Below are 43,515 nucleotides of genomic sequence, written 5' to 3'. Positions count from 1 at the left end.
GGAGTGGCGCCGCGCTCCAAATTCTGACGCTTCATCGGCAGCATGTCACCGGCTTGGCGCCCCGCCCGGATGGGACGCTCGTCAGTTCCGGAGCCGAGGAAACGCTGGTCGTATTTTCCAGCGATACTGGTAAGCCGGTGATGACATTTGGCGAAGATCAGCGTGTTGCGCGACGTGAGCTCCTGCGTCACTTCGTTCTTGAGCAAACCGCTTTGCAATTCGAATCACGTTTGCCTCGACTTGCAGTCAGGCCCCGACCTCAAAAATGGATCGACTTCTGCCTTCTTGCACTCGTGCGGATGCCGCGTGGGATGCTGCGCCTGTTGCGCAGAAAGTCATTAAATCTGCTGACCGAGATTGCTTTGGGAAAAGGCAATTACGAACTCACTATAAATTTGGCGGCAGAGTGGATTCGGCGTGACCCGACGTCTCCAATCGCCTGGGCTTACCTAGGGAATGCCTTTCAAGCCTTGCAAGAGTACCCGGCCTCCCTGGCGGCCTTCGATATGGCCACAACTTTGGTCGACGAGATAAATTGCCTCGTCAATAGAAAAAAGATAAAGGCATTGGAGATTGTCGCGCGAGGCGATACCCGGCTTTATCGGGATGTCCTTCGCTCTGCATATGCCGCGGATCGGTCTTTACCGGGAAACGTTGCAATGCTTCACACTTTGGCGGAAGCGCACGCAGCGCTCGGCGAATACGATTCCGTGAATAATATTCTAGTAGCTGATGCCTACAAACAAGCCAAATTGCTTTATCATGGTAATATTTACTATGATCAATTGCTTTTGTGGATTGTAAAATTCCGCGAAGACCCCGATCGGTTTGTACCACCATTGGGCGGCGGCACGCGCCCCAGTTACCTCATTGCGTTCGTGGTATGGGGGGAATCTTTTCATGAGGTAATGGAGCAGATTACTCTGCCGTGCCTTCTTGCTTCTGGAAATTTGCCGTATCTTTCACTTGCGGGGTCCGTCCGTATTCTTTTCTTTACGCCGGAGAGTGAAGTCAGGCGTCTTGAAGAAATGCCAATTCTGGCAGAATTGCGCCGTTACTCGCAGTGCAAGATTATTGGGTTTCCATCATTCCTCACATCTTTTCCAGATAAATACAAGTTGATGAGTGCGCTGCATGTTGCAGCCCTGACAATATCTCAGAGAGACAAGAGCCATTTTATTTTCCTCGCCCCCGATATTGTTTTTTCTGAGAACTATCTGGAGACGCTTGATCGCTATCGGGCAAGCGGAAAGGGAATCGTGATGGTGGGGGGCATCATGCTCGAACTCACCGGATTCCGCAGGGCATTGAATTGGAAGCCAGACAATGTAGCCTCCCCACTCAGCCTCAATCCTTCGACTTTGCTAGAACTTGGACTGCAACATCTTCATCACGTTTCTGTGAAGAATTTTTACGCTACTGAAATGGACCGATCCTCTGCTTCTATTATTTTCTGGCCCTTGCGTAATGGTGGGCTTATAGCCCATGGTTTCCATCACACCCCGTATCTTATTTCTTCAGATGTCCTGGCTCGGTATGATGGCTCGTTCTTTTTGACGATTGATAGCGACTTTATGAATCATATTGTCAAGAATGAAAGTGATCTCAATGATTGCGTCATTATTTCTGATGCAAGAGAGGCAAACTATTTTGAACTTTCCCGTCCGGAGCGCTCCGATACTCATTACATTTGCAACAACGAAGTCATCGTTCGTTGGGGTTCGGTTCAGGGAATTGCGGCACGCTGGCTGTTCGAGAAGAGAGTGGATTTTGCACCACAAGGTGTCCAGGCCGATGATCCGGCAGTGATTGCATCTGACAAGATCGTAAAAGAAATCCTTACCGAAATAGATATCAGGAAGAACCTTATCTCTCATGAATGTGACGCGACATCTTCCATGGATTTTGTGAAAAATGAGGAAAACCCAGAAGATATGGATTTTCTTCCTCAAATCGAAGAAGTTTGACAACGTCCATCAGGGTAATCGTTGCGCCTTGATCGGTGATTACTCACGGGGTTGGCAGAGGCTTGGCTGTTGTCGAGGTGCTGTGGGCATTGTGGGTGCTTGACGATCCGGTGTCGCGCGGCCGCTGGCGCCCGATCCCGATCCCGATCCCGATCCCGATCGCACCGAGCGCTGCCTGGCTGATTGTTGTCCGCATTGCCAAACCGCATTGTCACCGGAGGCGCAGCGCTGCCGGCGCTATCGGGCCGAGCCGCCCAACGCCCTGCCGCCGGGAACGCCCTTCGGCCCGGGGTTCCGCTTGCTGCTGGCCTACCTGCATCACAGCCATCATGTCGGTTTCGAACGGCTGGCGCGTCTGCTGAAGGAAATGTTCGGGCTGGGCATCTCCGAAGATGCCATCGCCAATGCCTTCCGCCGCATGGGTCTGGCGTTCGACACCGCCTGCACGGCGATCAAGGCCAAGCTCCTGACGGCTCCCGTCATCGCTTCGGACGAGACCACGACACGGGTCAACGGCGTGACCCACCGGCAGTGGGTGTTCCAGTCCGACGAGGCCGTTCTGCACACCATCGCCCGCGGCCGGGGACGGGCAGGGGCGTCCTGTCCATGGGCTTTGGAGGAATGGCCGCCACTGTCCTGCCCGGCCCCTGACAGGAACAATCGGCGGCACGGGAGGCAGGAGCAGGGTCAGAGCGGCTGGAGCGGCATCGTCAGCGTCACCCGGGTGCCGGCATGCTGCCGGTCATGGTGCAGAAGCGCCCCCAGGCTGGTCGCCATCGCCTGGACGATGCGGGTGCCGAGACCGGTTCCACGGGGAGTGTCGTCACCGGAAAAGCCGATCCCGTCATCCTCGACGCTCACCGACAATTGTCCATCAGCGGCCGTCGCCCGGACCCGGATGCTGCCGGTCCCGCCGTCCGGATAGGCGTATTTGCAGGCGTTCGTGACCAGTTCGGTCACGATCACCGCCAGGGACACCGCCTTGTCGGTCGGCACCGAAACCGCATCGGCGACGACGATGAAGCTGTCCGGGTGCCGGGATGCCATCGCGGTGTGCATTTCGGCGAGCAGTGTTTCCAGATAGGCGTCGAAGCGAACGGACCGCACGTCGCCGGATGTGTAGAGGCTGCGGTGGATGCCGGCGATCGCGGTGATCCGCGCCTGGGTTTCGTCCAGGGCGGCCAGCGCCATCGAATCGGACAGTCCCGACTTCTGCATCCGCACGAAGGCCGCCACCAGGGCCAGGCTGTTGGCGACGCGATGGTTGACCTCGGTCAACAGCAGTTCCGCCCGGTCGCGCGCGGCGCGCACCTCCTGCTCCGCCCGTTCGCGTTCGTGGCGCAGCTGGGATTTCTCCAGCGCCTGCCCGATGGCCGCGACCAGCAGATCGAAGAACCCTTCGCCGGCTTCCTTGGGGACGTAATCGTCCGCCCCGGCCTTCAGCGCCGCGACGGCCACCCGCGTGTCGCCGGCGCCGGTGACATAGACGACCGGCGGCGCGTTCTTCCCGGAGAGCAGGGCCGGCAGGATGTCCAGCCCGGTCGCTCCCGGCATCTCGTGATCGAGACAGACCACGGTGATGCCACCCTGTTCCAGCCGCTCCACCCCCTCCCGGCCGTCTTTCGCCCACTCGACCGCGTAGCCGCGCCGTTCGAGCTTCCGTTGCACCAGCCGCGCCAGGACAACGTCGTCGTCGATGTAGAGGATGCGGACGGCCGGGGCGGTCATGCCTCCGCCTCGGGTATCTGGATGACGGAGAAGAACAGCCCCAGCTGCCGGATCGCGGTGGCGAAACTTTCGTAATTCACCGGCTTGGTGATGTAGACGCTGGCGCCGATGTCGTAGCAGCGCTGGATTTCCTGCCGGTCGTCGGTGGTGGTCAGCACCACGACGGGGAAACGCCTGGTGTAGGGGTTGGCCTTGAGCTTCGACAGGATGTCGACGCCGGTCATGTCCGGCAGGTTCAGGTCCAGCAGGATCAGAAGCGCCCGGCCCGTGCTGGCCTGCCCGGTTCCGTCCGGTCCGAACAGATAGGCCAGCGCGCTGGTGCCATCGGTGAAGGGCACGATCTCGTTGGTCACGCCGGCCCGGCGGATGTTCTTCTCGATCAGCCGGGCATGCCCCTCGTCGTCCTCGATCATGACGATGCTCACCGTCTGGGCGTCACGCATCATGAGCGGGTTTCTCCGAGGGCAGGGCAAGGGTTTCAGGAAGGCTTATGCGAAAGACGCTGCCCTGTCCAGGAACCGAATCGACGGTGACCTCGCCCTGCAGGCGGCGGACGAGCGTCCGGACATAGGCAAGACCGATCCCTTCGCCGGGGCGGTCCTGCACGCCGGAGCGGCGGAACAGCTCGAAGATGCGCTCGTGATCCTGCGCTGCGATTCCGCGTCCGTTGTCCGCGATCTCGAAGACCAGCCGGTCCGGCTCGGCCCGGCCGCGGATGGCGATCCGGCCGGGCCGGGCCGGGTCGAGATACTTGATCGCGTTGTCGAGCAGGTTCCCGAACACCTGTTCCAGGGCGAGCCGGTCGGAGACGAGCGACGGCAGGGGGCCGGCGATGTCGATGGCGCAGCGCAGCTCGCCGGCCCGATGGCGGAAGCTGGCGACCGCGTTTTCCACGAGGGTCTGCATGGAGACGGGTTCGGGGTTCAGCGTCCGGCTGCCCTGGCGCGACAGGGCGAGGATGGCGTTGATCAGGCGGTCCATCTTGGTCGTCGAGGTCCGGATGAAGCCGATGGCTTCCGGCATGTCCTCGCTCACCGCCCGCCGCGCCTCCGCCGCCTTGGCGTCGTCGGCCCCCGCCGGCTGCCGGTCCAGGTGAGCGGCAACGCTTGCCAGCCCCACCTCGAATTCGCTGGTGAAGCCCATCACGTTGACCAGCGGCGCCCGCAGGTCGTGGCTGACGATGTAGGCGAAGCGCTGGATCTCGGCGTTGGCCCGCTGCAGCTCCATCGTGCGCTCCGACACGCGCTGTTCCAGAGAGTCGTTGAGGGCCTGGATCGCGCGTTGCGCCTGCATGAGGTCCCGCGTGTAGCGGACCGCGATCCACACGGCGCCGCCGACCACCAGCAGGATGAACAGGCCGCCCAGGTTCGCCACCCAACCGGATATCCGCGCCTGTCCGGTCAGGGCACGGAGCTGCGTGTCGAGCTGGGCGTCGGCGGGGGTGATCAGGTCGGCGAGCGCCTGACGGGCGTCGTCCATCAGCCTCATGCCGCGGCCGGTGCGCACGATGGCCAGGGAGTCGTCATGGCGTCCGGCCTCCATCAGGGCGATGGTCTCGGCCAGCTCCTCCCGCTTGGCGGCGGCGAGGCCGACGAGACGGTCGACGATGCGCAGCTCGCCGTCGTCCTCATCGGCAAGGTCGCGCAGCCGGGCGATGGTGGCGTCGACCGCCGCGACCGCCGTCTCGTAGGGCTTGAGATACTGACGGTCCTCGGTGAGCAGGTAACCGCGTTGCCCGATCTCGGCGTCCTGCAACTGGCTGAGCAGCGTGCCGGCGGCGACCCTCAAGGCGCTGATCCGGCTGACGGAACGGGAATATTGCTGCGTGCTGTCCGCCAGCCACCCGGACATCACGATGATCGCCAGCAGTGCGACCGCGGCGGCGAGCAGCATCAGAAGGGTCCGGCGGGTGACTTTGCTGCTGGATCGATGCATCGCGGGTGGCCGGCCGGAGCGAGGAAGAGTAAGACCCTCTACCAATTCGCGGGAGGGTTGGCAATCGGCGGCGTCTTCGAGCCACTGCCGATCTTTCGTCATTTTTTGAAGCTGTTGGGATGGACGAGTGGTTTTCCGCACCCGCACACTCGCCTTACAGTCAAGCCATCGACCTGACCGGAAGGAGCGTGCGCGCGATGGAGCCCATCCTGTGGGAGTGGATCAACGCCCTGGCGCGGTGGCTGCACGTCATCACCGCCATCGCCTGGATCGGATCGTCCTTCTACTTCATCCATCTCGACGCCTCGCTGCGCCGCCGCGCGGGCGCGCCGGCCGGGACGGCGGGCGATGCCTGGCAGATCCACGGCGGTGGCTTCTACCACATGACCAAATACATGGTCGCCCCGCCGCAGCTGCCGGAAGAGCTGACCTGGTTCAAGTGGGAATCCTACGCGACCTGGCTCAGCGGCTTCTTCCTGATGTGCGTGCTGTACTATCGCGGTGCCGACCTGTTCCTGATCGACCAGGACGTGCTGGCGCTCGGTCACTGGCAGGCGGTGGCGATCAGCGTCGGGGCGCTGGTGGCGGGCTGGGTCGCCTACGACCTGATGTGCAAGTCGCCGCTGGGCCGCAACGATGGCGCGCTCGCCGTCGCCGGCTTCGTCATGCTGGTGGCGACCGCCTGGGCGATGACGAAGATCTTCAGCGGGCGCGGCGCCATGCTGCAGGTCGGTGCGCTGATGGCGACCATGATGGCCTGCAACGTCTTCATGCTGATCATCCCCAACCAGCGCAAAACGGTGGCCGCCATGCTGCGCGGCGAGACGCCCGACCCGTCGCTGGGCAAGAAGGCGAAGCAGCGGTCGCTGCACAACAATTACCTGACCCTGCCGGTCGTCTTCCTGATGCTGTCCAACCATTACCCGCTGGTCAGCTCCACCCGCTACAACTGGGTGATGGTGGCGCTGGTCCTGGTGGTCGGCACGGCGATCCGCCATTTCTTCAACAGCCGCCATGCCGGCAAGCCGACCCCCTGGTGGACCTGGGGCGTGGCCGCCGCCGGCATGCTGGGCTGCGTCTGGCTCAGCACCATGGGGCCGGCGACGGCCGATACGGCGGCCGTGGCACCGGTGAAGGTCGGCTTCAATCAGGTGGAGGAGATCGTCGCCACCCGCTGCAGCATGTGCCACGCCGCCCAACCGGTGTGGGAAGGCATCGCCGCTCCGCCGCGCGGCGTCGTGCTGGAGGGGGACGGGATCCGCCGCCATGCCGACCAGATCCGCCTGCAAGCCGGCTACAGCAGCGCCATGCCCCCCGCCAACATCACCGGCATCACCCCGCAGGAACGCGCGGTGTTGGCGGCGTGGTCCGGGGACATTAAGTAACCCTCCCTCGCAGCACCCTATCGAACCGGAACCCCATGCCCGACCAACCCATCGCTTCCGCCATCCGTGGGCGCCTGCTCAGCTTCCGTCGCGCGCCCGCCGGGCCGGGGGATCTCGACTGCCTGTCCTATCATGAGGACGGGCTGCTGCTGGTCGGGGACGACGGCCGGATTCTGGAGGCCGGGGATTGGGCCAAGCTGCGCGGCCGGCTGCCGGAGGGGGTGGCGGTCGACGACCACAGCGGCAAGCTGGTGTTGCCCGGCTTCATCGACACCCACATCCATTTCCCGCAGACCCAGGTCATCGCCTCCTACGGCGCCCAACTGCTCGACTGGCTGGAGACATACACCTTCATCGAGGAGCAGCGCTTCGCCGACCCGGCCCATGCCGCCGCCAATGCCGCCTTCTTCATGGACGAGCTGCTGCGCAACGGCACGACCACGGCGGTCGTCTACGGCTCGGTCCACCCGCAGTCGGTCGATGCCCTGTTCGCCGAGGCCGAGGCCCGCGGCGCCGGGCTGATCGCCGGCAAGGTGATGATGGACCGCCATGCCCCCGCCGCCCTGACCGACACGGCCGACAGCAGCTATCGCGACGGCAAGGCGCTGATCGCCCGCTGGCACGGAACGGGGCGGCAGCGCTATGCGGTGACGCCGCGCTTCGCCATCACCTCGACCGAGGCACAGCTGGAGGCGGCCGGCGCGCTGCTGCGCGAGCATCCCGGCGTCCACATGCAGACCCATCTGTCGGAGAACACCGACGAGATCGCCGAAGTGGGCCGCCTGTTCCCCGGCGCCCGCGACTACACCGACGTCTATGACCGCTTCGGCCTGCTGGGGCCGACCTCGCTGTTCGGCCATTGCATCCATCTGTCGGAAGTCGAGATGGCCCGGCTGTCGGAAAGCGGGTCGGTCGCCGTCTTCTGTCCGACCAGCAACCTGTTCATCGGCAGCGGCCTGTTCGACCTCGATGCCCTGTCGAAGCCGGAGCGGCCGGTCCGCACCGCCATCGCCACCGATGTCGGCGGCGGCACCAGCTATTCCATGCTGCGCACGGCGGCGGAGGCCTATAAGGTGCTGCAGCTGCGGCGCCAGAACCTGCCGGCGCTCGCCGCCCTGCACTGGATGACCCGCGGCAATGCCGAGGCGCTGGGGATGGCTGGCGAGATCGGCAGCCTGGAGCCCGGGCGCTGGGCCGACCTCGTCGTGCTCGACCCGGTGGCGACGCCGGCTATGCGACATCGCATGAAGACGGTGGACGGCGACCTGGAGGAGGAGCTGTTCATTCAGGTGACGCTGGGCGACGACCGCTCGGTGGCCGCCACCTATCTGCGCGGCCGCAATTCGCATCTGCGGCAAAGCGGCGCTTGACCCAAGCCCCCAGTTTCTGTAGGAGTTCCGCCGTCATTGGGGAGTAGCCACCTGCCGGCACCGATCCGGCGGGGTTCGCGTCAACAGACTTGGATGGTTCCGGCCTCCGGCCGTTACCGCCATGGCGCGCACGGCGACCAGAGGGTCGACCCGGCGAGACCAGTGGATCGGGCATCTCCGCGGCCAGCCGGAGTCCGTCCGGTTCCACTGTGTTGTCTGGCCCGGGAATAGCCATGATCGCCACGTCCCTTGCGCTCGCCTTCAGCCTTTCGATGGACAGCTTCGCCGCCGCTCTCGGCCGCGGCGCCTGCTCGCGCCGAGCCGGCCTGCCGGAAGCGATGCGCGTGGGCGCCGCCTTCGGCGTCTGCCAGTTCGCCATGCCGCTGGTCGGCTGGGGCGTCGGCATCGCCTTCGCCAGCCTCGTCGAATCGGTCGATCACTGGATCGCCTTCGGTCTGCTGCTGGCGGTCGGCGGTGCGATGCTGCGCAACGCCATCCTGGATGGCGAGGACGAGGGTGAGGAGGATTGCGGCCCGGTGCGCAGCGTGCGCGCCGAATGGCTGGCCCTGCTGACCACCGCCGTCGCCACCAGCATCGACGCCGCCGCTGTGGGGGCGGGGCTGGCGCTGGTCGATGTGGACATGGTGACGACCTCGGCGCTGATCGGCGTGGTGACCTTCGCGGTGGCCTTCGGCGGCGTGCTGATCGGCAAGGCCGCCGGCAACCATCTCGGGCGCTGGGCCGAGATGGCCGGCGGCGTGGTGCTGATCGGGCTGGGCGCCAAGATCCTGCTTGAGCACACGATGGGGTAAGGCGCTGCACCGGTCGGCGGGAGAGGTGCCGGAACAGGCGCCAAGGCTCCCGCCATGGTGCCGGCTTACCAGCGTGCCTCGTCCGTGCCGAGCGGTCCGGCCTGCCGCTCCCAGCGGATCGGCGATCCTTCGACCGTCACGGCCGGCTTCAAGCGCAGGGCCGGTCCCCAGGCCGTCTCTTCCGGATCGCTCTTGAAATCCGCCGTGGCGGCGGTCGCCAGGGGCGGGCCGCCGTCAAAGGACGGCAGTTCGGTGAGCAGCGTCGCGACCCGGGCCAGGGAGGTGCGCCAGCAGGATCCCCGCCCGTCCGACAGCCGTAGGGTCAGCCCTCGCATGGCGGCGGTGGCGAGCAGATAGCCGGCGGCATGGTCGAGGGCCTGGACGGGCAAGGGCCCGGGCCGGTCGCCACCATGGCGGCGCATCCCTTCGGCGGCGATCCCGCCGCTCATCTGCACCAGACTGTCGAAGCCCCGCCGGTTCCGCCAGGGGCCTGTCCAGCCATAGGCATCCAGCGACACGTCGACCAGGCCGGGGCGGATGCGCTGCCGGGCCGCAGGGTCGAGCCCCATCCGGTCGAGGGCGTCGGCACGATAGCCATGCACCAGAAGGTCGGCCTGGGACAGCAGCTCCGTGAAGCGGTCCCGCTGGCCGGGGTCGCGCAGGTCGAGTCGGGTGCGGCGCTTGCCGAGCGTCATCTCGGGCAGAAGGGGAGGCTCGTCCCACCAGGGCGGATCGATCCGCAGCACCTCGGCACCGAAACCGGCGAGGAACCGCGTGGCGGTCGGTCCGGCGAGGACGCGGGTCAGGTCCAGCACCTTCACGCCGGCCAAAGGCCGCTCCGGCAGGGCAGGGGGCCGGACAGGGGTCTGGTCGGCGTCGGCCGGCTCCTGGGCCTCGAACCACAGCAGTGGCTCCCGGGCGACCGCCTGTCCTTGCGGGTGGCTGCGCCAGGATGCGAGATCGCGCATCGCCGCCGCGCACCCGCCTTCGCCGACAATTGCGCTTTCCAGCCCGTCGGCGCTCCAGCGGCGGACAGCGGCGGCCACCGCGTCACGGTCAGGCGGTGCGCCGAGACAGCGAAGGGCCGCGTCGCGATGATGCGCGGCGTTGGTGTGAAGACGGATCCAGCCATCCTTTGCCTCGTAGTCGCCGGCGATCGGATCCCAGACGGGTGGCAGGCTCCAGCCCAGCGGCGTCACGGAGGTGCCGAACCACAGGGAGGCCAGACGGTGGTCGACCGTCACGGACGGGCTTTGGCCGAAGGCCGCCTCCTTGAATTCGGCGACCGCCAGACCGGCCGCGGCCATTGCCGCGGTGGACAGCGCACTGACCGCGAAGACGGAGGGAAGGTTCCCTTCGCCATGAAGCCCGACCGAAGCAAGAAGCCGGCTGTCGCCGCCCGCGGCCCGCCAGATCGCGGCAAGGGCCGTGCGTTGCGGGGAACCGGAGTCCCCGTTCATCAGTGCCATGATTTTCTCCATTGGAAGAGCGGGCTCCAGGCCGCTCTGGCTTCACTTCATCGCGGGCCGGTTATATCGTCAATCTTGATTGTTTCGATCAATGTGACGGGTGGGCACCATGACGGGCGCGTTGACGGTCTATCTGTCGGCCGAAGAGGCGGCAAAACGGCTGGGAGTGTCGCGCCAGACTCTCTACGCCTATGTCAGCCGCGGCCTGTTGCAGGCCCATCCCGCGGCGGACCCGCGGCAAAGCCGCTATCTGTGCGATGAGGTCGAACGGCTGGGGGCGGAGCGCAAACGCGGCCGGCGGCCGAAGGAGGTCGCCAAATCCACCCTGGATTGGGGAGCACCGGTCCTGGAATCGGCGATCACGCTGATCCGGCGCGGGCGGCTCTATTACCGCGGGCAGGACGCCGTGCGTGTGGCCGCCACGGCGACGCTGGAGGAGACGGCGGCGCTGTTCTGGGCCTGCGCGGTGGAAACCGCCTTCCCGCCGGAACCGCCGGTCGCGCTGCCCGGCTACGATGCCCTGCTGCCGCATTGCGCGGGGAGTTCACCGGCCGAGGCCTTGCCCGCCCTGCTGCTGGCGGCATCGGCCGACGAGGCGACGGCGTCCTGGCGGCCGACCGATGGGCGCTTCTTCGAGAATTGCGGCAACCTGCTGCGCCTGCTCTTCGCCGCAGCCCTGCGCAGCCGGCCGAGCGCGGCACCGCTCCACCGCCAGTTGGCGACCGCATGGGGGCTGGACGAGGCGGGGGCCGATCTCCTCCGCATGGCGCTGGTGCTGTGTGCCGATCATGAGTTGAACGCCTCCAGCTTCACGGCGCGCTGCATCGCCTCGACCGGTGCCAGTCTGCGGGCGGCGGTCGTCGGCGGACTCTGTGCCTTGTCCGGTTACCGGCATGGCTCGACCACGACGCGGGTCGAGCATTTCTGGGCGGGGCTGACGGACCGGGAGACCGTGGCCGCCCAGATCGAACGGCGGCTGGCCGCGGGCGAGAGGATTCCGGGCTTCGGACATCCGCTCTATCCCAACGGCGATGTCCGCGCCAAGGCGCTGCTGGTCCGGCTGCTGCCGAATTTCCCGGAGGCGGCGGAACTGCTGCGTGTCGTCGAAGGCCTGACCGGACAGGCCCCGTCGATCGACATGGCCCTGGTGGTCATGCGGCGGCATCTCGGCTTGCCGGAGGGAGCAGCCTTCATGCTGTTCGCCCTCGGCCGCGCCGCCGGCTGGATCGCCCAGGCGATGGAGCAGCGGGCCACGGACCATCTGATCCGTCCCCGCGCCATCTACACAGGCGTGCAACCCGACCAGTCCAGCGGATGAGCCGACTATCCTGCCGCCGGTTATCCTTCCAGAGTCATCCCCATCTCCCAGAAATCCGCCTCCAGCCGGCAGGCCTGCCGGAAGATGGTCAGCAGCCGGGGGAAGCGCGCCTCGGTCATGCCGTCGGCGGCCAGCCGGTCGAGATTTTCCCGCGCCGCCCATGCCACCTCCTGATAGGCCGCGCCGGCATATTCGGCGATCCAGACGCGGTAGGGGTTGGCATCGTCGAGCGCACCCGGCACTGCCGCCAGCCGGCGGCCGATCTCGGCATAGCCGACGATGCAGGGGCTGAGTGCCACATGCAGGTCCAGCAGGTCGCCGCGCAAGCCCGTCTCCAGCACATAGCGGGTGTAGGCCATCGTCGCCTTGGACTCCGCCGCCTGCTCCAGCTCGGCGGCGGGCAGGCCCCAGCCGGCGCACAGGCCGACATGCAGGTCCATCTCCACGTCGAGGATCGCCTTCAGCCCGTTCAGCGAGGCCCGCATCTCGCGCAGGTCGCGGCCCTTGTAGATGGCGAGCGCATAGGCGCGGGCGAAATGGATCAGGAACAGGTAGTCCTGCACCAGATAATGCCGGAAGCATGCCTGCGGCAGCGTTCCGTCGCCCATCCCGCGCACGAAGGCATGGTCGACATAGGCCGACCAGTCCGGCCGTGCCCCGGCGACAAGCCGCTCGAACAGGTCGGGGCTGGCGATAGATGGGGGCATGGTGGCGCTCTCCGGGGTCGCTGACGGGTTGGGGCACATATTCTAGCCGTTATTCCCCCGTTTGCAGCAAGGCACCGCGCACCCGCGCCTGATGGAAGGCGGCGAGGAACACGGCGATGCCGGCCGCCATGTAAAGCACATTCAGCCCGACCGCCCAGGCCAGATGGTCCCAGCGCAGGGTGCCGTCGAACACCAGCGCCCGCATGCCCTCGAACACATGGGCGGACGGCAGGGCGAGCGACACCGGCTGGAGCCAGGCCGGCAGGACCGACACCGGGTAATAGACGGCGCTGACCGGGGCCAGCATGAAGACGACGATCCAGGCCAGCCCTTCCGCCCCCATGCCGTAGCGCAGGATCAGCGCCACGATCAGCAGCCCGAGCGACCAGCCCAGCACGATCAGGTTGGCGAAGAAGGCGGCCAGCGGCAGGCCGAGCGCGAAGACCGAATAGCCGAAGAAGGGGATCGCCAGCCCCGCCGCCGGCAGCACGCCGATCAGGGTGCGCAGCAGGCTCATGGTCATCAGCGCTGTCACCCATTCGCCGGGCCGCAGGGGGCTGACGAACAGATGGCCGAGGTTGCGCGACCACATCTCTTCCAGAAAGGAGATGGAGACGCCGAGCTGGCCGCGGAACAGCACGTCCCACAGCAGAACCGCGCTGACCAGCACGCCGGCTCCCTGCGCCACCCAGCCGCTGCCGCCGCCGCTGGTCGAGGCCATGAACTGGTTGATGTAGCCCCACAGGATCATCTGCATGGTCGGCCAATAGGCCAGCTCCAGGATGCGCGGCCAGGACCCGCGCAGCAGGTACCAGTAGCGCAGCACCATGGCGCCGACCCGGCGCAGCGAGAAGCCGTTGCGTGGAATGGCGACCTCACTCGGCGGCATCGGCGGCCTCTCCGGTCGGAATGCGGTCGTCGGCGGCGCGGGCGATGTCGAGAAACACCTCCTCCAGCGTCTGGCGTCCGTAGCGGGCGAGCAGGGCCGACGGCGCGCCGCGGTCGACGATCCGGCCCTGGCGCATCATCAGCACGCCGTCACACAGCCGCTCGACCTCCAGCATGTTGTGGGACGCCAGCAGGATGGTGGCGCCGGTGCGCAGGCGGTACTGCTCAAGATAGGTCCGGATCCAGTCGGCGGTGTCGGGGTCGAGCGACGCCGTCGGCTCGTCCAGCAGCAGCAGCTCCGGATCGTTCAGCAGCGCTTTGGCCAGCGCCACCCGGGTTTTCTGTCCCGCCGACAGCCCGCCGGACGGGCGATCGAGAAAACGCGACAGGTCAAGCTGCTCAGCCAGCTCTCGGACGCGCTTTTTGACGCATGTCAAACCGTAGAGGTGGGCATAGACGGTAAGGTTCTCCCGCACCGTCAGTCGATGGGGCAGCTCGACGTAGGGGGAGGAGAAGTTCATGCGCGGAAGCACGGCATGCCGATGGCGCGCCATGTCGACGCCCAGGATCTCCACCGTCCCGGCCGTCGGCAGCAAAAGCCCCAGCAGCATCGAGATGGTCGTCGTCTTGCCCGCGCCGTTACCGCCGAGAAGGCCGGTGACGCTGCCGCGCGGCACGGCGAAGGTGATGGCGTCGACCGCCGTCACGTCCCGGCCGTCGGGGGTCGGGAAGCGCTTGGTCAGCCCGTCCGCCCGGATGGCGGGCGACAGGCTGGCCACCGATAATTCGGTCGAAGGGCGGGGGGGCATGGTGCGCTCGGTCATGGACACAGAATATGGCGGCAACCGCCGCGACCGCCAGGGGCATCCATCGCGGAGGACGCGGTCATGGTGACGATGGCCAGCACGCTGACCGCACCGGTTGCGGTCCCGGCGGCACCGCCGCAATGGGCGCAGCCGGATGGCCGCATCACGCTGCGCACGCTGATCCTGATCCGCTGGGTCGCGGTGCTGGGGCAGCTGGCCGCGGTGACCTTCGTCAATCTCGGGCTGGGCTTCCCGCTGCCGCTCGGGCCGGTGCTGGCCGCCGTCAGCGCGTCGGCGCTGCTGAACATGGTGGCGATGGCCCAGCGCGGCGGCCGGCTGCGGCTGGCCGACCGCGACGCGGCGCTCTATCTCAGCTACGACATGCTGCAGCTGACGCTGCTGCTCTATCTGACCGGCGGGTTGAGCAACCCCTTCGCCATCCTGCTGCTGGCGCCGATGACCGTGGGTGCGGCCATCCTGTCGCGCTACAGCACGGTGCTGCTGACCGGGCTGAACCTGATCTGCCTGACCGCACTCGCCCTCTGGCACTTCCCGCTGCCGTGGGAGGAGCCGGTGCGCTCGATGGCGCCGCTCTATGCCTTCGGCGTCTGGCTGTCGCTGACGGTGTCGTCGATCTTCATCGCCGGCTACGTCTTCCGCGTCGCCGCCGAGGCACGGCGCTTCGCCGACGCGCTCGCCGCCTCGCAGGTGGCGCTCGCCCGCGAACAGCGGCTGGGCGCGCTGGGCGCGCTCGCCGCCGCCGCCGCGCACGAGCTTGGATCGCCGCTCGGCACCATCGCCGTGGTGGCGAAGGAGCTGGCGCGCGACCTGCCGCCCGACAGCCCCTATGGCGAGGATGTCGAGCTGCTGCAGAGCCAGGTGATGCGCTGCCGCGAGATCCTGGCCGATCTGGCGCGCAAGCCCGAGGCCGATGGCGGCGACCCGTTCGAGCGGCTGCCGCTGACCGCGCTGATCGAGGCCGCCGCAGCCCCCCATCGCCTCGGCCACATCGATTTCGCCGTGGAACCTGAAGCTGCTGCGCCTGCCGACCTCGCGCGAGCAGACGGTGACGGAGGAGGAGGTCAAGACCCTGATCGCCGAAGGCACCCAGAGCGGCGTTTTCGAGCCGGCCGAACGCCAGATGATCGAGGGGGTGATGCACCTGTCCGACCGTACGGTTCGGTCGATCATGACCCCGCGCCCTGATCTGATCTGGCTGGACATCGACGACAGCCCCGAAACGGTGGCCCGCGAGATCTGCGAAAGCGGCTATTCCCGCTTTCCGGTCTGCCGCGGCGATGTGGACGAGGTGCAGGGAATCGTCGCGGCCAAGGCGCTGCTCAACCAGTCGCTGAAGGGGGTTTCCTTCGATGTGCGGGCGGCGATGGTCCAGCCGCTGGTCGTCCATGACGGCACGCCGGTCTTCCGCCTGCTCGACCTGTTCAAGCAGGCCAGCGTCCACATGGCTGTGGTTGTCGACGAGTATGGCAGCGTCGAGGGGCTGGTCACCATGACAGACATCCTCGAAGCCATTGCCGGTGAACTGCCCGACAGCACCCAGGAGGGCGATTCCGCCGCCGTCCAGCGCGAGGATGGCAGCTGGCTGGTCGATGGCATGACCCCGGTCGAGGAGGTCGAAGCGCTGGTCGGCGTGAAGAACATGAAGGGGGAGGGCGATTTCCATACCATCGCCGGCTTCCTGCTCGACCATTTCGGCCATGTTCCGACCGCGGCCGAGCATTTCCACTGGAACGGCATCCGTTTCGAGGTCGTCGACATGGATGGCCGCCGCATCGACAAGGTGCTGATCCAGCTGAACCCGGAGGTTTCGGAGGGTTGAAGGCAGGATTTGTTTGCGGATGACCTCCATGGATGAGTCGATAGGATCAAGCGGCAGGGAATTGCATGAGCTGATCGCAAGTGGGCAGCTGGCGCTCATTCCCGCCGGCTTCCGCTGCCACACCAAGCTCCTGCTTTCCGAAAAATTCCATGTCTCACAGGAATCGCTGCCTTTCGACAGCGGCTTTTTTCCACCCGCCGCAGTGGCATCGTTGTTGAGAAGCGATAGGGTCGATCTGGCGCAATTCGGAAGTGAAAAAGGACATGCCGTTTGCATGAAATTTGAACACTTCATGCATGAGGAATTTGGAAACGGTATTAAATTCCAAACGTCCAGTTATGAAGAAATAGACGAGTTGGCCAGAGATAGGAATGCGCCGAACATCAATCAGTTTCTGGACAGTACATTTGGATATTACACCTGTGACTTGCGAAATTGTTTCGTTCTTGCGCACTTCAATTGGCATAAATTTTCAGATATTAAGAATAGCGGTGGAAGCTATGACGTTTTGAGAAATATAACTCATGCAAGTTCCATTCTCACCAAGCGTGTGAATCGAATGCATGAGACGTGCTTTCGTGCAAAATGGGTTGTGTTTGCTATTTACGACATAAAAAAATATAAGTACATGATGATTGATGACGCGATATTCGATCTTAATGATTTTGACGTTATTTTGAGCGCTGCGACAGAGGTTTATGGAAACAAATGTCAGGTTGTCGCTTTGTCTCAAATCAATTCGCCGCAGGATATTCTTGATATCATCTCTTGAGTCGGATTTGATGGCGATTTGATCGCGAGGGCGCCATTCACGGCCGCGCGCATGTTTGCCGTGCGCGGAAATACCAAATATTGAGCCGCGGGAAGCAAAAGTGCGATGACCGCTGGCCTTGCTCATGTTACGTTGCTTGCGCGCCGCTAACCTTCCCATTGTATAGTGTGCTCGGGAGATCCCAGTCTACATGGTCTTGTGATTCCTCCTGCATCGTAATGGGGATTGAATTGCAAGTAATTGAAATAGCCAGATGCTTCCTGGCCATGATCTGGAAGGCGAATGATGAAATTATTCATGCACACTCCCAAATGTGCAGGTACGAGTGTCAGAATGATGTTGGAGGGAAACCCCCATGTCAACCTGAGATGCGACTATGAGTCTTTTGCCAGAATTCCAGCTCCCGATCGAGCTGTGGTGATCGATCGGTGTAAAACGGCGCCAGCAGAGGCAAGCGACCATGAAATAATCTATGGACATTTCTTTCCTATAAAATATCTGGGTGCTGAACCCCATCGGGACTTTAAACTGGTAACGATTCTGCGTGATCCAGTTGAACGGATCGTATCCCATTATAAATTCTGGGGCACCACAATATTTGGAGAGCATTATGTATGGAAAAAAATGAAGGCAGAGAACTGGAGCCTCATTGATTTTGCGTTGAGTGACGAGATGCGGAATTTTTATAGCCAATTTATGGAAGGCGTCGGTGTCGATAAATTTTCATATATAGGTATTTTTGAAAACCTGGATGTTTCCGTTCGAAAATGCCTCGATGTTCTTGAGGTTTCCGGGAACAGTATGTCTCTGGGGCACCACAACAAGACCGAGTCGAATTACAAAGTCGACTTGAGTGATGATATCATCAAAGAAATAAAGAAATTTCATGCAGAAGACTATAAAATATATGAATATGCTGTGTCAAAGTTCGGTCATTGATTATTATAGCCATGCTATAATATGTGGTGCTGTTGTTCTGGTTTTAACGGGATCTGATCGTGTGCTTGGTATGAAATGAAAGAACATCAGACATCCATTTGACGATTGGAGCCATGCTTCGACAGATTCCGACTTTATGCAATCCGACCTAATGAAGTGCTGCCGGTCTGGTGCCGGCGGACGCCGTGGTCTCGCCGCCATTCGTCTTGCGCACCGCCTCGACCAGATCGCGCACCTCATCTGTCAGGTCGTCCGCGTTCCAGCCATGGCCATCGGCGCCGGCCACCACCAGCAGGCGCAGGGTGGTGCGCATCAGGTCGCCAGCCTGCCAGCCGTTGGCGCGCTCCGCCTCGCGGACCATCTGCAACAGACCGGTTGCACAGGTCAGGACTTCCGGGTCGACCTTCATCGGGCGCTCCTCCCCGCCCTATAGAGGGCGAAAACTGTTTGCCTTACCAACAATTATTGGAGCGTCGCCTGGGTCTGTCAAACAGGTCCTGCGGAAAATCGGGATGGCATCGAAGCGGCCGCACCGCTCCGATCCACGTGCAACGCGCAAATCACATTGCCCTTTCGGAAACGAGGGCTTTCAAACCGGCTCCGTCGACGTTCGGGCCGCGTGTGGGGCGGGGAGAGCGGGTTTTCAAAGCCACCGCCTATGGCACGCAAGACATCCAACCCGATGTTGACAGCCTCCCTACTGGTTGGTAGGTTTGGGGCATGAACACGCAATCGACCAGAGCCGACGACATTCTCCGCTGTGCGCGCTCACTCATCGTCAGGGGCGGCTACAACAGTTTCAGCTATGCTGACATCTCCAAGGTCGTTGGCATCCGCACGGCGAGCATACATCATCATTTTCCCGGCAAATCGGATCTGGTCCGCGTGCTCGTCGCACAGTACCGGGAGGAGGCTTTGGCTGGACTGGACCGGTTGGAGCAGAGCATCCCCGATCCGCTCGACCAGCTCCGCGCCTATCTCGGCTATTGGGAGGGGTGTTTCGCCGATATGGCTGCCCCATTCTGCGTCTGTGCGCTGCTTGCGGGGGAAATCCCGGTTCTGCCCGAAGAGGTCGCGGTGGAAGTGCGGGCACATTTCCGCCAGCTCGCCGATTGGTTGACGGGAGTCCTCGAACGCGGCGCCGCACAGGGCCGCCTCCGCCTGTCGGGAACCGCCAGAGCGGACGCCGAGATGTTCATGGCCACCACGCATGGCGCGATGCTATCGGCCCGTGCCTATGGCGATGCCACGGCCTTCGGCGCCATAACCCGCCCCCTGCTGGAGCGGATCGCCGCCTGAACGCGGAGCCTTGCCCGCCGGGCAAACGCTCGGCCATCCAGCCTACCAATTGATAGGTAGATTTGTCTGTCCTTGGATCCGGACCTACCCTGCGGCCTCTCGCCGGCCCGTCCTTCTGAACCTGAAAGGAAATCGCTGATGTTCGGAATTTCTCCGATCGGCTGGGCTCATACGCTCGGCAGCCTGCCGGCCATTCCAGTGGCCGTCCATATGTTCGCCCGCCATGGCCGGATCGTGCCACGCTCCTTGCCGGGGGCCGTCTATTTCGGCTCCATGCTGATCGGTGCCTCGACGGTCTTTCTCGTCGCTCACCAGCCGGTCAGCTACGGCATCGGCGTCGTGACGATCCTGCTGCTGCTTGCGGGATATGCCGTCGGGTGGGTACCGGCGGCGGGGCGTGCGGCCCGATACATCGAGACCGTCTGCCTCAGCGTCAGCGCCTTCCTGCTGATGGTGCCGACGGTCAGCGAAATCCTGCGCCGGGTCCCGGACGGCCACCCCCTGGTGACCGACCTGAAGTCGCCGCTGCTGCTGGGCGCCCAGGGCGCGCTGGCGGTCATCCTCGTCGTCGGCCTGGTCGTCCAGATCGTCCACCTGGCCCGGCGCCGGCAATAGACCGTCCGCGCCGGCGGGCGCGCCTGTTCAATTCTCCAGCGGCGGCAGACGGGAAATGAAACGACCTTTGACGCCCTGGGGCCATTGCTTGAAAGGAACGATGCCGTCCTCGGTGGCGGCATAGGCGCGCAGATAGGCGGTCAGCGTTTCCACCGTCGTTTCGTCCGGGGCGAAGTCGCCCAGCACATAGCTCATCCGGGCGGCGGAGCGCACCGCGACGGCGCAGGGACGCCGGCAGCTCATCAGGCAGCGCATCGGCCGCAGACGCACCGCTGCGGCCAGATCGGGGGTGTCGGCCAACGCCCGTTCCATCAATGCCACCAGTTCCGCGCCCGGCCGGACGGCCTCGGGGGAGTCTTCCGGACGGCGGCAGGTCTCACAGACGACGAGCTCGACGGTCATGCTTGGGCTTTCCGCGGTTTTCCGGTTTGTACGGCCCGACAGCTAGAGGGCGGTCCGGATGCTTGTCAACGCGCTTGCGGCTTGCCAAGCATCGCGAAACTCCCGACGATGCGCGCGGGCACCAGCGACGGGCGGGACGGCGGACGGGATGAGCGCGAGGCAACGGATCGTCCGTGAACGCCGGCAATACAACCAGCTCGCCGCCGATCAGACGCTGGAGGACTACGCGCTCCGCTACACCGCGGAGCGGGCGCGGCGCTGGAGCGCGTGGCGTGTGGCCAACACCGCGCTCGGTGCCATCTCCTTCCTGGCCTGCGAGGCCATCGGCGCCGCCGTCACCCTGACCTACGGCTTCGAGAACGCGATGGCCGCCATCCTGGCGGTGGCGCTGCTCAGCATCCTGGTCGGGCTGCCGATCACCTACCATGCGGCCAAGGCCGGGGTGGACATCGACCTGCTGGCCCGCGGCGCCGGTTTCGGCTATCTGGGATCCACCATCACCTCGCTGGTCTACGCCTCCTTCACCTTCATCCTGTTCTCCATCGAGGCGAGCATCATGTCGGCCGGTCTGACCATGGTGCTGGGCATCCCGGCCTCGGTCGCCCATGTCATCAGCTCGCTGGCGGTGATCCCCATCGCCGTCTACGGCATCCGCTTCATCAGCCGCATGCAATGGGCGACGCAGCCGGTGTGGATCCTGCTGCAATGCGTGCCGCTGGCCTATTTCTTCCTGCTCGACCGCGAAACGCTGGCACAATGGGCCTCGCTGCCGGGCGTCTACGCGCCCGACGGCGGGCTGTCGCTGCTGCCCTTCGGCATGGCCGCCTCGGTGCTGCTGTCACTGCTGCCGCAGATCGGGGAGCAGGTCGACTATCTGCGGTTCCTGCCCTCGCAGGCGCGCATCGGGCGCTTGCGCTGGTGGACGGCGCTGCTGGCCGGCGGGCCGGGCTGGGTGCTGATCGGCAGCCTGAAGCTGGCCGCGGGATCGCTGCTGGCCTTCCTCGCCATCAAGCACGGGTTGCCGGTCGAGGATGCGCTGCAGCCCAACAGCATGTATCACATGGCCTTCCTCGACGTGTTCGGCTCGCCCCTGGCGGCGCTGGCGCTGACCGGGATCTTCGTCGTCGTCTGCCAGATGAAGATCAACGTCACCAATGCCTATGCCGGCTCCATCGCCTGGTCGAACTTCTTCTCCCGTCTGACCCGCAGCCACCCCGGCCGTGTCGTCTGGCTGGTGTTCAACGTGCTGCTGGCCCTGCTGCTGATGGAGATCGGCATCCTCGGCGTGATCGAGAGCATCCTCGGCCTCTATGCCAACGTCGCGGTGGGCTGGCTGGGGGCGGTCGCCGCCGATCTGGCCGTCAACAAGCCGCTGGGCTTCAGCCCGCCGGGCATCGAGTTCAAGCGCGCCCACCTCTACGACATCAATCCCGTGGGCACCGGCGCCATGGGGCTGTCGGTGCTGTGCTCCACCACCGCCTTCTTCGGTCTGCTCGGGCCGGTGGCCCAGGCGCTGGCCCCCTTCATCGGTCTGGTGGTCGCCTTCGCCGCCGCCCCGCTGATCGCCTGGAAAACGAAGGGCCGCTATTACATCGCCCGCAAGTCGGACCGGCTGCCGGGCGATGGCGCGACCATCCGCTGTTCGATCTGCGAGAACCGGTTCGAGCGTCCGGACATGGCGTTCTGCCCGGCCTACGACGCGCCGATCTGCTCGCTGTGCTGTACGCTGGAGGCGCGTTGCCACGACCTGTGCAAGACCGACAGCCGCTTCGCCGACCAGATCGCCCGCAGCCTGCAGCGGGTGCTGCCCAGGCGGATGGCCGCCGGCGTCCACACCCGCACCGGCCATTTCATCGGGGTGATGACGCTGTTCTCGCTGGTGCTGGGCGGGGTGCTGGTGGTCATCGACTTCCAGTACGCCAACGCCGACACGGCCGAGCGGGCGGCGATCCACACCGCGCTGTTCACCGTCTTCGTCTGCCTGTTCATCCTGTCCGGCGTCGCCGCCTGGCTGCTGGTGCTGGCCCATGAGAGCCGCCGCAAGGCGGAGGAGGAGACCGCCCGCCAGACCGCCATGCTGATGGACGAGATCGCCGCCCACGAACGCACCGACGCCGCCCTCCAGAAGGCCAAGGAGGTGGCGGAGGCCGCCAACGCCGCCAAGAGCCGCTACATCATCGGCGTCAGCCACGAAATCCGCGCGCCGTTGAACGCCATTTCCGGCTATGCCCAGCTTCTGGAAAGCAACAGCACCCAGCGCCCGCAGGACGCCGTCCGCGTCATCCGCCGCAGTGCCGAGCATCTGTCGAACCTGATCGACGGGTTGCTCGACATCTCCAAGATCGAATCGGGCCTGCGCCGGCTCAGCCGCGACAAGGTGCAGTTGATCGACTTCCTCGATCAGCTGGCCGACATGTTCCGCATCCAGGCCGCCGCCAAAGGGCTGGAATTCCGCTACGCCCGCGTCCCCCACCTGCCGGCTTGGGTCCACACCGACAGCAAGATCCTGCGCCAGATCCTGATCAACCTGCTGTCCAACGCGGTGAAATACACCGAGACCGGGCATGTCGCCCTGACTGTCCGCTACCGCAGCCAGATCGCCGAGTTCGAGATCGCCGACAGCGGCATCGGCATCCGCGAGGAGGATCTCGACCGCGTCTTCGAACCGTTCGAGCGCGGGCGGGGCGCGGCGGTGCGGGCGGTGGCCGGCACCGGCCTGGGCCTGACCATCACGCGGGTGCTGACCCGGATCATGGGCGGCGACCTCGCGCTGCGCAGCAAGGCGGGGGAGGGCAGCGTCTTCACCGTCCGCCTGCTGCTGTCGGAGGCCATGCACCGGCCGGGAGAGCAGGTGGAGCGCCGTGCCATCACCGGCTATGCCGGGCCGCAGATCACCATCCTGCTGGCCGACGACGACCGCGACCATCTGGCGCTGATGACCGACATCCTGCGTCCGTTGGGATTCGTTCTGTTCACTGCATCCGACGCCGCCACCTGCCTGGAGCTGGCGGCGCAGTGCAAGCCCGACGTCGCCATGCTCGACATCTCCATGCCGGGCGAGAGCGGCTGGGACGTGGCGGAGGGGCTGCGCCGGCAGTTCGCCGACCGCATCCGCATCATCATGGTCTCGGCCAATGCCTACGAGGCGCAGGGACCGGGCGACGGCCGCGCGCCGCACGATGCCTTCGTCGCCAAGCCGATCGAAATCCATGCGCTGCTCGACCGGCTGCAGGCGCTGACCGGGCTGGAATGGATCCACGCCGCGGAAAAAGCGGCGGAACCGCTTGTCGATGCCGCCGCGCCGGCCGATCAAGCTCCCAGGCCGGCCGGTCAACCACACGCCGCCCCGCCGCACGCCGCCCCGCCGCACGCCGCCCCGCCGCACGCCGCCCCGCCGCATGCCACCCCGCCAGAGTCGGCGCTGCGTCATCTCGACGACCTGCGCCAGCTTGGGCGGATCGGCTATATTCGCGGGATCGAAGCCAAGCTGCGCGAGATCGAGGCGGAGGATGCCGCCGCCCGGTCTTTCGTCGAAGGGCTGCGAAGGCTGGTGCGCGCCTTCGACCTGAAAGGCTATATGCGTGCGGTGGACGAAGCGGCGGCGCAGCGGGATGCCGGCCGGGGGCGGATCGATGAGACAAGCGCAGAAGACGGGGCCGTGACGGGATGAAGCGCCGCGACATGATCCTGGTGGTGGACGACACCCCCGACACGCTGGGATTCCTGACGGAGGCCATCGAACAGGCCGACCTGACCGTGCTGGTCGCCGTCGACGGCGAAAGCGCGCTGGAGCTGGTCGGGCAGATCACGCCGGACCTGATCCTGATGGATGCCGTGATGCCCGGCCTGGACGGCTTCGAGACCTGCCGGCGGCTGAAGCAGATTCCCCACCTGTCGCACATCCCCGTCATCTTCATGACGGGCCTCAGCGACACCGAGCATGTGGTGAAGGGGCTGGAGGCCGGCGGTGTCGATTACGTCACCAAGCCCATCGTGGTGGACGAGCTGATCGCCCGCATCCGCGTCCATCTGACCAACGCCCGCGTCGCCTACGCCGCCCGCGCAGCGCTCGACGCCACCGGCCGCTTCCTGCTGGCGACGAACGGGGAAGGCCGGCTGCTCTGGTGCACCCCGCAGGCGGAGCGGCTGCTGGCAGGGTTGCTTCCCGGTTGCGAGGCCATGCGCCCCGACGCGGCCTCCGCCGCCCTGACGGCTTCCCTGGCCGCCGGTCTGGTCCGGCTGCGCCAGGCCGCGTCCCCCGGCGGAGCGGCGGAAACCTTCGCGCTGGACCTGCCGGACGGCGAGGGCATGCGGCGTCTGGAGTTCAGCTATCTCAGCCCGGCCAACCCCGACGATATCTGTTCCGCCTCAGCGAGCCCACCGCCGGCCGGCAGGAGGCGGTTCTGCGCGACGCCCTGGGCCTGACGGCGCGCGAGGCGGAGGTGCTGCTGTGGATCGCCAACGGCAAGCCCAACCGCGACATCGGCGAGATCCTGGGCATCAGCCCGCGCACGGTGAACAAGCATCTCGAACAGGTCTTCACCAAGCTGGGGGTGGAGAATCGCGCCTCCGCCGCCGCGCTGGCGATCCGCACCCTGGCAGCAAAGGCCTGACGGCCGGCGGCCTCCATCCGGCGGCCTCCATCTGACGGTCAGACCTCGATTGTCGGCTCGGCGCCGCTCCGCCCGGCGACGATGTGGTTCATGATGCAGGTCATCACCGGCTCGCCCCGCTGGTTCAGCGTGGTGTAGGCCAGCCGCACCGTGCCGCGACCGCCCCGGCGCGACGGGATCCTCTCAACCACCTCCACCCGGACGCGGATGGTGTCGCCGGGCCGTACCGGCCGCAGCCAGCGCAATTCGTCCATGCCCGATCCGCCCAGGCTGGTGCCGGTGATCAGCCCGGTGTCGCGGAACAGCCGGAAGGTCAGCGACAACGTGTGGAAGCCACTGGCGATCAGCCCCTGGAACGGCCCGTCCGCCGCCGCCACCGTGTCGATGTGGAAGGGCTGCGGATCGAAGCGCAGGGCGAAATCCAGGATCTGGCTCTCGGTCAGGGTCGCTCCTTCCGACTCGAACACCTCGCCGATGCGGAAATCCTCGAAATGGCGGCCGGGCATCGTCTCGTTTCTCCCATGGGTGAAGTCTTGTCGTTGCCGACGGAGGGTAGCCCGCCCGCACCGTCAGGCAAAGGACAGGTCGAGCAGTGTTCAGGGCGAGGATTTTCGGCGGCCGGACATAGGCCTTACGGCGTAAACCTTTGGCGTAATTCGCAATCCTGTCGTGATGGGGCATGTTCCCGGTCGGATTTCAGACCATCGACGGACGGATGTCACCACTCCCTGCGCACAACAGCAGCTCCCCCAGCATGTCGATGCCGTCGCCGTTCCGTTGCGTCGTGTTCTCGGTTGCCGGCCAAGTCCTGGCGCTGCCGGTGGAAGCCGTGCGGCGCTTCTTGCCGTTGCCGCGGCTGGAGCGGCTGCCGACCGCGCCGCTGCCGGTGGAGGGCGTGTTCCGCTATCGGGGGGAGGTTGTGCCGGTCCTGCGCCTGGATGTGCTGCTTGATCTCGGGGGGAGCACCGGGGGCGGCCCCGGTTCCGACGGCTCGGCGCCCGGTCTCTATTCGCCGCTTCTCCTCGTCACATGGCAGGGCCGGCCGGCGGCGCTGCTGGCCGATCAGGTCCATGGCGACACGGGCGTCGACCCACGGGAACGCACGCCGTCCGACCCGTCGCTAAGCTTCAACGGCTGTGCGGCCGGCGGCTTTCCGGACCGGGTGACCGGCCGCGGCGGTACCGTGACCCTGCTCGACTCCGACCGGCTGTTGAACGCGGCGGAGGGCCGGCTGCTCGACGCCTTCCGCGCGGCGGCGGAACGGCGGCTGGCGCAGTGGCAGGTCGCCGCCGACACCCCCGATGCGGCGGCCACCGGGGACGGTGGGGCATGATGTCCAGTTCCGCCGCGACGATCGAGGCGATCCGCCGCGACCCGCATTTCCCCCGCCTGAAGGCGATGGTGATCGACGCCACCGGCCTCGCCTATTATGCCGACAAGGACGCCGCCTTCGCCGAGCGGATCAACCGGCGGCTTCCCTTCGGCCACATCGCCACCGTCGCCGGCTATCTGGCGGCGCTGGAGGCGGAGGGGCCGGGTGGTGCGGAATACCAGGGACTGATCAATGAGCTGGCGGTGGGGGAGACCTTCTTCTTCCGCTACATCGAGCAGTTCGACGCGCTCCGCGCCGTCGCCATTCCCGAATGCCTGCGCCGCAACCAGTCGAGCCGCCTGCTGCGGATCTGGAGCGCCGGCTGTTCCATCGGGCCGGAGGCCTACAGCATCGAAATCCTGCTGAAGCAGCATTTCGCCGCCCAGTTGGAAGGCTGGCAGGTCCACATCCTCGGCACCGACATCAACGGCGCCTATCTGGAGCAGGCGCGGCGCGGCGCCTATGGCGACTGGGCGGTGCGCGGCCTGTCGCCGGAGACGCTGGAGGCCTGTTTCGACCGCCACGACAAATTGTGGTCGGTGAAGCCGAAATACCGGCAATGGACCAGCTTCATGCCCTTCAACCTGGTGGATGGGGCGATTCCCTCCTATCCGCACGGGATCGGGCATTTCGACATCATCCTGTGCCGCAACGTCATGATCTATTTCGACGAGGCGACGCGGCACCGGCTGTTGGGCGACCTGCACAAGGGGCTGGCCGAGGGCGGCTGGCTGGTGGTCGGCCATGCCGAGGCCGGACCGCAGATGAACGAGCTGTTCATCCCGGTGTCCGTTCCCGGCGCCACGCTCTATCGCAAGCAGGCCGAATTGCCGGCCGCGGGCGCCCGCGGCACCGCCGCCCGTACAGCCGCCGTCGCCGGCCCGGCACCCGCGCCGCCACCCGCCGCGGCCCCGTGCCGTGCCCCCGGACCTGCCGCCAGACCTGCAGACAGGCCCGATGCCGAGCCGGGGGGCCAATCCCCCTCCGAGACGGCAGTGCAGCCTGCCGGTCCGCGCACCCGCAAGGCCGTGCCGCCGGCGGCCGCGCCGGCTCCAACCACCCCGGTGGATCCAGCCGGGACCGGCGAGCATTCGACCGTGCTGGAAACCTGTCTGGCACGGGTGGAGGCCAACCGGCTGGACCCCTCCGCCCACTATCAGCTCGGGCTGGTGGAAGAGGAGCTGGGGGTCGGTGACCCGGTGGCGGCCTTCAAGCGGGCGCTCTATCTCGACCCGCGCTTCGTCCTGGCCGACTATCATCTCGCGCTGGCCTATTGGCGGCGCGGCCGGCTGACCCCGGCGCAGCGCCATTTCCGCAATGCGCGCGAGGCGCTGGAAAGCCGTCGCGACGACGAGGCGGTGGCGGAGGGCGGCGGCCTGACCGTTCAGGAGCTGCGCGGCATGCTGGACCTCTGGCTGACCGGTGAGGAGGGCTGATGGACGACACGCTTGCCGGCGCAGGCTCCGGGGACGCCCCGCACGGTGCCGCTCCTCTGCCGGCCGCCGCCCCCCTGCTGGCTGCTCCTCTGCGCGTCGCGCTCGACAGCGCGGCGCCGGGCGGCGATTCCGCCCGCGCGTCCATCGACTGGGAGGCGGTTCACGAAAAGCTGTCGCAGCGTGCCGAGGCCCTGGAGGCGACCTTCGCCGGCCGCGGTCCCTGGGCCGATGCCATGCTGGCCCGCCGGGCGGAGGAGCTGGCCGAGACCCCGCATCTCGACGACCAGGAGCGCATCGGCACCGCCATGCTGGTGGCGCGCGGAGCGGAGACGCTCTATGGGTTGGAACTGCGCCATCTCGGCCACATCGTGCCGATGCCGCGACTGGCCCGCGTGCCGGGGGCGCCGCCTGCCGTCCTGGGGGTGATCGCCGTCGCCGGCCGGGTGATGCGTCTGTTCGATCTCGACCGGCTGTGCAACGGGCCTGCCGCGCGGGGGGCGGCCGGCAGCGCCGAAGCCGACCAGCCCGGCTATGCCATCGTGCTGCGCACCGGTGCCGGCCCCGGCTCCATCCGTCCTGCCGCCCTGCGCCTGCGCGAGGTGGAGCGGGTGGCCGACGTCGCGGTGCCGCACGCCTCCGTCCCGGCGGAGGCCGGGCCGCTGGTCCGGGCGATCACCGCCGACCGCATGGCGATCCTCGACATGGCCGCCCTGCTCGACGTCGTGACGAGCTGAAGACCGACCGATCCACCTGAACAGCCGATCCAACCCAAGAGCCATCCGGGGCCGGAGCACAAGAATGAACATGAAAGTCGCGCACAAGCTGGTCCTGGGATTCGGCGTGGTGTGTGTCCTGACTGCGCTGCTGGCGCTCTATCAGATGTCGCGCTTTTCCGACGCGCTGTCGGTCATCATGGCGGTGTCCAGCTATGACACCGAGGCGGCCGACATGGTGACGGCGGTCGGCAATTATCAGGCCGAGCTTCGCAGCACGCGCGAAACGGCGCTGAACGCGGTGACCGTCGCCAATGCCGAAGGGCGCATTGCCGACATCCCGTCGATCATGGCCCCGCTGCGCAGCCATTATGACGATGTTGGCGCCAAGCTGCGTGAAACGCTGGGCAAGCTGCGCTCGATGGTCGCCGAACGCTCGGCGAACAGTGTGACCGACAGCCGCCGCAAGGGGTGGGTCGAACTCGACAGCTCGGTGACCGAGATGAACCGCGCCATCGGCGCGGTGGGGGACGAGGCGCGGACCATCTACACGATGCTGGAGCGCAACCAGATCGGCGACGCGCTGCAACGCCGCCAGCGGGTGGACGAGCTGCGCAAGGTGATGGAGCAGCGCATCGACGCCGCCCAGACCGCCATCGACCATCTGACCGCCGCCGGCCGCGACGACATCCGGGCGATCTACAACTCCGCCATCCAGTCCTCGATCATAGCGCTGGTCGTCGTCTTCCTGATCGCGGTCGGGGTGGCCTATCTGATCGGCAGCTCCATCACCCGCCGGCTCGGCCGCGCCATCGACTTCGTCACCAAGGTCGGGCATGGCGACCTGACGCAGGAGATCATGATCGCCGGCAAGGACGAACTCGCCGTCCTCGGCCAGCATCTGAACGAGATGGCCGGCCGGTTGAAGTCGATGGCCCGCACCACACGCGAAACCGCAGAGAGCGTCCACGCCGCCACCGCCCAGATCCGCGCGTCCACCCAGCAGCAGTCGGCCAGCGTCGCCGAACAGCTGGCGGCGGTGGAGCAGACCACGGCGACCCTGTCGGAGATCACCGAGTCCGGCGCCCAGATCAACCGCCGCGCCCAGGACGTCGCCCATGGCGCCCAGACGGTGGCGGTCTCCAGCCATTCCGGCATGAAGGCGGTGGACGACACCATCCAGGCGATGGACGCCATCCGCGACCAGGCGGAGGCGGTGGCCGAGAACATCGTCATGCTGTCCGAACGTACCCAGGCGATCGGCGAGATCATCGTGACGGTGAACGACATCGCCGAGCGCTGCCATCTGCTGGCGCTGAACGCCGCCATCGAGGCGGCGGCGGCCGGCGAGCATGGCCGCACCTTCTCCATCGTCGCCGGCGAGATCAAGAGCCTGGCCGACCAGTCGAAGGAGGCGACCGCCCAGGTCCGCTCCAACCTGTCGGAGATCCAGCACGGCATCAACGCCTCGGTCATGCTGACGGAGGAGGCGGTGAAGCGCGTCGCCGCCGGCAAGCGCCAGACCGACGCCACCCAATCCACCATCCGCACCATGGCGGAGAACATCCAGGAGAGCGTGCTGGCCTTCCAGCAGATCGTCGCCGGCACCAACCAGCAGCAGATCGGCCTGGAGCAGGTGATCCAGGCGTTGCAGAACATCCGCGAGGCCAGCAGCCAGACCGCCGCCGGCACCCGCCAGCTGGAGGGGGCGGCCGCCAACCTGAACAACCTCGGCCAGGGTCTGGTCGAGGCGGTGCGGAACTACCGGGTGTGATGCGGATGATGCGGCTTGTCTTCTCTCGCCCCTCCCACTCCCCCTCTCCCCCCCGGGGAGAGGGATGGGGAGAGAGGGACTCGCCATCGGGCAGGAGTGGCCCCTGATGGACATCCGTCAGCGCCTGCTCGCCGCCTTCGACCTGGAGCACAAGGAGCATCTCTCCGCCATCCGCACCGCGCTGCGCGAGGCGGAGGCGAGCGGCGATGCGCCGGACCTCGTCGACATCCACCGGCGCGCGCACAGCCTGAAGGGCGCCGCCCGCGCCGTCGACCTGCCGGAGGTGGAGGCGATCTCCCACCGGCTGGAAGCCGCCTTCATCGCGGTGCAGAAGGGCGAGATCCCCCTGGATGCCGCCAGCGTCGGCGTGGTCCGCCGGGCGCTGGATGCCATCGAGGATCTGGTCGCCTGGTCGCTCCAGGGTGGCGGCGGGGTCGAAACGGCCGGCGTGCTTGCCGATCTCGACGCCCTGGCCGGTGGACGCGCCGGTTCAGTCGCTCCTCCCGCCATCTCTCCCGCCGCCAGCCCCGCGGACCGCCGCCCCATGCGCGAGCGGGGGGGCGACGCCGACTCCGCAGCCCTGGTCCGCATCGCGGCACAGGGGCTGGAGCGCCTGTCCGAGACCGCCTCTGCCCTGTTGCCGGAGGTGGAGGCGCAGGCCGGGCTTGGCGAGCAGCTCCGCAAGATGCGCCAGGAATGGCGGGCGCTCGACCGGGCATGGCGCCATCTGCGGGTCCAGATCGGACGGGACGCAGTGGGGGAGATGGGGGCCGGCGCGCTGGAGGGCCGCGGCGCGCTGCCCGCCCTGATGGCGTTCGAGCGCCGCTTCCGCGCGCTGGGCGGTGCGCTCGATTCCGCGCATCGCAGCCATGACCGTCTCCTGTGGTCGATGCGGCGCTGGGGCGGCAGCCTCCAGCAGGACATGCGGCGTCTGCGCATGCTGCCGGCGGAGAACCAGCTGAGCGGCCTCGGCCGCATGATCCGCGACATCAGCCGGGCCGAGGGAAAGGAGGTCGAGGTCGATGTCCGCGGGCTGGAGGTGGAGGCCGACCGCACCGTCCTGCAACGGCTGAAGGACCCGATCCTGCACATCGCCCGCAACGCCATCAGCCACGGCATCGAAACACCGGCGGAACGGCTGGCGCTGGGCAAGCGGCCGGCGGCGCGCGTCACCATCGCCGCCTCGGTGGAGGGGGCGCGCCTGCGTCTGCGCATCGAGGATGACGGCCGCGGGCTGGACCGCGCGGCGATCCTGCGCAAGGCGGGCGAACGCGGCCTGATCGATGCCGACGAGCTGTCCACCGCCGGGGAGATGCCGCTGGAGCGGCTGACCGAGTTCCTGTTCCACCCCGGCTTCTCCACCGCCTCCCACACCACCGAGCTGGCCGGGCGCGGCATGGGCCTCGCCATCGCGCGGCGGGAGGTGGAACGGCTGCAGGGCAACCTGACCATCGCCGACGGCCCAGGCGGCGGCACCGCCGTTACCATCGAGGTGCCGCTGAGCCTGCTGAGCCAGCGTCTGGTCTTCGTCGCCGTGCAGGACCAGATCCTGGCGATCCCGTCCGCCGACGTGGTCCGGCTGCGCACCGCCGCCGCCGGGACGCTGTTCTCCGGCGTCGGGACGCCGATGATCCGCATCGGCGAGGAGGAAATTCCCGTCACCTCGCTCGCCGCCCTGCTGGGCATGGAGGCGCCGGTGGTTCCCCCGGCCGAACGCGGGCTGGCCCTGGTGGTGGTGCGGGCGGCGGACCGGCGGCTGGCGCTGGCCGTCGACCGCTTCGTCGCCACGCGCGAGACGGTGGTGACGGCGGCGGAGGAGACCGGTCTCGATGCCGGCCGCTATCTCGGCACGGTGCTGATGGACGATGGCGGGCCGGCGCTGGTGCTCAACATCCCCGGCCTGATGCCGCTGCCCGGCAGCACCCTGCCGCCCCCGGCCCGCCCGGCGGAAGAGGCTACCCCTGCCCGGGCGCATATCCTGGTTGTCGATGACAGCATCACCACCCGCACGCTGGAAAAGAGCATCCTCGAAGCCCATGGTTATCGGGTGACACTCTGCGTGGACGGGCGCGAGGCCCTGGAGCGCCTGTCGGAAGGGATGGAGGTTGGCCTGATCATCAGCGACGTCGAGATGCCCCGGATGGACGGCTTCGCCCTGTTGCAGGCGGTGAAGGCGGACAAGCGGCTTGCCGAGATCCCGGTGATCCTCGTCACCTCGCGCGCCAGCGACGAGGACCGCGAGCGCGGCCTGCGGCTGGGCGCCGACGCCTACATCGTCAAGACCCGCTTCGACCAGAACGAGCTTCTGGCCGGCATCCGGCGGCTGCTGTGAGCGGGGTGGAGAAAGCCGGCTTCCCCGCCACCGGCTCCCCCATCACCGGCGCCCCCATCACCGCCGCCAGGCGCATCCGTGTGCTGGTGGTCGAGGACAGCCCGGTCATCCAGCAGCTGCTGAGCCATGTCATCGGCGCCGACCCGCGGCTGGAGGTGGCGGGCATCGCCTCCAGCGGCGAGCAGGCGCTGCGCATGATCGACCGCACCGTTCCCGACGTGGTGTCGCTCGACATCCGCCTGCCGGGCATCGACGGGTTCGAGGTGACCAGCCGCATCATGCGGCAGAACCCGCTGCCGATCGTGGTGGTGGCGTCGGACGTGCGCGACCTCGACATTCCGATGCGGGCGCTGCAGGCCGGCGCGCTGGCGGTGGTGGAGAAGCCGGGCAGCATGGCGCGCGCCGACTACCAGACCGTCGCGCACCATCTCTGCACCCAGCTGGTCATCATGAGCCAGGTGAAGGTGATCCGCCACCGCATCTCCGCCCGCGGCGCCAAATCCACAGCCGCGATGCCCGCCGGCGACATGCCGGCCCAGGATGGCCGGCTGCCGGCGGCGGCGGTGGCGTCCGACGGGAATGTCCGGCGCTTCCGCGCCGTCGGCCTCGTCGCCTCCACCGGCGGGCCGGCGGCGCTGGCGAAGATCCTGAAGGACATGCCGACCGACTTCCCGATGCCGGTCTTCGTGGTCCAGCATATGGGTGCCCCCTTCATGGCCGGCTTTGCCAGCTGGCTCGGCACCGTCTCGGCGCTGCCGGTGCGGTTGGCGGAGGCCGGGCTGCCCCCGCGTCCCGCCACGGTCTATGTGGCGCCGGGCGATCGGCATCTGCTGGTGGACGGCGCGACGCTGCGCCTGTCGGCCGATCCGGTGGTGTGCGGCCAGCGACCGTCGGGTGAGGTTCTGTTCCAGTCGATGGCGCGCGCCTATGGCGCCGCCGGTATCGGCGTTCTGCTGACCGGCATGGGAGAGGACGGCGCCAGAGGTCTGGTGGAGATGCACCGGACCGGCGCCTACACCATTGCCGAACACGCCTCCACGGCGGTGATCCACAGCATGCCGGGCACCGCGGTGCGGCTGGGCGGTGCTGTTGAGGAACTGCCGCTCGACCGGCTGGCCGGACGGCTGCTGCAACTGACCTCCGACGATAAGATGGCGTCATGAACGGACTCCGCACCTTGGTTGTCATGGGATCCCAGACGCAGGGGCTTCTGCTGAAGCTGCTGCTGGAGGAGCGCGGCGTGGAGACCGTCTGCGTCGACGGCGTCGATCCCGCCCTGGCGGAGGTCGCAGGCAGGACGCCGGATCTGCTGATCGTCGAGGGTGAACTCGCCGGGCCCACCGGTCTGGCCGAGCTGCGCGCCCGCACCGATGCTGCCGTCATCGTGCTCGGTCGCGGCGCGGGGGAGCACGACCCCGCCGACCCCAAGGCGGTGGTGGAGTCCGCCTGCGCGCTGATCGAGCGGCGCAGCGCCCCGCCCACGGCGACGGAGATCTTCCGCCGCGCCCGCATCCTGATCGTCGACGACAGCGCCACCTACCGCGAGTTCCTGCGCGCCGAGCTGGAGCAGGAGGGCTGCACCGTCACCGCCGCCCGCAACGCCGACGAGGCGGTGGCGGCGCTTGCCGGGGGCGCGCTGGACTGCGTCATCCTCGATCTCGTCATGCCGGGGACCAGCGGAACCCAGCTTTGCGAAAGATTCGACAGATTCCGGCGCAAGCGTGGACTGTTCTTCCAGATCGTCATTCTGACCAGCCAGGATGACGAGGAGCAGTTGATGACAAGCCTGAACGCCGGCGCCGACGATTTCGTTGGAAAGGCGCAGACGATGGATGTGCTCAAGATCCGGCTGATGGCGCTTCTGCGCCGCAAATACTTTGTCGAGGATCACCTTATCCGCTCGCCGCGTGTTGCACTTTCCGCATAGGAAGGGAGTAGAGCCATCGTGTGATTTCTAAAGCCGTCTTGTCCGTTTATTCTCTGCGGGCTTTTTGAAACTGTCCGATGGTCCTTCCGGTGCCGGTGCCGATTCCAATGGCGATCAGCCTCCAGCCCATCCACGAGCCTCCGATCTCCAGAGACACCGACGCAAGAGACACACACGCGATGCACCGATCTTCGGCCACCCCCCTGTCTCCGACCGATCTGCGCTATCGCGAGTGCCTTGAGAATGCGCGGCGTGTCTGCGCGGCCGGAACGGTGCCGACCATGCTGGTGGTCGGCGGGCCGGAGATGGCCGCCGTCCGCTGCAACGAGGCCCTTGCCACGCTGCTGAACCGCCCCCGCGCGGCCACGCGCGACGAAAGCGGCCCGATCCTGCTGTCCGGCGGCTGGCCCGCGGTGGCCGAGGCGCTGCGCCCGCTCTATGGGACGGGAACCGGCGAGAGTCCGGCCGCGCCGGCCGAAGACGCGAGGATCGTTCTGCGGACCGATCCGCCGTTGAGCCTGCGCGCGTTCCCGCTGCTGGTCGACGGCCGGGTGATCGGCGTGCTGGCTTCGGCGACGCTGGACGGCGCCATCGCCCGGATGGCGGAGACCATGCGGGCGGAGGTGGCGCGCACCACCGCGGCGCGGTCCCGCTTCCTGGCTCGGGCCAGCCACGATCTGCGCCAGCCCTTCCAGGCGATGCGCCTGTTCCTCGACGCCCTGACCACCCAGGTGGAGGGGAATCCCCGGGCGACCCGCACCGCCGGCATGCTGGCCAACGCCATGACCGCGGGGGAGCAGCTGCTGAACGCGCTGCTGGACATCTCCACGCTGGACGCCGGCACGGTCGAGGCCGACATGCAGGCGGTGTCGCTCGACACGCTGCTGCACTCGCTGGCCGATGAATTCCGCCCGCAGGCGGAGGAGAAGGGGCTGCGCCTGCGCGTCCATGTGGCGTGCCGGGCGGTGACCCGCAGCGACCCGGTGCTGCTTGGCCGCATCGTCCGCAACCTGCTGGCCAATGCCATCCGCTACACCCAGCGCGGCGGCATCCTGCTGGGCCTGCGCAAGCGCGACGGGCAATGGCGCATCGAGGTGTGGGACACCGGCTTCGGCATTCCCCAGGACAAGCTGGACGTCATCTTCGACGAGTTCCACCAGCTGACCAACCCGGCGCGCGACGCCACGCGCGGGTTGGGGCTGGGCCTCGCCATCGTGCGGCGGCTGTCGGTTCTGCTGAGCGCGCCGGTCGATGTGCAGTCGCGCTCCGGCCGCGGTTCGGTCTTTGCCGTCACCGTCGATCGCCTGGACGGGGACGATGCGCCCGCCGACGCTCCGGCCGCGTCCACCGCCGCTGACCACGCCACCGCCGGCGTGCCGCTCGACGGCATGCGCATCCTGGTGGTGGACGACGACAGCATGGTGCTGTCCGGCCTGCTGCTGACCCTGGAAAGCTGGGGTTGCGCCTTCGTCTCGGCGTCCAACATGCGCGAGGTGTTCGCCGCGGTGGACGGGCTGGAGGGGCCGCCCGACGCCATCCTGACCGACCTGCGCCTGCCCGGGAAGGTCTCCGGCTTCGACGTGATCGACCGAGTCCGCAAGCTGTTCAAGGCCGACATCCCGGCGGTGGTGCTGACCGGCGAGACCGCACCGGAATCCCTGCTGGAGGGCCAGCGCCGCGGCTGCGCCTTCCTGCACAAGCCGCTGCACCCCGGCGAACTGCGCCGCGTGCTGGAGGAGGTCAGGCGGGATGGGGCTGCGTGAAGGCGGCCGCCGTCAGAAAGCCCCCCTCCCTCGCGACGCAAATGCCTTTTTCCGCACCCTGTTGGAGTTTCGTGCGTTCAGCATGAAACGCGCGACGCTCCAGCCTTATGTTCGGCGGGCGGAGCAACGCTTCAGGTCGAGTCCGATTTCACGCGATCCGCTCTATTTGCCCGGCATGGTGGGAAAGGCTCGCCTGCAGAGCGGCGCGCGGCCGGCAAAGCCGTCCCTTTCCGCCATCCCGCATCGATTTCTGCCGGCCAACGGTTTCGCGCATATGGATACTCGGCGTATAATAATCGCGTTATAGTTTTTTTGCGCCCCATAATGATCTACCATCACATGTTTATGTGATATAAAAAACTCGCTTTTGTTGATATTGAAAGGGCCTCGCATCCCAGCACAATATTGACGAGGTTTTTTAAATCATGAGCCAGCCATACATTGCTCCGCCGGAAGCCGCCCCATATACCGGCCCGCTCGAGTCTGGAATCGTCCGTCTTTACAGTGATCCGAACTGGTACAGCAGTTATTTCGAGATATCGACGACGGAGACCGTCTCTGGAACACAGCGTTCGATTGTCGGGAGTTCTTTGAACGACCGTGCGACATGGGTCGCCTTCAATTTGCCGGTCGGCACGGTGATGACATTGCTACAAAATCCAACGAATCTAATTCCCGATCAACCGTACAATTTTTCCGGCGCCGGTGTCTGCCTCGACTTGATTGGAAACGGATCTACTCAGACTGTCGATTTGATAAAAGCCGGTGCGAACGATGCCATATCGGCTTACATCTGGCGCGAGGTCGATTTGAACGCCGGCATATTCCAGCTGTTCGACGGTGAGAATTTCGATGGCAGCCGGAACACGTTCTTTCTGTCGGAATGGCAGGACACGAAAGTCAACTCTCTGGACGGCTGGTGGATCTCCGACAAGGCGGCGTCGATTTATTTCGGCGGCCTCGGCGTGGAAAAAGTGACCTTGTATGATGGCAGTTCTGGTGACGGCCAGACCAGCACTGTCGCTGGCTGGATAAGCCGAACCCCTTCCGCGGCGAACCCTTATAGCCAGGGATACAATCTCGTCGAGCAAGGTTTCGCCGACAAGGCCTCGTCATGGAGTTGGGCGATCCTGCCGCCCGTCTACCAAGTCGCCCAACCATTCTCCGTTACGTCGACGGCAACAATCGACAACGCAAGGACTTTGAATTTTAACAGCAGCGGGGTCAATTATGGAAATTCGACACTGACCCAAACGGTAAATTCAAGCTATTCCATTTCGCAAGGCGCAACCGTCACAATCACCAAAACCAGCACGGTCACTTATACCGAGGGATTTTCGTTCACATTCGGACAAAGTTGGGGCGAACAGGACGTCGACTCGACATCATATTCCGTAACATTGGACATAAGTCTGTCAGAAGAAAAGTCGAAAACGACCGAGGGGTCGATCAGCGTGACGCAGGAAATTACGTCGGAACTCGATTTGACGATTGATATTCCGGCAGACAGTGAGTGGAAATCCACACTCAGCATTCAGTTCGGCGATGTTCCTCCGACGAGTTTCACCACGAAAGCGACATATTACTATGATGAACCCGTGCCGGGGTCGATCCCCGACTCGGTAATGGCGCAGCAGCTTGGTTACGACACGCTGTACGCTTTGGAGGTCACAATCAACGGTTACGTCAAGGCCAGTCTGGCCGTCAACGCACTGTCGAGCGTGACGACCACGCAAATCGCGTCCGGCACGTCATCCACCGTCGACTCGATCGTCCCGGCCGTCCCGGTCACCCCGGCCTGATGCCGGCCAACGGCACGCATTCCGACGGGCGCGCCCCCCGTCCCCTGCTGTGGGACGGGGGGCCGGGAGGCGGCGGCGTCAGAGAGGCGGGGAAGGAGGATCCTGGCTCGCACTGTCGGGGAGAGGGATCCTCTTCAGCGTTTCAGAATGTTCGCAGTCGCAGCGAACCATTGAAACCGCATTGATCGGGCAGGCGGCATTTAAATGCGTCCGGCTCAATCCCTCCTCACCCTCAATCCCTGGGCGGGCTTTGCAGGTAGAGCACCAGCAGCCGCATCAGGCTTTCCAGCGCGTCGGCATGGATGCGCTCGTAGCCGTGCGATGCGTCGATGCCGAAGCAGACCAGCGCCGTGCGGATGTCATTGCCGGCCTCGATGGCCGACGCGCTGTCGCAGCGGTAATAGCGGAAGACGTCGCGCTGGTGCGGGATGTTCTGCGCCTGGCACAGCGCGATCAGCGCGTGGGTCAGTGCCAAGTCGAAGGGGCCGGTGCTGTCGGCCATGGCGATGGTGACGCCATATTCGCGGCTGTTCTGGCCGGGGGCGGTGGTGCCGTTGTCGATGGTCACCATCTCCGCCACGTCCTGATGCAGGATGGATGAGGCGCCGGACCCGACCTCCTCGGAAATCGTGAACAGCAGGTGGCAATCCACCGGCAGGGCGGCCTTGGCATCGACCACCGCCTTCGCTGCGCCCAGCATCACCGCCACTCCCGCCTTGTCGTCGAGATGGCGCGAGACGATGTAGCCGTTCTCCAGGAATTCCGGCTGCGGATCGATGGCGACGATGTCGCCGATGTTGAAGCCGCGCTCCTCCAAATCCCGCCGGTTCGCCACCGGGGCGTCGACGCGCAACTCCACCTGCTGCCAGCTGACCGGCTGGCTGTCGACCTCCTTGTTGAAGGTGTGGCCGGACGCCTTGAGCGGCAGGATGGTGCCGCGCCAGGGGCCGCGGTCGGTCAGCACGGTGCAGCGCGCGCCCTCGGCGAAGCGGGACGACCAGTGGCCGATGGGAACCAGCTCCATCCGGCCATTGTCCTTCAGCATCTTCACCTGGGCGCCCAGCGTGTCGACATGGGCGACCAGCGCCCGGTCGGGAGTGGAGCGCACCCCCTTCAGGTCGGCGCGGATGGCGCCGCGCCGCGTCAGCTCGTAATGGATGCCCATCCGCTCCAGCTCGGCACAGCACAGCCGGACCACGTCGCCGGTATGGCCGGTCGGGCTCGGCGTGGTCAGCAGCCGGTAAAGGATGTCGGTGACATAGCCCATGTCGATGGGCAGCGGCACGGCCATGGTTGGATTTTCCTCCTGCTGAGGATGGGGGCGAGCGGTGCGGAAACTCCCCTCACAGCACCCCCCGCGTCTGCGGGAACAGCAGATCGACGAAGCGTTCCGCCGTCGGTTGCGGCTCATGATTGGCAAGCCCCGGCCGCTCGTTCGCCTCGATGAAGACGTGGCCGGGCCGGTCGGGCGACTCCACCAGCAGGTCGAAGCCCACAACCGGGATGTCCAGCGCCCGGGCGGCCACGGTCGCCACCTCCACCAGCTCCGGGTGAAGGCTGTCGGTCACGTCATGGATGGTCCCGCCGGTGTGCAGGTTCGCCGTCTTGCGCACCGGCAGCACCTCGCCGGCCGGCAGCACGTCGTCCAGCGTCCTGCCGGCGGCGGCGAGGCAGCGGTCGGTCTCCGCGTCCATCGGGATGTGGCTTTCGCCGCCGGTGGCGGCGGCACGGCGGCGGCTCTGTGCCTCGATCAGCTCGCGCACACTGTGGCTGCCGTCTCCGGTCACCTCCGCCGGGCGGCGCACCGCGGCGGCCACCACCTTCTTGTTGATGACGATGATCCGCAGATCCTGGCCCTCGCAGAATTGCTCCAGCAGAACCGTGTCGCAATGCTGACGGGCCGACGCGATGGCGCGCTCCATCGTCTCGGTATCGCGCACATCCACGGTGATGCCGCGCCCCTGCTCGCCGCGGGCCGGCTTCACCACGATGCGGCCGTGGGCAGCCAGGAAGGCGGCGTTCTCCTCCGGCTCCCCCGCCACCGCCTGGGCCGGGACCTTCAGGCTGGCGCGCTCCAGAACGCGCCGCGTCACCGCCTTGTCGTCGCAACGGCTCATCGCGACGGCGCTGGTCAGCTCGCTGAGGGATTCGCGGCAAACCACGCTGCGCCCGCCCCAGGTCAGGGCGAAATAGCCGGCCTCGGCATCCAGCACATCGACGCCGATGCCGCGCCGCCGCGCCTCGTTGACGATGATGGTGGCATAGGGGTTCAACTGCTCGCCGGGCTGCGGGCCGGTGAACAGCCGCTCGTTGATCGGGTTCCTGGTCTTCAGGGCGAAGGCCGGAATCCGGCGGAAATTCAGCTTCTCGTACAGAGCGATGGCGTTCCCGTTGTCGTGCAGCACCGACAGGTCGAGGAAGGCGCGGCCGCGCGCCTGCACATGCTCCGCCACCGTGCGGACCAGCGTCTCGCCGATCCCCGGGAACGGGGCCTGCGGATCGACCGCCAGACACCAGAGCGAGCTGCCATTCTCCGGGTCGCCATAGGCATGGGCATGGTCCACCGCCGTCACCGAGCCGATGACCTCGCCGGTGGCGTCGTCGCAGGCGACGAAATGAGTCAGCACCCGGCTGTTGCGCGACGCGACCAGGAAGGAGGCGGAGACCGGCACCATCCGCCGCCGGGCATAGATGCGCTGCACCCCCTCGGCATCCTCACGCGTGCGCAGCCGGCGGACGCTGTAGCCCTTCGGCCGGCGCCGCGACGGCCGGTAGTCGGTCAGCCACAGGCGGAAGGTGTGGGACGGGTCGAGGAACAGCTCCTGCGGTGCCCGCGACAGGGCGACATGCGGGTCCTGCAGATAGAAGACGATGTCGCGGGTGCCCGGCGCCTCCTGCCGCAGCGTCTCGATCATGCGGTCGAGATCGTCGAAGGTGTGGGCGAAGATCAGCCGTCCCCAGCCGCAATCGACCGTCACGTCCGTTGCTATGGCGGCGCGCGGCGCGTCGGCCCCGGTCTCCCCCGCCGGCGGCCGGCCGGTGTAGCGGCGGGTGTGGCGCAGGGTGGCGCTGGCGGCGCGTTCCAGCCGGTGCGGTTTCACGCGGGCGTAGCTCATGGGATCCCCCTGGTCGTCGGATGCGGCTCCGCGCATTGGCAACATCCGGGGATGCGGATCGGTCCCGCATCGGCGTTCTGCATCCGGATGCCCCGGCGGAACGTCTGTCGTTTTGAGTCGCCTGCTTACAGGCCCTGTTCCTGGAACAGAATTCCAGCAAGGGCACTTGCCACAGCTTCGATCCCCGCAGCGGCGTGATGTGGCGTTCCGGATCGGCCAGCAGCCGGTCGAGATAGTCGCGGCGGAACAGCCCGCGTTCGCGCGCCGACGGGGCGTTCAGCACGTCGCGCACCCGCTCCAGGAAGGGTCCGCGCAGGTATTTCAGCGCCGGCACCGGGAAATAGCCTTTCGGCCGGTCGATCACCGCCGCCGGCACCACCCGCCGCGCCGCTTCCTTCAGCACGTATTTGCCGCCGTCCGGCAGCTTCATCTCCGCCGGGATGCGGGCGGCCAGCTCCACCAGCTCATGGTCGAGGAAGGGCACGCGCGCTTCCAGCCCGGCAGCCATGGTCATGTTGTCGACGCGCTTCACCGGATCGTCCACCAGCATCACCGTGGTGTCGAGCCGCAGCGCCTTGTCCACCGGCCGCTCGGCGCCCGGCATGGCGAACCGCCTTTCCAGCCAGCGGCGGGAATGGTCCTCGCCGATGAATCTGGGGTCCAGCGCTTCGGCCATCTCGGCATGGTCGCGGTCGAAGAAGACGCGGGCGTAGTCGCCGACCGCGTCCCCGCTCTGCAGCAGCGGCGGATACCAGTGATAGCCGCCGAACACCTCGTCGGCGCCCTGGCCCGACTGCACCACCTTCACCTGCTTCGCCACCTCCTGCGACAGGAGGAAGAAGCCGATGTTGTCGTGGCTGACCATCGGCTCCGACATCGCCCGCACGCAGTCGGTCAGTTCCGGCAGCGCGCGGGCGCTGTCGACGAAGAGGCGGTGGTGGTCGGTGCCGAAATGCTTGGCGACGATGTCGGAATACTGGAACTCGTCGCCGCGCTCGTCGCCCACCGTCTCGAAGCCGATGGAGAAGGTCTTCAGCCCGCTCTGCCCGTTCTCGGCCAGCAGGGCGGTGATCAGCGAGCTGTCCAGCCCGCCCGACAGCAGCACGCCTACGGCCACGTCGGCGACCAGCCGGCGGCGCACCGCGCGGGTCAGCGTCTCCAGCACCAGCTCGCGCCACTCGGCGAAGTCGCGGCCCTCGTCGCCGGCCTGCGGTCCGAAGGTCAGCGACCAGTATGTGTGTTCGCGCCGCGTGCCGTCCGGCTCCACCACCAGCACTGTCGCGGGCGGCAGCTTCCGCACGCCCTTCAGGATGGTGTAGGGCGCCGGGACGACGGCGTGGAAGCTCATGTAATGGTGCAGCGCCACCGGATCGACGTCGGTGTCGATCCCGCCGGCAACCTTCCCTGCCGCCACCAGGGCGGGCAGGGAGGAGGCGAAGCGCAGGCCGCCGGGAATGTCGGCCAGATACAGCGGCTTGATGCCCAGCCGGTCGCGGCCCAGCACCACCCGGCCGCTGTCGCGCTCGTGGATGGCGAAGGCGAACATGCCGTTCATGCGCGTGACGAAGTCCGGACCCCAGGCGTGATAGGCCTTGATCAGCACCTCGGTGTCGCCGTCGGAAAAGAAGCGGTAGCCAAGCCCGGCCAGCTCCTCGCGCAGTTCGCGGTGGTTGTAGATGCAGCCGTTGAAGACGATGGCGAGGCCCAGCGCGGAATCCACCATCGGCTGCTGCGAGGCCTCGCTGAGGTCGATGATCTTCAGCCGGCGATGGCCGAAGGCGACGCGCCCGTGGGCGAACAGGCCATGCCCATCCGGCCCGCGCGCCGCCAGCCGGTCGCACATGGCCTGGACGGCGGCCGTGCTCGCCGCCTCGCCGGACTTGAAACGAATCTCACCGCTCACTCCGCACATCGGCCGTCGAGCCTCCTCGTTGGTTCAGGACGAAGGGGCGCCAGACCCGTGAAAAGGGCCGAATTGCACCACCGCTACCCGCGTGGACCAACGGTTGGCAGGGCTTAAGGTTCCGTGTGCAAGGCTCTCTAAAGTCCGAAGAACCCCCGCAGCCGCGCCAGCAAGGCCTGCGGTTCCACTGTCGGCGGCGGGGCGGCACCCTGTTGGCGGGTGGTTTCGGCGGCGTTCCGGCTCTGGCGCTCGGCCATCAGCTCCGCCAGACGTTCCGCCAGTTCCGGCCGGCGGCGCAGCACCGGGTCCAGATGGGCCCGCGCCACCTCGAACACCACGGAGTCGGTGCAGGCGACGACCGAAGCGCTGCGCGGCTGCCCGGTCAGCAGCGACATCTCGCCGAACAGGTCGCCCGGCCGCAGCCGCGTCAGGTGCAACAGCCCGGAACGATGCCCGTTGTCGGCCTCGGCCGGAGCGGCGACCTGCACATCGAACACGCCTTCGGCGATGAC

At 66.6% G+C, this 43,515-nt stretch carries 37 protein-coding genes, 2 pseudogenes and 1 riboswitch; of the genes and pseudogenes, 25 read left to right on the top strand and 14 right to left on the bottom strand.

Annotated features, from left to right (window positions below; translation table 11 throughout):
• Together I71_RS38095 and I71_RS36775 are read left to right on the top strand one after the other, a co-directional pair.
• A partial coding sequence (locus I71_RS38095) for a tetratricopeptide repeat protein (RefSeq protein WP_199902082.1) occupies window positions 1–1,967 on the top strand: 1,967 nt, incomplete at its 5' end.
• A gap of 103 nt (window positions 1,968–2,070) precedes the next feature.
• Window positions 2,071–2,568, top strand: a pseudogene (locus tag I71_RS36775) (transposase); the annotation flags it as partial.
• A gap of 86 nt (window positions 2,569–2,654) precedes the next feature.
• Here the strand turns inward: I71_RS36775 and I71_RS01610 are convergent.
• The 3 genes from I71_RS01610 to I71_RS01600 are packed head-to-tail and all read right to left on the bottom strand — an operon-like array spanning window position 2,655 to window position 5,588.
• Window positions 2,655–3,695, bottom strand: coding sequence for a response regulator (locus tag I71_RS01610; RefSeq protein ID WP_042689255.1), 1,041 nt, complete (start codon window positions 3,693–3,695; stop codon window positions 2,655–2,657).
• Window positions 3,692–4,141, bottom strand: coding sequence for a response regulator (locus I71_RS01605; RefSeq protein ID WP_042689253.1), 450 nt, complete (start codon window positions 4,139–4,141; stop codon window positions 3,692–3,694). Before I71_RS01605 ends, I71_RS01610 begins: the two co-directional genes overlap by 4 nt.
• The gene (locus I71_RS01600) at window positions 4,131–5,588 is read right to left on the bottom strand and encodes a CHASE3 domain-containing protein (protein WP_042689250.1); all 1,458 of its coding nucleotides are present in this window, start codon (window positions 5,586–5,588) and stop codon (window positions 4,131–4,133) included. Before I71_RS01600 ends, I71_RS01605 begins: the two co-directional genes overlap by 11 nt.
• A gap of 239 nt (window positions 5,589–5,827) precedes the next feature.
• Between I71_RS01600 and I71_RS01595 the strand changes: the two genes are divergently transcribed.
• The 3 genes from I71_RS01595 to I71_RS01585 all read left to right on the top strand — a co-directional run bounded on the left by I71_RS01595 (window position 5,828) and on the right by I71_RS01585 (window position 9,197).
• Window positions 5,828–7,015, top strand: coding sequence for a urate hydroxylase PuuD (locus tag I71_RS01595; protein WP_042689247.1), 1,188 nt, complete (start codon window positions 5,828–5,830; stop codon window positions 7,013–7,015).
• Between the two features lie 35 nt (window positions 7,016–7,050).
• Window positions 7,051–8,385 (top strand): guanine deaminase, encoded by a 1,335-nt coding sequence (gene guaD, locus I71_RS01590; protein WP_042689245.1) that lies wholly within the window; start codon window positions 7,051–7,053, stop codon window positions 8,383–8,385.
• A 26-nt stretch (window positions 8,386–8,411) separates the two neighbouring features.
• Window positions 8,412–8,535: riboswitch (yybP-ykoY riboswitch) on the top strand.
• 83 nt (window positions 8,536–8,618) lie between these two features.
• On the top strand, window positions 8,619–9,197 hold the full coding sequence (locus I71_RS01585) for a manganese efflux pump MntP family protein (protein ID WP_042689240.1): 579 nt from the start codon (window positions 8,619–8,621) through the stop codon (window positions 9,195–9,197).
• A 65-nt stretch (window positions 9,198–9,262) separates the two neighbouring features.
• Here the strand turns inward: I71_RS01585 and I71_RS01580 are convergent, their stop codons facing one another.
• Window positions 9,263–10,666 (bottom strand): CoA transferase, encoded by a 1,404-nt coding sequence (locus tag I71_RS01580; protein WP_083896914.1) that lies wholly within the window; start codon window positions 10,664–10,666, stop codon window positions 9,263–9,265.
• A gap of 109 nt (window positions 10,667–10,775) precedes the next feature.
• Between I71_RS01580 and I71_RS01575 the strand changes: the two genes are divergently transcribed.
• Window positions 10,776–11,984 carry a citrate synthase family protein gene (locus tag I71_RS01575; protein WP_042689295.1) on the top strand — a complete coding sequence of 403 codons (1,209 nt, stop codon included), beginning with the start codon at window positions 10,776–10,778 and terminating at the stop codon, window positions 11,982–11,984.
• Between the two features lie 20 nt (window positions 11,985–12,004).
• Here the strand turns inward: I71_RS01575 and tenA are convergent, their stop codons facing one another.
• Genes tenA through I71_RS01560 form a run of 3 tightly spaced genes read right to left on the bottom strand, consistent with a single transcriptional unit; the run spans window position 12,005 to window position 14,403 of the window.
• Window positions 12,005–12,691 (bottom strand): thiaminase II, encoded by a 687-nt coding sequence (gene tenA, locus I71_RS01570; protein WP_042689236.1) that lies wholly within the window; start codon window positions 12,689–12,691, stop codon window positions 12,005–12,007.
• Window positions 12,692–12,740: 49 nt separating this feature from the next.
• On the bottom strand, window positions 12,741–13,580 hold the full coding sequence (locus I71_RS01565) for an ABC transporter permease (RefSeq protein WP_042689234.1): 840 nt from the start codon (window positions 13,578–13,580) through the stop codon (window positions 12,741–12,743).
• Entirely contained in the window at window positions 13,567–14,403 is an 837-nt protein-coding gene (locus I71_RS01560) for an ABC transporter ATP-binding protein (RefSeq protein ID WP_083896913.1), read from the bottom strand. The genes I71_RS01565 and I71_RS01560 overlap by 14 nt, the downstream gene beginning before the upstream one ends.
• Before the next feature lie 63 nt (window positions 14,404–14,466).
• Here I71_RS01560 and I71_RS01555 point away from each other — a divergent pair, with 63 nt between their 5' ends.
• The 4 genes from I71_RS01555 (at window position 14,467) to I71_RS35485 (ending at window position 17,936) form a co-directional block, all read left to right on the top strand.
• Window positions 14,467–15,591 (top strand): ActS/PrrB/RegB family redox-sensitive histidine kinase, encoded by a 1,125-nt coding sequence (locus I71_RS01555; RefSeq protein ID WP_244433555.1) that lies wholly within the window; start codon window positions 14,467–14,469, stop codon window positions 15,589–15,591.
• Window positions 15,575–16,225: a hemolysin family protein gene (locus I71_RS01550; protein WP_244433554.1), complete on the top strand. Its 651-nt coding sequence runs from the start codon at window positions 15,575–15,577 to the stop codon at window positions 16,223–16,225. Before I71_RS01555 ends, I71_RS01550 begins: the two co-directional genes overlap by 17 nt.
• Before the next feature lie 19 nt (window positions 16,226–16,244).
• On the top strand, window positions 16,245–16,997 hold the full coding sequence (locus I71_RS37030) for a hypothetical protein (RefSeq protein WP_148294116.1): 753 nt from the start codon (window positions 16,245–16,247) through the stop codon (window positions 16,995–16,997).
• A 297-nt stretch (window positions 16,998–17,294) separates the two neighbouring features.
• Window positions 17,295–17,936 (top strand): sulfotransferase family 2 domain-containing protein, encoded by a 642-nt coding sequence (locus tag I71_RS35485; RefSeq protein ID WP_211098352.1) that lies wholly within the window; start codon window positions 17,295–17,297, stop codon window positions 17,934–17,936.
• Between the two features lie 148 nt (window positions 17,937–18,084).
• Here the strand turns inward: I71_RS35485 and I71_RS01540 are convergent, their stop codons facing one another.
• Entirely contained in the window at window positions 18,085–18,345 is a 261-nt protein-coding gene (locus I71_RS01540) for a hypothetical protein (RefSeq protein ID WP_042689228.1), read from the bottom strand.
• A gap of 311 nt (window positions 18,346–18,656) precedes the next feature.
• Here I71_RS01540 and I71_RS01535 point away from each other — a divergent pair, with 311 nt between their 5' ends.
• Entirely contained in the window at window positions 18,657–19,235 is a 579-nt protein-coding gene (locus I71_RS01535; RefSeq protein ID WP_042689224.1) for a TetR/AcrR family transcriptional regulator, read from the top strand.
• Between the two features lie 138 nt (window positions 19,236–19,373).
• Window positions 19,374–19,850 carry a hypothetical protein gene (locus tag I71_RS01530; RefSeq protein WP_042689221.1) on the top strand — a complete coding sequence of 159 codons (477 nt, stop codon included), beginning with the start codon at window positions 19,374–19,376 and terminating at the stop codon, window positions 19,848–19,850.
• Between the two features lie 27 nt (window positions 19,851–19,877).
• Here I71_RS01530 and I71_RS01525 read toward each other — a convergent pair whose 3' ends face one another.
• A complete protein-coding gene (locus I71_RS01525) occupies window positions 19,878–20,252 on the bottom strand; it encodes a DUF1636 domain-containing protein (protein ID WP_042689217.1) in 375 nt (124 codons plus the stop codon).
• Window positions 20,253–20,400: 148 nt separating this feature from the next.
• Between I71_RS01525 and I71_RS01520 the strand changes: the two genes are divergently transcribed.
• From I71_RS01520 to I71_RS40925, 3 genes are read left to right on the top strand one after another with little or no spacing between them, the layout of a single operon-like run.
• Window positions 20,401–23,922: an ATP-binding protein gene (locus I71_RS01520; protein WP_042689214.1), complete on the top strand. Its 3,522-nt coding sequence runs from the start codon at window positions 20,401–20,403 to the stop codon at window positions 23,920–23,922.
• Window positions 23,919–24,677: a response regulator gene (locus I71_RS01515; RefSeq protein ID WP_375731160.1), complete on the top strand. Its 759-nt coding sequence runs from the start codon at window positions 23,919–23,921 to the stop codon at window positions 24,675–24,677. The genes I71_RS01520 and I71_RS01515 overlap by 4 nt, the downstream gene beginning before the upstream one ends.
• A gap of 17 nt (window positions 24,678–24,694) precedes the next feature.
• Entirely contained in the window at window positions 24,695–24,865 is a 171-nt protein-coding gene (locus I71_RS40925) for a helix-turn-helix transcriptional regulator (protein WP_375731159.1), read from the top strand.
• A 38-nt stretch (window positions 24,866–24,903) separates the two neighbouring features.
• On the opposite strand, the gene I71_RS01510 is transcribed toward I71_RS40925, so the two are convergent.
• Window positions 24,904–25,371 carry a MaoC family dehydratase gene (locus I71_RS01510; protein WP_042689211.1) on the bottom strand — a complete coding sequence of 156 codons (468 nt, stop codon included), beginning with the start codon at window positions 25,369–25,371 and terminating at the stop codon, window positions 24,904–24,906.
• Window positions 25,372–25,625: 254 nt separating this feature from the next.
• Here I71_RS01510 and I71_RS01505 point away from each other — a divergent pair, with 254 nt between their 5' ends.
• The 10 genes from I71_RS01505 to I71_RS01465 all read left to right on the top strand — a co-directional run bounded on the left by I71_RS01505 (window position 25,626) and on the right by I71_RS01465 (window position 37,984).
• Entirely contained in the window at window positions 25,626–26,198 is a 573-nt protein-coding gene (locus I71_RS01505) for a chemotaxis protein CheW (protein WP_042689283.1), read from the top strand.
• On the top strand, window positions 26,195–27,673 hold the full coding sequence (locus I71_RS01500; RefSeq protein ID WP_042689208.1) for a protein-glutamate O-methyltransferase CheR: 1,479 nt from the start codon (window positions 26,195–26,197) through the stop codon (window positions 27,671–27,673). Before I71_RS01505 ends, I71_RS01500 begins: the two co-directional genes overlap by 4 nt.
• Window positions 27,673–28,407: a chemotaxis protein CheW gene (locus tag I71_RS01495; RefSeq protein ID WP_083896910.1), complete on the top strand. Its 735-nt coding sequence runs from the start codon at window positions 27,673–27,675 to the stop codon at window positions 28,405–28,407. The genes I71_RS01500 and I71_RS01495 overlap by 1 nt, the downstream gene beginning before the upstream one ends.
• 64 nt (window positions 28,408–28,471) lie before the next feature.
• On the top strand, window positions 28,472–30,160 hold the full coding sequence (locus tag I71_RS01490; RefSeq protein WP_049975858.1) for a methyl-accepting chemotaxis protein: 1,689 nt from the start codon (window positions 28,472–28,474) through the stop codon (window positions 30,158–30,160).
• A 106-nt stretch (window positions 30,161–30,266) separates the two neighbouring features.
• A complete protein-coding gene (locus tag I71_RS01485) occupies window positions 30,267–32,492 on the top strand; it encodes a response regulator (protein WP_042689204.1) in 2,226 nt (741 codons plus the stop codon).
• Between the two features lie 80 nt (window positions 32,493–32,572).
• Window positions 32,573–33,655: a chemotaxis protein CheB gene (locus tag I71_RS01480; protein ID WP_199902083.1), complete on the top strand. Its 1,083-nt coding sequence runs from the start codon at window positions 32,573–32,575 to the stop codon at window positions 33,653–33,655.
• Window positions 33,652–34,419, top strand: a complete 768-nt coding sequence (locus I71_RS01475) for a response regulator (RefSeq protein ID WP_042689202.1) — start codon at window positions 33,652–33,654, stop codon at window positions 34,417–34,419. The genes I71_RS01480 and I71_RS01475 overlap by 4 nt, the downstream gene beginning before the upstream one ends.
• Before the next feature lie 179 nt (window positions 34,420–34,598).
• Complete coding sequence (locus I71_RS01470) at window positions 34,599–36,182, top strand: hybrid sensor histidine kinase/response regulator (protein WP_244433553.1); 1,584 nt, start codon at window positions 34,599–34,601, stop codon at window positions 36,180–36,182.
• Window positions 36,169–36,489 (top strand): hypothetical protein, encoded by a 321-nt coding sequence (locus tag I71_RS37025; RefSeq protein ID WP_148294115.1) that lies wholly within the window; start codon window positions 36,169–36,171, stop codon window positions 36,487–36,489. The genes I71_RS01470 and I71_RS37025 overlap by 14 nt, the downstream gene beginning before the upstream one ends.
• 118 nt (window positions 36,490–36,607) lie before the next feature.
• Entirely contained in the window at window positions 36,608–37,984 is a 1,377-nt protein-coding gene (locus I71_RS01465; RefSeq protein WP_148294114.1) for a hypothetical protein, read from the top strand.
• A 232-nt stretch (window positions 37,985–38,216) separates the two neighbouring features.
• Here I71_RS01465 and I71_RS01460 read toward each other — a convergent pair whose 3' ends face one another.
• The 4 genes and pseudogenes from I71_RS01460 to I71_RS01445 form a co-directional block, all read right to left on the bottom strand.
• Entirely contained in the window at window positions 38,217–39,275 is a 1,059-nt protein-coding gene (locus tag I71_RS01460) for an osmoprotectant NAGGN system M42 family peptidase (RefSeq protein WP_199902081.1), read from the bottom strand.
• Window positions 39,276–39,327: 52 nt separating this feature from the next.
• Entirely contained in the window at window positions 39,328–41,100 is a 1,773-nt protein-coding gene (gene ngg, locus I71_RS01455) for an N-acetylglutaminylglutamine synthetase (protein ID WP_042689195.1), read from the bottom strand.
• Window positions 41,101–41,308: 208 nt separating this feature from the next.
• Window positions 41,309–43,012: pseudogene (locus I71_RS01450) on the bottom strand (N-acetylglutaminylglutamine amidotransferase); the annotation flags it as partial.
• A 128-nt stretch (window positions 43,013–43,140) separates the two neighbouring features.
• The coding region (locus I71_RS01445) for a cyclic nucleotide-binding domain-containing protein (protein ID WP_042689192.1) at window positions 43,141–43,515 on the bottom strand (375 nt) is incomplete at its 5' end.

The sequence above is a fragment of the Azospirillum sp. B506 genome, from assembly GCF_000333595.1.
Lineage (GTDB): Bacteria > Pseudomonadota > Alphaproteobacteria > Azospirillales > Azospirillaceae > Azospirillum.
This window is presented reverse-complemented; position numbering and strand designations above follow the sequence as displayed.

Bases quoted from the DNA above. Each gene is read 5' to 3' on its own strand.
- I71_RS01530 (WP_042689221.1), top strand. From the start codon at position 19,374: ATGTTCGGAATTTCTCCGATCGGCTGGGCTCATACGCTCGGCAGCCTG.
- ngg (WP_042689195.1), bottom strand. From the start codon at position 41,100: ATGAGCTACGCCCGCGTGAAACCGCACCGGCTGGAACGCGCCGCCAGC.
- I71_RS35485 (WP_211098352.1), top strand. From the start codon at position 17,295: ATGCACACTCCCAAATGTGCAGGTACGAGTGTCAGAATGATGTTGGAG.
- I71_RS01500 (WP_042689208.1), top strand. From the start codon at position 26,195: ATGATGTCCAGTTCCGCCGCGACGATCGAGGCGATCCGCCGCGACCCG.
- I71_RS01515 (WP_375731160.1), top strand. From the start codon at position 23,919: ATGAAGCGCCGCGACATGATCCTGGTGGTGGACGACACCCCCGACACG.
- I71_RS37030 (WP_148294116.1), top strand. From the start codon at position 16,245: ATGACCTCCATGGATGAGTCGATAGGATCAAGCGGCAGGGAATTGCAT.
- I71_RS01595 (WP_042689247.1), top strand. From the start codon at position 5,828: ATGGAGCCCATCCTGTGGGAGTGGATCAACGCCCTGGCGCGGTGGCTG.
- I71_RS01465 (WP_148294114.1), top strand. From the start codon at position 36,608: ATGAGCCAGCCATACATTGCTCCGCCGGAAGCCGCCCCATATACCGGC.
- I71_RS01540 (WP_042689228.1), bottom strand. From the start codon at position 18,345: ATGAAGGTCGACCCGGAAGTCCTGACCTGTGCAACCGGTCTGTTGCAG.
- guaD (WP_042689245.1), top strand. From the start codon at position 7,051: ATGCCCGACCAACCCATCGCTTCCGCCATCCGTGGGCGCCTGCTCAGC.
- I71_RS01600 (WP_042689250.1), bottom strand. From the start codon at position 5,588: ATGCTGCTCGCCGCCGCGGTCGCACTGCTGGCGATCATCGTGATGTCC.
- I71_RS01585 (WP_042689240.1), top strand. From the start codon at position 8,619: ATGATCGCCACGTCCCTTGCGCTCGCCTTCAGCCTTTCGATGGACAGC.
- I71_RS01485 (WP_042689204.1), top strand. From the start codon at position 30,267: ATGGACATCCGTCAGCGCCTGCTCGCCGCCTTCGACCTGGAGCACAAG.
- I71_RS01575 (WP_042689295.1), top strand. From the start codon at position 10,776: ATGACGGGCGCGTTGACGGTCTATCTGTCGGCCGAAGAGGCGGCAAAA.
- I71_RS01560 (WP_083896913.1), bottom strand. From the start codon at position 14,403: ATGACCGAGCGCACCATGCCCCCCCGCCCTTCGACCGAATTATCGGTG.
- I71_RS01565 (WP_042689234.1), bottom strand. From the start codon at position 13,580: ATGCCGCCGAGTGAGGTCGCCATTCCACGCAACGGCTTCTCGCTGCGC.
- I71_RS01475 (WP_042689202.1), top strand. From the start codon at position 33,652: ATGAACGGACTCCGCACCTTGGTTGTCATGGGATCCCAGACGCAGGGG.
- I71_RS01495 (WP_083896910.1), top strand. From the start codon at position 27,673: ATGGACGACACGCTTGCCGGCGCAGGCTCCGGGGACGCCCCGCACGGT.
- I71_RS01525 (WP_042689217.1), bottom strand. From the start codon at position 20,252: ATGACCGTCGAGCTCGTCGTCTGTGAGACCTGCCGCCGTCCGGAAGAC.
- I71_RS01490 (WP_049975858.1), top strand. From the start codon at position 28,472: ATGAACATGAAAGTCGCGCACAAGCTGGTCCTGGGATTCGGCGTGGTG.
- I71_RS01550 (WP_244433554.1), top strand. From the start codon at position 15,575: ATGACCCCGCGCCCTGATCTGATCTGGCTGGACATCGACGACAGCCCC.
- I71_RS01535 (WP_042689224.1), top strand. From the start codon at position 18,657: ATGAACACGCAATCGACCAGAGCCGACGACATTCTCCGCTGTGCGCGC.
- I71_RS01605 (WP_042689253.1), bottom strand. From the start codon at position 4,141: ATGATGCGTGACGCCCAGACGGTGAGCATCGTCATGATCGAGGACGAC.
- I71_RS01610 (WP_042689255.1), bottom strand. From the start codon at position 3,695: ATGACCGCCCCGGCCGTCCGCATCCTCTACATCGACGACGACGTTGTC.
- I71_RS01580 (WP_083896914.1), bottom strand. From the start codon at position 10,666: ATGGCACTGATGAACGGGGACTCCGGTTCCCCGCAACGCACGGCCCTT.
- tenA (WP_042689236.1), bottom strand. From the start codon at position 12,691: ATGCCCCCATCTATCGCCAGCCCCGACCTGTTCGAGCGGCTTGTCGCC.
- I71_RS01510 (WP_042689211.1), bottom strand. From the start codon at position 25,371: ATGCCCGGCCGCCATTTCGAGGATTTCCGCATCGGCGAGGTGTTCGAG.
- I71_RS01505 (WP_042689283.1), top strand. From the start codon at position 25,626: ATGCCGTCGCCGTTCCGTTGCGTCGTGTTCTCGGTTGCCGGCCAAGTC.
- I71_RS37025 (WP_148294115.1), top strand. From the start codon at position 36,169: ATGGGGCTGCGTGAAGGCGGCCGCCGTCAGAAAGCCCCCCTCCCTCGC.
- I71_RS01460 (WP_199902081.1), bottom strand. From the start codon at position 39,275: ATGGCCGTGCCGCTGCCCATCGACATGGGCTATGTCACCGACATCCTT.
- I71_RS01555 (WP_244433555.1), top strand. From the start codon at position 14,467: ATGGTGACGATGGCCAGCACGCTGACCGCACCGGTTGCGGTCCCGGCG.
- I71_RS01520 (WP_042689214.1), top strand. From the start codon at position 20,401: ATGAGCGCGAGGCAACGGATCGTCCGTGAACGCCGGCAATACAACCAG.
- I71_RS01470 (WP_244433553.1), top strand. From the start codon at position 34,599: ATGCACCGATCTTCGGCCACCCCCCTGTCTCCGACCGATCTGCGCTAT.